The organism is Salinivibrio siamensis, from assembly GCF_001996005.1.
Classification (GTDB): Bacteria; Pseudomonadota; Gammaproteobacteria; order Enterobacterales; family Vibrionaceae; genus Salinivibrio; species Salinivibrio siamensis.
In genome coordinates this window covers 1-57,671 of sequence record NZ_MUFB01000013.1, presented here as the reverse complement: position 1 = coordinate 57,671, position 57,671 = coordinate 1, and the positions used below count along the sequence as shown (strand labels likewise).

Sequence of the window (57,671 nt, the reverse complement as noted above, 5' to 3'; positions counted from 1 at the left end):
CTCAAAGAAGCGTTTAATAATATGTCGGTCAAATTGCAGCATTCTTTCAATGCGCTGCGTCAACAAGTCCGCCAAGATAACCTCACGCAACTCTATACGCGAGAAGGCTTGATTGAACAGGCCGCTGGCTTACGCTATCACGCTCCCAATACCTTGGTGATTTTGGGGATCAATGGCTTTCGTAATATTAATGACAGCCTGGGACAAGAAGGCGGGGACACGCTTTTATGCGCGATTGCCGATCGACTCAGCGCCCTCTCCGATGGCTCTGGGATGCTACTGGCACGCGTACGTGGCGATGAGTTCGCCGTTCTCGCGCCCAATACCACTAACCGAACGCAATCAGAGGCATTGGTCGATCAGTTATTGAGTTTATTTAAGCGCCCCGTCACCATTGGCAACGATGATGTCCTGGTCGACGCATGTGCGGGCGTAGTCTTTGGCTACACCTTTGGCGATGCCATCTATGAAGGCCTTGATCACGCTGGTCTCGCATTGAGTGAAGCCAAACGCAGTGAAACAGCGATGTACGTGTACTTTGAAGCCAATATGCAGGCACGGATTCAAGAGCAATCACGGCTTCTCCTCGAGCTTCATCACGCCGTTCAGCATCACCAGTTTGAGGTCTATTACCAACCCTTTGTCCGCTTGCTTGATGGCCGGTTCTGCGGCGCAGAAGCCTTGGTGCGCTGGCGCCACCCTACACGCGGTATGGTCTCCCCGGCTGAATTCATTCCCGTGGCGGAACAAAGTGGCTTGATTAATCAAATCGGCATGCAGGTACTTGAGCAAGCCGCCTATGACACCGTGGCGCAGATTCAAAAAGGCTTATGGCCAGCCAATTATCAGCTACACGTGAACTTATCCGCTCGTCAGCTACTGTCGGCTGACTTTATCGACAAACTGCAAAGCGTGCTGGATCGTACTCAACTGCCAGCGGATAATTTAACCTTGGAGATCACTGAGTCACAGCTGATGAGCCACGAACACTTGGCAACTTCAGGGTTAACCAAAATCCGTGCGCTGGGAATTAAAATTGCTATCGATGACTTTGGCACCGGCTATTCATCGCTGGCATACCTTCACCAAATGGCGTTTGATAGCCTTAAGATTGATCGCAGCTTCGTTCACTCGATGACTGAAAACAGCACCAACCAACGCATCATTGAAGCCGTGGTTGCCATGACACGTGGCATGGATGTACACCTAGTGGCCGAGGGGATAGAGACCCAGGAAGAAGCCGAGCGGCTGCGCGACATCGGTTGCCATTTTGCACAAGGTTTCTTGTTTGCCAAACCGCTGCCCCTCACCGAGCAACCAACAGAACGGGTAACGGACAAGCTCCCCACGCGATAGCTGTCACGCCATCGACACACTGACTACTGACGATGAGCAGGTCACTCGCTATACTGAGCCCCAACTCACCTGCTGGGAACCGATGATGATAAGAAAAGACTTACCCGTGACGGATTTACACCGCCACCTAGACGGCAATATTCGTATCGAAACCATTTTGGCATTAGGGCAAAAATTTGCGATGCCGCTGCCCGCCACTGATATCGAGTCATTGCGCCCACATGTGCAAGTGGTTGAGACCGAACCCGATTTGGTCGCGTTCCTGTCTAAGCTCGATTGGGGCGTGGCAGTATTAGGTGATTTAGATGCCGTCCGCCGCGTCGCCTACGAAAACGTAGAAGATGCCTTAAACGCTCAAATTGATTATGCCGAGTTGCGCTTTTCGCCCTACTACATGGCGCTGAAGCATCAGCTCCCCCTCGAAGGGGTGGTAGAAGCCGTGGTAGATGGTGTGCAGGCGGGTAGCCGCGACTTTGGCGTGAAAACCAACTTGATTGGTATCATGAGCCGTACTTTCGGCACGCAAGCATGTATGGCCGAGCTCGATGCGCTACTGACGCAAAAATCACACTTAGTCGCCATCGATCTGGCCGGTGATGAGCTGGGCCAACCAGGTGACCAATTCACCGAGCACTTTGCCAAAGTACGGGCCAGCGACCTGCAAGTCACCGTGCACGCGGGCGAAGCCGCTGGCGCCGCCAGTATGTGGCAGGCAATCAATGAGCTCGGCGCCACCCGAATCGGTCACGGGGTCAAGGCAATAGAGGACCCAGCGCTGATGGATTATTTGGCTAAACACCAGATAGGTATCGAAACTTGCCTGACGTCAAACATCCAAACCAGCACCATTGCCGATCTCGCACAACATCCTGTGCGTCAATTCCTCGACCATGGCATTTTGGCGTCCTTGAATACCGACGACCCAGCGGTAGAAGGCATTGAGCTGCCCTATGAGTATGAAGTGGCTGCCCCTGCCGCAGGCTTAACCCCTGCGCAAATCACCACATTGCAAGAAAATGGTCTTTCGATTGCTTTCTTGTCTGATAGCGAGAAAGCCGCACTGACAGCCCACGCGGCAACACGATAGGTCGCCGTAGAGCCTCTCCACACGAGCCTCGCGCCGTAAAAAAACCGCCATTTGGCGGTTTTTTTAGGCTAAATCACCCGCGAAAACTGTTGCTGACGCGCTCTATCTCGCAAATAAACATCAAAGCTCATACAGATATTGCGGATCAGCATACGGCCTGTTTTGGTCACCGTAATCGTTTGATCGGTCACTTGCACCAACTCGTCATCAATAAAGCACTGCAGTAACGCCAGATCTTCAGCAAAATACTGATCAAAATCTATCTGGTAACGTGTCGCAATGTCCGCTTTTTCTAAGGTGAAGTTACACATCAGCGCTTTTATGACATCACGACGAATGCGATCATCCGGCTCAAGCATCACGCCTTTAAACAGTGCATGGCGTTCAGCATCCACTTGCTGATAATACGCTTTCATCTCTTTTTGGTTCTGCGCGTAACAATCACCAATCATCGAAATCGCCGATACGCCGAGTCCGAGCAAATCACAGTCACCTTGCGTGGTATAGCCTTGGAAGTTGCGATGTAAACGCCCTTCTCTCTGCGCCACCGCCAGCTCATCATCAGGCAGAGCAAAGTGATCCATCCCGATAAACTGATAGCCTGCCCCTGTTAACGTATTGATGGTGTCTTGCAACATGGTGAGCTTGGCGTCCGGAGACGGTAAATCCTCTTCTTTGATTTTGCGCTGCGCCGCGAACAAATTAGGCAAGTGCGCGTAATTAAACACTGAGAGTCGACCCGGACGCATCGTCAAAACTTGCGCTAAGGTTTTGGCAAACCCCTCTGGAGATTGGCTGGGCAAGCCATAAATCAAATCGAGGTTGGTGGAGCGGAAGCCCAGTTCACGGGCACGTTCAACCAAGGCGTGAATAAAGTCTTCATCTTGCTCGCGATTGACCAGCTGCTGCACTTTTTTATCAAAGTCTTGCACCCCGATACTGATGCGATTGAAACCTTCGCTCCGCAGGTGATCGAGCATATCGAGTGGAATTTCGCGCGGGTCGACTTCAATGCTGATTTCCGCATCGCGCTCAAAACCAAACTCTTGACGCAACAATCCCATTAAGCGGGAGATTTGCGCCTTGGTGAGAAAGGTGGGCGTGCCACCGCCCCAATGCAGCTGAGTCACTCGACGTGAACCCAGCAAGAAAGCACGCTGACGGATTTCGTGCTCAAGCGCATCTAGATACTCATCCGCCTTGTGTTGGTGCCGTGTCACCACTTTATTGCAGCCACAGTAATAACAAAGTTTATGGCAAAACGGGATATGCACATACAACGACAACGGGCGCTCAGGGTACTGACTACACGCCATATCAAATTCCGCGGGCGCAAACGCCTCATGAAATTCGAGTGCCGTCGGATACGACGTATAACGGGGCCCTGAATAGTTGTACTTATTGATAAGGGCTTGATCCCAAATGATTTGTGGTGATGACATGGCTTACATTCCGCAAAAGCGCTTAGGAAAGGAGTAACAGCGTCTAGTGTGCCACAGCCTTGAGTAAGGTGTTTAGCACTACCCGCACTGGTGTTGCGAAAGTGTCGGTGAGATCGATTTTCGCCCAATAATTATAAGGGTATTGAGGCAAAATGACAGAGGAAAGCAGCCACGATAGGCTGCATTCCAGGCAGTCACACTTAGTGCGTGAGGATATGATCAGGGATGTGACGCGCGCCGGTGAAGGCGAGGATTTCCGCAAGCTCAACTTTTATCGCCTCTTCCAAACGCGCTTCATGTTTGGCTCGGTCTAAGTCGAGTCGCATGCGCTCATTCTTTTTCAATCCCTTCCTTGCCTCACCGCGAGGGGTATCTTTTACCGCCTCATACAGTTCAAACAAGGCCGGGTAGCGGCTATCAAACGCAACCCGTTTATCGCCTTGTAGATGATCCATGATCATGTAAAGACGGATCGCAGCCTCCGATAAATCGCATTGATTCTGTAGTGCGGCAAACGCAATCACATCAACACTCTCAATGATTTTGTCATTGCGTTGGTTGATCGCTGCCTCTTTCATCTCGGCTTGCCACTTGGTTTGTCGCTTTAACTTCGCCAGCAATACGCCTGCGTAAACCGATAGCGCTAAAATAATGAGCGCCCCAAGTCCTGCCAATATCCAGATCCACTCCTGCACCGGTTACTCCTTGTTAATCGTCCTGTTGCTCAAATTTAGCCAGCAGGTCGTCGTCATCATCCAACTCGTTATCGTCGGCAAGCAGGCCCAGTTTATCCATCAGCACCTCAATCCGATCCAGCTTCTCATCCACATAAGCTTGTAAACCCGCCCCTAATTTCTCGCCATTTTCGATTCTATCCAACAACACGTTCAATTGTGGATCTTGCTCAAGCTTGGCGAGCTCTTGCTCTGGTGTGAGCTTGGGTTGCTTAGGTTTTTCTGCATCCGTACCCAATGGGATCGGCTTTTTACTGCCTATGCGCGGGTCTTTTTTGCCACCGCTGCGACGCACTTGCTTGTTGTCTTCTTCTGAATGACGCGAGCCGGCTTTTTTGCCTTTACGCTTTTTTTGCTTTTTCAGCATTCGCGCAATGCGGTCTTGCTCGTTCTGATTCTTATCTACGTATTGCGCCGGGCCTTCCGATCCTACGCGGCGCGTTTTCTTTTTACGCGTCATGACTCTGGTTTCCTCATTAAAATTACGTCGTTGCCGATAAACGTCAGTTCCAACCCCGCTTGGTGAGCTAAAAACTGGAATGTATATCGGCTAAAAAAGCTGACATGCGTCAGATCATTCTTATAGTGCCAGCGTGAAAAAGCGTCTGGATCTTTAACCAGCTTGGTCATGATGCCCAAGTAACCCCCCGGCTTGAGCATCGACAACCACTGCTGCCATTGCACCTTTGGCCAATAGAAATGCTCGATGGCCTCCGTACAGGTAATAAAGTCATAATGTGCATCCAGTACGTCGGTTTGTGGCGCATAGAAGGGATCATAGCAGGCGACATCATGCCCTGCGTCTCGCAGCATACTGGCCAAGACAGGCCCAGGACCACAACCAAAATCTAACCCCTTTGCTGGCACCGATAAGCGGTCGAGTAAAGGGTTGATCACACGCGATAAAAAACGCTGATAACCGTCATCCTCAGGGTGATTTTGGTGTAAGTCATAGATAGCTTTCTCATTTTCAGGCGCGAGCAATGCCTGGCGCTCAACAAACACCAACGCGCACGCCGCGCACTGAAGGTACGCTCTGCGTTTGTCGGTGTGATAAAGATGGGTTGTTGTGTGCTCACATAAAGGGCAATGCTGCATATCATTCATCTATGCCAAATGCTGGCGCGAATGTAGCAGAAAGTGGGTCAATAAAAAAGCGACAGGCATAAAGCCTGTCGCGTATCGCGCTTGCGATAATAAGCGGATAGTGTCCGTCCTGGTACCTTGTTCATCCCTGACTCATGGCGCTTGGCGCCTTAGTATCAACGTCCTGTTATCGTGGGTCGCATACCTGCGTGTCAGTCGCTTCCTGCGTCCTTGTCGTTCGACACCCACCACACATCCTGTGTCACGTCGTCCTTGTGCGCCTACCTTGGCAACATCCACATCCTGTGGTCAGACCGTCCTGGTGCTCATGTGCCTTGCTTGGCTCAATCACTTGTCCTTAAGACCAACGTCCTGTTGATAGTGGTAGCATATCGCAATGAGCGCGACTGCCTAGAATGCCAGCCATAAAACATTGAATCAGGAAACAAGACACAGAGGTAACTGACTGATTTTAAATGAACATAAAATATGTCTTTCAAAAAATGACGTGTTTTTCTTGCAAGAGAATAGCCAATCTCTTACGCAGAAGGTCGCCGTTGTCGCTATCAGTGATGTGCTGACAAAATGCGTGCCAAGCGTCATAGACTGTCGCATAAATGGAAGAGATAAAAAAAACGGTGGCGTACATTACGCCACCGTTTTCGTTGGACAGCTCGGTTATTAGTGGAGCCCGCCTAAGTAGTTAGACAGTGCATCAATTTCCTTGTCCGTCAGTTTCGCCGCAACCGAGCGCATCATTTTGTTCATATCATTATGACGCTCTCCGGCACGGAACATTTTCAACTGACTGGCTAGATACTTCGCAGGCTGGCCAGAAATTTTCGGGAAACCAGAAGAAGGGGTGCCATTCCCGCGAGGACCATGACAGGCTGTACAGGCTGCAATACCGCGCTCCGGATCGCCCGCCATGTAGAGCTGACGGCCTACTTCGATAGCCGTTTCGGGCGTGGTGCCAGGCTTGGGTGTTAAGGTTGCATAGTAAGCCGCTAAGTCTGCCATGTCCTGCTCAGAGAGCGGTGCCACCATACCAGCCATCACAGCGTTATAACGCCCCTGCTCACCGCCGCTTTGCGCGCCGAGCTTAAATTCTTTCAGTTGTTTCTCTAGATAGTTGGCGTGCTGACCCGCCAAGTTTGGGTAATCAGGCAAAACACTGTTACCGTCAGCACCGTGACAGGCGACACAGGTATTGGATTTTGCTTTGCCCGCTTCAGCATCTCCTTGGGCCCAGACTGAAGTGCTGGCGAGGAGAGTCAATATTAGCGCTAATTTCTTCATGACATTCCGTTTATAATTATCAAGCTTCCAGTACCACTACTTAGTTACCGTCATGGTACAATTACCGATCAAAAACCGAGCACGGTTATTTTACACAAATTCACACAAAAGTAATCAGTCTACTACACCAAGACGAGACGGAGTTAACAGTGGAGCAATCACTTAATTACCGTAACACCCAGTTTGTTACCAGCGCACCCGACATTCGCCATCTTCCTGATAATACGGGGATAGAGATTGCGTTTGCTGGCCGTTCCAACGCCGGTAAGTCTAGCTCCCTTAACCGTCTTTGTGACCAAAAGAGCCTAGCAAAGACCAGTAAGACACCCGGGCGCACACAATTAATTAACCTCTTTAAAGTGGACGAAGGGTGTCACATTGTCGACCTACCTGGTTATGGTTATGCCCAAGTCCCGTTGGAAATGAAAGAGAAGTGGCAGCGTTCGCTGGGAGAATATTTACAAAAACGTGATCAACTTGGCGGATTAGTGGTCTTGATGGATATTCGTCATCCGATGAAAGACTTGGATCAGCAACTGATTTACTGGGCGGTTGAATCTCACTTACCGGTGTTAGTGCTACTGACCAAAGCCGACAAATTGAAATCAGGGGCACGTAAGCAGCAACTGATGAAAATCCGCGAAGCGTCACTGGCCTTTTGCGGGGATGTTGAGGTCGAGTTGTACTCATCGCTCAAAGGGATGGGCGTCGACAAATTGCGCCGTAAACTAGACGCTTGGTATCAACAAACACCGCCGGTGATCGCAGACGACCCACAGCCAACCGATTAACCCTCTTGGACGGATAGGGCCCACCTGTCGCTTACGCAGATAAAAAAAAGCCGACCCTCAATACGAGAGTCGGCGAATCTTTGTGCGTAAGCGAGCTCAATCAGCCCCCATAGACACATAAAGAACAAGAAGCTGTGCGCATTATAACCAAGCCTCCAGCCATAATTAAAGTAATTACTCTAATTTTTTTGAAAAGAATGRGATGATGCGAATCAGCAAAACACAAAAAAGGCAGTGGCAGGGTCGACTCATCGCGTTGACGATTAGCCAATAAAAAAAGCCCCAGTCAGTATCCTGACTGGGGCTGCTGAATCAGCCAAATCCAATAACGTGAAACAAAAGGTCTGAAAGATAGAACATCTTACCTCTGTACCCTACGTTGTTAACTGTATATCAATCACTCAGTATTGAAAAGTATCTTACGTAATTTTTTTTCATAAAAATAAGGCGGTTTAGAGTAAAAACGCCAAAGATCAGGTGGATAGTGACCAAAAAAAAGCCGATAAAAATATCGGCTTTCGGTATAAAACGACAGAAAGGTCAATAAAAACCCTGAACTTAGTGGGCTTCTCCCCAGTTATCTCCGAAACCGGCTTCGGCAATCAAAGGGACATCCAAGTCAGCCGCTGATGCCATCAATTTCCGTACTTGGCTTTCAACTTTGGACATTGATGACGTTTTGACTTCCAACACCAGTTCATCGTGAACTTGCATCACTAGGCGAGCATCATCCGCCGCATTGGCTTGAATCCATTGATCAACCAGTATCATCGCACGCTTGATAATATCGGCGGCGGTTCCTTGCATCGGCGCATTGATTGCCGCGCGCTCTGCCCCTTTACGACGCATGCCATTACGCGATTTAATTTCTGGCAAATAGAGGCGACGACCAAAAATGGTTTCCACATAGCCTTTTTCCGCTGCTTGTTCACGGGTGCGGTCCATGTAGGCCTTCACGCCTGGATAACGCTCAAAGTAAGTATCCATATAGCTTTGTGCTTCATGGCGACCAATCCCTAATTGACGAGATAAGCCAAAGGCACTCATGCCATAAATCAGGCCAAAGTTGATTGCTTTGGCGCGGCGACGCTGTTCACTGGTGACTTCATCGAGGCTTACCCCCATCACTTCCGCTGCGGTGGCGGCGTGAATATCTTTGCCCTCACGGAAGGCTTCTAGCAAGGCTTTATCACCGGATAAGTGCGCCATAATCCGCAATTCGATTTGCGAGTAATCGACCGCCAAAATGGTGTGATCCGGTTCCGCGGTGAAGGCTTCTCGAATACGGCGACCCTGTTCGTTACGAATAGGGATATTTTGTAAGTTCGGATCGGTGGACGATAAGCGCCCTGTTGCAGTAACGGCTTGATGATACGAGGTATGCACGCGGCCGGTTTGCGCATTGATCATGCGCGGCAATTTGTCCGTGTAAGTCGATTTGAGTTTTGCCAACCCACGGTATTCCAGAATCCGCGCTGGCAGCGGGTAATCGAGTGAGAGCTCTTGCAGCACTTCTTCATTGGTTGAGGGGCTGCCTGATGGGGTTTTCTTTACCACCGGCAGGCCCATTTTCTCGAACAAAATCGCTTGTAGTTGCTTGGGCGAGCTTAAGTTGAACTCCTCACCAGCAATCTCAAACGCTTCACGCTCAAGCTCAATCAAGCGAGTATGTAGCGCCTCTGATTGGGTCGCCAGCTTGTCTTTATCGATTAGCACACCATGACGTTCCATACGCGACAACACGCTGACTAACGGCATCTCATAGCACTCAAAAATGGTTTTCAGTTTCTCGTCACTGGTGACTTTACCAATCAGGTATTGGTGCAAACGCAACGTAATATCGGCATCTTCCGCCGCATAAGGCGCCGCTTGCTCAAGAGGAATTTGATTAAAGGTCAGTTGTTTCTTGCCTTTCCCCGCTATCTCTTCAAAGCTGATGCAGGTGTGCTGCAAGTAGCGCTCAGCGAGGCTGTCCATGTCATGGCGTCCCGCGACACTGTTGTAGACGTACGACTCCAGCATGGTGTCATAGGCAATCCCTTTTAAGGTGATCCCGTGACGCGCAAACACACTGGCATCATATTTCAGATTCTGGCCAACTTTCGCCGCTGAAGGGTCTTCCAACCAAGGGCGTAACACCTCCAGCACTTCATCCAGCGATAACTGCGCGGGCGCTTCCAGATAATCATGAGCCACGGGTACATAGGCCGCTTCACCTGGCGCGACGGCAAATGAAATCCCAACCAGATTGGCTTCCATATAGTTGAGACTATCGGTTTCGGTATCGACCGCCACCACCTCAGCGTCACGAATTTTCTTCAGCCAAGTGTCTAGTGCGTCCCGCGTTAATAGCGTTTGGTAGCCACTACGGTCAATCGTGGCCGCTTGCGAGATAGGTTCATCAGACACCACTTCTTCCGGCGCATCACCTTCATCCAGCTCTTTGAGCCAGCGGCGGAATTGCAAATCACGATACATGGTCACCAAGGTGTCATTATCAGGCGCTTGCTTGACCAGCTGTTCAGGGGTGAAATCGAGCGCTACATCCAATTTAATCGTAGCGAGTTGATATGACAGGTAAGCGGCTTCTCGATGCTCAGTCAATTTCTTCGCCATGCTTTTGGCGCCGCGGAAGCTGAGCTCAGCAATCTTATCAAGGTTGGCGTAAATATCGTCCAAGCCACCTAGATTGGCAATCAGCGCGGTCGCGGTTTTATCGCCCACACCCGGTACGCCAGGAATATTATCGACTTTGTCGCCCATCAGAGCCAGATAATCAATAATATGCTCAGGGCCGAAACCATACTTCTCACGTACCGCCTCAGGATCCATCACGACATTAGTCATGGTGTTGATTAAGGTGACATGCTCATCCACCAACTGCGCCATATCTTTGTCACCCGTACTGATAAGCACCGGCATCCCCGCTTTCGAGGCTTGAGTGGCGAGCGTGCCGATAACATCGTCGGCTTCCACGCCCTCTACCGCCAGTAAAGGCAAGCCCATCGCGTTGATAATCTTGTGCAAAGGTTCAATTTGCCCGCGTAGATCCTCTGGCATCGGTGGACGGTTGGCTTTGTACTGCTCGTACATGTCGTCACGGAACGTCTTCCCTTTGGCATCAAAAATCACCGCCACATGCGAATGCGGGTACTGTCGCAACAGGCTGCGCAGCATATTCACCACCCCAAACACCGCGCCAGTGGGTTCGCCTTGGCTATTAGTGAGATTGGGAGACGCATGGTATGCCCGGTAAAGATACGAAGAGCCATCCACAAGGATTAACGGATTGTCGGGAAGAGTTGCCATATCAGAATCTTGATCGCCAGTTAAACACGTTAGCCGTTAAGCATGCCACGAGTCTCGACCCCTGTTAACCATGGTTTTTCCCACAAGGTCGCCAATCTGTGGATAACTTTGTTGGTAATTATTTTATAGGATTTTGATTTTGTCTAAACAAACATGAAAAATGGATTTTTTATTAAATAAAAACATCAACTTAAATAAAAAACCAGGATCTAGATCTTGATCGAAAAAGGATCCTGTGGTGTGGAAAAAGAAATCGCTATCGGTGTCAAAGGTTGCAGAGAAAGTCATCACAAACTGCGGAGATAATCACCAATTTATCTTGCGATCTTGACTACTATTTCGCATAAGCCCTTGGCCAATGCGACACTGTCAAACGCCATTAAGCGTAGACGATGCTTTATGCATTGCCCACTCTGATTGCAATATTGTAAATGCCGATACAAGGAGAGCGTCATGAAAAAGGTTGCTGTGATCTTATCTGGCTGCGGCGTGTTTGACGGTGCCGAGATCCAAGAAACTGTGTTATCCCTACTTGCCCTTGAGCAAAACGATGCCCAATGGCAGTGCTTTGCGCCAGATATCGATCAGCACCATGTCATTAACCATCGTACTGGCGAGGCGATGAGCGAAACGCGTAATGTGCTCACTGAAGCCAGCCGCATTGTACGTGGAGATATTCTTCCGCTGACCGATCTGAACGCCGATGACTTCGACGCCTTACTGGTTCCCGGGGGCTTTGGGGCAGCGAAAAACTTGTCGGATTTTGCCTACAATGGCGATCCGGTTCAGGTGCACCAAGATATGTTTGCGGTGTGTCAGGCCTTTGCCCGTTCCGAGAAGCCTGCTGGCTATATGTGTATTGCCCCTATTATGATCCCGCAGATCTACCCGAAAGGCGTCAAAGGCACCATTGGTAATGAGCCCGATATCGCCGCCGCCTTTAACCGTATGGGCGGTGAACATATAGAGTGTCCGGTATCGGATTATGTGTTAGACCAACGTCACCATCTGCTTTCCACCCCCGCCTATATGCTCGCGACATCCGTCACTGATGCGGCCGTTGGCATCAATCGTATGGTAAAAAAATTGGTTGAGCTCGCCTAAGCCACGCTCATCCACAAAGAGACAAAGAAGAGAAAAGAAAAAAGCGACGCCGAGATGGGCGTCGCTATAACAAGTGAGCGCAAAGTCAAAGCTGTCTTAGTAACAGTTTGCTGGCCCCAATACACTGGAAGCAATGTGAGCAATGTCGTGCCTTCAGCGCTGAGCATGTGGGCTTGGCCCTGAAGACAAGTTAACAATAACCATTCTCATTACCGTTTTCAACACTTAATTGAGAATCTTTTTCATTTGTTGATCTTGTGCGCAGACTCTCTCACTGTCATCAAACTGTCATTGCACCCACAGCCATCACACCAACAACCCAGGTTCGAAAAGCCCTTGCCCAGAAAAGAAAAAAGCGACACCCCGAGAGGTGTCGCCTAGCAAAAATAGGCTAACTTAATCACTGTCTGATAAGCGCCCCGCTAATACACTGGAAGCAATGTGAGCAATGTCGTGCCTTCAGGGTTAAGCATGTGGGCTTGCCCTGAGTGCAAGTTAATAATAACCATTCTCATTATCGTTCATCAAGAAGAAAATGCGATTATTTTGCATTCACTGCTCAATTATTGATCTGCTTCTCAAAATAAAGGCGATAGTCAGCAGGCTGACCCTTTTCCTCCAACGCCACAATCTGATAGCCATGACAAACCAGCATACACACCATCGCGGTAAAGCGGTTGCGTGATTTAACCGCAAGCGTTTGATAACCCGACTCATCAACCCACGCTTCTTGAGCCTTGAGTAGCGCTTTCGCCACCCCTTTGCCACGGGCCGCTTTGGTCACTCCGCCGAGCCAGCTATAAAACTGGGTCTCACTGGTGGCATAGCCTATTTTCGCCCCCACAGGCTCACCGTGTAGATATCCCACCAATACCAATGCCGTGCGTCCGGCTAATCGCGCGTGGCATTGCTCCAAGGATACACCCGCATCCAACTCGGGCACGCTGTTAAGCACCGTTACCGCCTCCTCTAAGTGCCCAGCACGAATTTCCATCTCACCTCCCCGCATTGATGTAAAAAAAGAGCCGCGATGCGACTCTTTATTCTGCTACTAATTAGGACGTTTGCTGTACCGTCGCCGACGGCGTCACCTGTGTGATTCGTCGAATAATCAAGTTGAGTAACACCCCATACATAGGAATAAACAGCCCCAAGCTAATAATCAGCTTAAAGGCATAGTCTACCAAGGCAATTTCAACCCAATGCTCGGCCATAAAAGCATCCTGGCTTTGGTAAAACGCAATCGCAAAGAACGCGAGCGTGTCTGACGCATTACCAAACAAGGTAGAACAACTCGGCGCGACCCACCATTGGCGTTGCTGGCGTAACCGGTTAAACACATGAATATCTAAGATCTGGCCGAGCAGATAAGCCATAAAGCTGGCAATCGCAATTCGCGCAACGGTGAGATTAAACGTACCCAGCTGTTCCATGCCTTGATAGCTGCCTTGGTAAAACAAGACGGATAATACGTAAGAAATCAGCAGCGAAGGTACCATGACCAGCAAGATAATACGGCGTGCCAATGCTGGACCATAGATCCTGACCGTTAAATCCGTCGCCAAGAAAATAAACGGAAAGGTAAACGCTCCCCACGTGGTATGAAACCCCCATACCGTAAAGGGGATCTGCACCAAGTAGTTGCTGGAGGCAATGATCAGTAAATGAAAAATCACGAGGTAGCCCAGCGCTTTACGCTGCTGAGCAAGAGAAAAGTGGCTCATAGTGCACCTTTTTGTTATTGGGGGCGAGGGAACCCAAAAAACTTAGCTACCTGTCTGCAGGTAGCGCGAGGTGGCGAATTATACAGCAATCAATCGACGGTGCCAGTGCAATTTAGAGAGGCGGGTGACGCGTCCACCAGCGGCGCAAAAAGCTAATCACCTCGTCGCCCTCCTCATCCAGCGCTTCTAACCACACGCTCTGGGTATAATGTGCCGCTTTAAGCATCAAGCGCGTGCCTTCAAAATCAATCAGCCAGGTCATCATGTCAGCGTCTTGTTGCCACTCAAGCACAGAGGCTGCGAGGGTTTCTAACAATGGCTGACAGACTTCTTTAGCATTATCCGCATCCAGCTGCGGCTGATAAAACGCCAAGGCGCCGTCGGACGCCATCAGTTGCCAGTTACTCGGTACCATAACCAAATTCACTCACACTGAGATGATCATCAATTAAGCCCAAAAATGCATCGCCGAATTTTTCTAGCTTGCGCTGCCCCACGCCACTCACCGCCAGGAGCTCCGCTTGAGATGACGGCAGCATCTCCGCCATTTCCATCAAACTGGCATCGTTAAATACCACGTAAGGCGGAATATCTTCTTCGTCAGCAATGGCTTTCCGTAACTTACGCAGCTTGGCAAACAGTTTTTTATCGTAATGGCGCTGGCTCAGCTTGTTGGCTTTGGTGCGAGGGCTGAGGCCAATACGCGGCACCGCCAGCTCGAGGGCAATCTCGCTGCGCAGCAATGGTCGCGCTTGTTCGGTCAACTGCAGCACCGAACTACGGGCAATGTTTTGCACCAGATAACCGCGGTGGATCAATTGGCGAATAATACTCACCCAGTATTCATGGCTCCACTCTCGCCCGATGCCATAGGTAGAGAGCTTGTCGTGACCATGATCTTTAATGCGCTGATTTTGCATCCCGCGCAACACTTCCACCACATATCCAACCCCGAAGCTTTGGTTAACACGGTACACGCACGACAGCGCTTTTTGTGCTTGTTCGGTGCCATCAAAATGGGTGGGTGGGTCGAGACAAATATCACAGTTGCCACAAGGGGTTTGGCGATTCTCGCCAAAGTAGTTTAGGAGCACTAAACGGCGACAGGTTTGCGCTTCAGCAAACGCGCCCATCGCGGTCAGTTTATGGCTTTCGACCTGCTTTTGGGGCCCATCCGGCTTTTCTTCCAAGCAGCGATGGAGCCATCCCATGTCGGAGGGGTCATACAACAACACCGCTTCAGCCGGCAGTCCATCTCGCCCTGCTCGGCCGGTTTCTTGGTAGTAAGATTCAATATTGCGCGGCACATCATAGTGCACCACAAAACGGACATTGGGCTTATTGATCCCCATCCCAAACGCCACAGTCGCCACCACAATGTTGACATCGTCACGTTGAAACGCCTCTTGCACAGAGCCGCGCGCCTCAGTGCTCAYTCCCGCATGGTAGGCAGCGGCGAGCATATTGTTATCACACAGTTTTTGAGTGACCTGCTCAACCCGCTTACGGCTATTGCAATAGACAATCCCTGATTGGCCGCGTTGACCGCTCAGAAACTGCACCAATTGGGCCAAAGGTTTGTGCTTTTCCAGCAAGGTGTAGCGAATGTTAGGGCGGTCAAAGCTACCCAGATGCACCAAGGGATCGTGCAGGGCAAGGCGGGATAAAATATCCTCGCGCGTGGTGGCATCCGCGGTGGCTGTCAGCGCCATCACAGGCACATCAGGAAAGTGCTGTTTGAGCTGGCCTAAAGAGGCATATTCGCGGCGAAAGTCATGGCCCCATTGGGAAATACAGTGCGCTTCGTCGACCGCAATCAACGCCAGTTGCCACTCCGTTAAGCGATGGATAAAGTCGCGCCCTAACGCGCGCTCAGGCGACACATAGAGTAGCTTCACCTCCCCCTGATTTAACGTGCGCAAGGTGTCCGCTTGCGCCTCAGGCGTCATCGCTGAGTTTAAACACGCCGCGGCAACACCATTGGCATTAAGCTGGTCAACCTGATCTTTCATCAATGAAATCAAAGGTGAAATCACCACGGTCAAGCCAGTGCGCACCAACGCAGGGATCTGATAGCACAGTGATTTCCCGCCCCCGGTCGGCATAATCACCAAGGCGTCACGCCCCGCAATCGCCGCATCAATCACCGCTTGCTGACCCTCGCGGAACTGGTGATAACCAAACACCGCTTTGAGTACCTGATGGGCAGGACTCATGGCAGGATCAGCGGTAGCGACGTCAGTCGCGGTTGACGCATCGGCATGGGCGGGGGTGGCGGACATAATCAAGCTCATTACTCAAACTGGCGCTCATTCTACCGACACCCCGTAAGCGATGAAACCCTGAGCACAGAGAAAGGTGCTTGCGCCCGCCCTTACAACTTGTTACATCTAGGCAACATGCACACGTTCGTGTTCATCCCTGACCGACACTTATAACGAGACTGCGCTGTGATTCCTGATCCAAAACGTACACGCCAAGGCGTGTTATTGGCCCTTGCGGCCTACATTATGTGGGGTATCGCCCCCATGTACTTTAAAACGGTCAACCATATTCCGGCGCCGGAAATTTTAGCGCACCGGGTATTGTGGTCGTTTGTTTTTTTGGCATTACTGCTTTTTTTCACCCGTCGTTTTTATCAGCTCAAGCCGATTATCCGCGAGCCGAAAAAGCTGTTGATGTTGATGCTCACCTCTTGCTTTATTGGCTGTAATTGGCTGATTTTTATCTGGGCGATTGTCAATAACCGCATGCTAGATGCCAGCCTTGGCTACTACATTAATCCACTGGTGAACGTAGCGCTGGGGATGATCTTTCTTGGTGAGCGTTTCCGCCGTCTACAGTGGCTTGCCGCCGCGCTAGCGTTGGTAGGGGTATTAGTACAACTGATCACCTTTGGTTCACTGCCTTGGATTGCGTTGGTGCTGGCCACCAGTTTTGCGATTTACGGCTTACTGCGCAAAAAAATCAATCTCCCTGCGGTGCCGGGTTTGTTTGTGGAAACCTGCACACTCTTGCCCGTTGCGCTGATTTATCTGTGGCAGTTTGCCGATACACCCAGCGCCAACCTGCTCGATAATCCCATCAGCCTGAATATGCTACTGGCCGCTGCCGGTTTGATCACGACGGTGCCTTTACTGTGCTTTACCGGCGCCGCCACCCGCTTACCCTTGACGGTATTGGGCTTTTTCCAATATATCGGCCCCAGCTTAATGTTTTTACTTGCCGTCGGCTTGTATGACGAACCCTTTACCCCAGATAAAGCCACCACCTTTGCCTTTATCTGGGCCGCCTTGGCGATATTTAGCTTTGATGCCTATCGGGCGAAACGACAGCAAGAAGCCAAGATAGAGACCACGCCTTTGTCAGCAGGAAAATCAGGATGAATGAGTTCGCTATTCTCGCCACGCTGGCGGGGGTACATATGGTTGCGCTGCTCAGCCCCGGGCCCGACTTTGCCTTGGTGCTCCAAAATGCGACCCGTTATGGCCGTGCCACTGGCTTGGCGATTGCGCTGGGGTTATCGCTCAGTATTTTGGCGCACACAATACTGAGCATTACCGGCATCAGCCTGTTGGTGCATCAGCACCCACAACTCTTTATGTGGGTGCAAGTGGCGGGGGGCAGTGTGCTGATGTATTTAGGCCTTAGCGCAATCAAAGGCTTGCTCGCCGCCACCACAGCACCGGCGCAAACCGCCAATGATGCGCCTGCGGTACGCGGCCAAAAACAGGCCTTTTGGAAAGGGGTGCTGACCAACCTTTTTAACCCTAAAGCCTTGGTGTTTTTTATTTCGTTGATGAGTACCTTGGTGCCGGCGAGCATGTCTGCCAGCGGCAAAGCCATGGCCGTGGCGGTGGTGTTTCTGCTCTCATTAGGCTGGTTTTCTTCGCTTGCCTGGCTGCTATCAGGCAGTCGCGTACAGCAAGTGCTCACCAAAGTCGCCCCGGTTATCGATGGCCTGTGTGCGCTGTTGTTTTTGCTGCTAGGTGGTGCGGTCGTTTGGCAAGCCGGCGTGTTCGGCTAACACCGAGGCCGAAAAGCGCAGGTGATAGGATAAATACCAACACGCCCAGCCGAGGCTGGGCGTTATTTGGCGTTAACCGGTCGAGCTTAAAGCGCTTCCAGTTTGGCGTACTGAGTCACCAACCACTTAATCCCTTCCCCATTAAAGGCAACTTGCACGCGGCTTTGTCCGCCACTGCCTTCAAAGTTGATGATGGTGCCTTCACCAAATTTAGGGTGTTGAACCCGCTGACCCAAACTAAACCCGGTTTGGTTAAAGTTCTCCTGAGTCTGCGTTTTGGAAAAACGGCCACCGCTTGCGGCAGGGCGTGAGACATTGGCACGCATCCGCACTTCTTCCAAGCAGGCCTCGGGCAGCTCACGAATAAAGCGCGAGATCTTATGGAACATGTCTTTGCCGTACACACGGCGCATTTCTGCGTAGGTCAGATAGAGTTTTTCCATCGCTCGCGTCATGCCGACATAGCAAAGGCGACGCTCTTCTTCTAAGCGGCCCGCTTCTTCGGCTGACATCTGGCTGGGGAACATGCCCTCTTCCACCCCGACCATAAAGACTAAGGGGAACTCGAGGCCTTTGGCACTGTGTAAGGTCATCAATTGGACCGCATCATCAAACTCGTCCGCTTGGCCTTCACCGGCCTCAAGGGCGGCATGGGCCAAGAACGCCGACAGCGGTGTCATCCCTTCCGCTTCCGCCTCTTCAGGAGGCGTAAATTGGCGCGTAGCCGTCACCAACTCTTCCAAGTTATCGACACGCGCTTGCGCTTTTTCACCTTTTTCTTGCTCGTACATGGCGCGCAAGCCGGAGTGACGGATCACCGCATCGGTTTGTTGATACAGTGCCATGTCACGGGTGTCATCTTCTAGCGCATTGACCAGCTCGATAAACCGGCCCAGCGCATTGGCTGCGCGTCCTGCCAGTGCTTTTTCTGCCAAGATTTGCTCGGCCGTGTGCCATAAGGTTTGGCCACGATCGCGCGCCGCGCCACGAAGCGTCTCAAGGGTGCGATCACCAATCCCCCGAGTGGGCGTGTTTACCACCCGCTCAAACGCCGCATCGTCATTGCGATTCGCCATCAAACGTAAATAGGCCAGCGCATCTTTGATTTCCTGACGTTCGAAAAAGCGCATGCCGCCGTAGATACGATAAGGGAGACCGGCTTGAATTAAGGCTTCTTCCAGCACCCGAGATTGGGCGTTGTTGCGGTATAAAATCGCGCTGTCGGTGAGCGCGCCGCCTTCGTCTTGCCAGGTTTTGATTTTCCCGACCACAAAACGCGCTTCATCCAGCTCATTAAAACCGGCATACACAGAGATGGGCTCACCCTCTTTGCCCTCGGTCCACAGGCTTTTGCCCATCCGGTCGGCATTGTTTTCAATCAGGGTGTTCGCCGCTTGCAAAATCGTACTGGTTGAGCGGTAGTTTTGCTCCAAACGAATGGTCTGCGGGGTGGTGAAATCATCCAGAAAACGCTGAATATTTTCGACTTTCGCGCCACGCCAGCCGTAAATGGATTGGTCGTCGTCCCCCACAATCATCACATGCGCCTGTTGGCCCGCCATCATGCGCAACCAAGCATATTGGATGTTGTTGGTATCTTGGAACTCATCCACCAAAATGTGCTGGAAACGTGCTTGATAGTGTTCGCGGATCACCGCTTTATCGCGCAATAACTCTAAGGTTCGCAGCAAGATCTCCGCAAAATCCACCAAACCGGCGCGATCACAGGCTTCTTGATAAGCCTGATAAATCCGCAGCCAAGTACTTTCAACCGGATCATGGTGGGTATCAATGTGCTTGGGGCGCAAGCCTTCGTCTTTTTTGCCATTGATATACCAACTCGCTTGCTTGGCGGGCCAGTGTTTTTCATCCAAGTTTTGCGCTTTAATTAACCGACGTAGCAAACGCTGCTGATCGTCTGAATCAAGAATTTGGAAGTCTTGTGGCAGGTTGGCGTCTAAATAGTGGGCACGGAGAATACGATGGCAAATGCCGTGGAAGGTGCCACACCACATGCCAGAGGCGGTGCCTTGCATCAATTGCTCGATACGACCGCGCATTTCCGCTGCCGCTTTGTTGGTGAAGGTGACCGCCATCACCGAGAACGGCGATGCCTCTTCGACCCGCATCAGCCAAGCCATACGATGAACCAGCACCCGGGTTTTACCACTGCCAGCACCTGCCAACACCAAATGGTTGCCGAGCGGCGCGGCCACGGCTTCACGCTGTTTGTCGTTGAGTCCGTCAAGAAGAGTTGATACGTCCATCGCCACCTGCCATTTTACTGGGTATTTATACACTGGTTAGCGATTATACCAGCTCGCCACTAAATTGCGCGCCCGATCCCGACGCAACTTTTTTAAACAATAATTCAGCAGGTTAGCCACCAGCACGCAAAAAATCGCTTAAGTGGTGAAAGATTGCGCAGTGTTTTCCTATCTTGGTTTATATGCCCACCACCAATCAGTGGGCTGATAACACCAACACGGAACAAGAAGAGGAAGCATGATGAAACATACTAACCTAGCGGTTGCCGCCGCTGTGACAGGATTGCTGGCCGTAGGCGCGACCACACTCACTAGCGCACCGGCCCATGCGGCAGAAAAAGAAAAATGCTATGGCGTCGCCAAAGCCGGACAAAATGACTGCGCCACCAACACCAGCTCCTGCGCGGGCACCTCCACCGAAGACGGCCAAAAAGATGCGTTTGTGATGGTACCAAAAGGCTTGTGCGATCGCTTAGCCGGCGGCAGTACCTCGTCATCGTGATATGGCGCGCCCGGGCTAACCCCGGGCTTTGTCATTTGACCACAAGGAGCAACCATGGATGAGGCAACCGTTTTGACCGGCGTGGGGCTCAGACAACCACATCTCGCCTACTTCGACCAATATCGCCCAAAGCTTGGCTGGTTAGAAATTCACAGTGAAAACTATTTCCGTCCCCACCGTCCTGCCTTCTCAACCCTGATGCGGTTACGTGAGGATTACGCCATCAGCTGTCATGGCGTGGGGCTGTCGCTGGGGAGCGACGAGCCGCTTGATCGGGCACATTTAGACAAATTGTGTACACTGGTCAAACACGTCGAGCCACTGTTTGTGTCTGACCATTTAAGTTGGAGCCGGATAGACGGGCAGCACTTTCACGATTTACTCCCCCTCCCTTACACCGAGCAGGCATTGCGGGTGTTTTGCACCAATGTGCAACAGGTTCAAGACGCGCTGCAGCGTCCTCTGCTGATTGAGAACCCATCGAGCTATTTAAGCTTTGCTCAGGGTGACTACCACGAATGGGACTTTCTCGCCGAAGTACACGCTCGCACGGGCTGCGATTTACTGCTCGATTTAAATAACGTTCATGTCAGCGCGTTTAACCATGATTTCATCGCCAGCACCTACCTTGACGCGATTCCCGCCCATGCGGTGAAAGAAATTCACCTTGCTGGGTTTACCGTCAAACACACCCCCGCAGGAGAAATTTGGATAGACACCCATAACCAGCCGGTTAGCGAGGCAGTATGGACGCTCTATCAACAGTGGATTGACCGCCACGGCCCTCGCCACACCCTCATTGAGTGGGATAGCGACTTGCCCGCACCCGAGCGATTGTTAGCAGAAGCGGCCAAAGCCCACCACCGACTGGCTCGACATAAGGAGGCGGTATGACGCTGGCAACCTTGCAGCAGGCCTTTGCTGCCACATTGCGAGATGACCCTCAGCCGCTGCCGATAAAAGATGGTCGCGTTGCCGCTGACAAGCGATTGCAGATTTATCGCAACCATTATGTGGTCACCCTCACTGACACGCTAAAATGCGTGTATCCCAAGACCTGTGCACTACTGGGTGAGGCGTGTTTTGATGCGGTAGCGCGTCATCATGCGATGGTGCATCCCCCGCAAACCGGGGTGATGGAAGACTATGGCGCACAGTTCGATGCGACCTTGCGCGCCCTGCCCAATATTATCGAGCCCGTGCCTTGTTGCGCCGAACTTGCCCGTTTTGAGTGGGCGCAAGTGGTGCTCACTCTCACCCCTCCCTCTCCGGCGTTTGAAGGCAGCGCGCTCGCGTCGCTAAGCCCTGAGCAACAAGCGCAGGTTTGTTTACCGCTCAACCATCAAGCGCGTCTATTTGAAAGCGACTACGCAGTCAGTGACGTGTGGCAAGCGATCGCCACGGAGCAGTTCGAAGGCTTGGTGGTCGAGAAGCCGCAAGCTTTATTACTGGTTGCTAACCAAGACAAGGTGCATTGGTACGCGCTCAATACCCATCATGTCAGTGTGCTCAACGCCTGCCCACACACTCCATTAGGCGCCCTGTCAGAGACGCAACTGGCGTGTGTGTCTGAGCTCGCGGCCATGAATGCATTTACCACCCCAACGACTGCCTGCAATGCTAAGGAGTAAGCCATGTGGCTAACCACAATCAATCACACCTTCGCCCGCGCGCTTACCCCACTGCAACCGCTACTTCTTCTGGTGGGTCGCGTCTATGTAGCGTGGATTTTTTTTCAATCCGGGCTGATCAAATACCAAAATTGGGACAGCACCCTATACCTGTTCGAGTATGAGTATCAAGTGCCGTTGCTGCCGTGGCAGCTGGCCGCTTATTTAGGGACCGCGGCGGAGCTGATTTTGCCGATATTTGTTGCTTTGGGCCTGCTCGCACGGCCAATGACGTTGGCGTTATTTGTGTTCAACATCGTCGCGGTCGCCTCCTATCCACTGCTATGGGAGCGTGGCTATGATGACCACATAATGTGGGGCGTGATCTTGTTGGTGGTCAGTGTGTGGGGGCCGGGGTGGCTTAACCTCGATAACTGGCTAGCCCGCAAACCAAGCGGCACCCATTAGCGGTGCCGTTGCTGAATAAGGGTATCGAGCTCAGATAAATCGTCGATCGCCACATCCGGTAAGGTGCGTCCTTTATGCATCATGGGGGATTGGCGCTCTGGGCGGATCCAACATGCTTGCATGCCCGCTTGGCGCGCGCCAGCTACATCCGAACTTAAGTGATCGCCCACATGTAAAATACGCGCCGGGGCGATGCCTAAGGCCTGCGCAGCTTTATCAAACATCTCTGGACTCGGCTTGGCCGCCCCGTGTTCACCGGCACGGAAAATATGCTGGAAAAACGGCGTCAGGCCAATCGCATCGGTGTCGACGTTACCGTTGGTGATGGCCACCAATGGCAGTTTCTCGGACCAGGCTTTTAAGTAAGCCAAACTTTGCGCCGGCGGGGTAAAATCACTGCGATATCCGCAAAAGAGGGTGGTCGCCGCTTGGGCTTGTGCGCGCGCCTTCTCCGCGGTTAAACCAACATGTTCACCGGCAAGCGTCAGCTGGGCAACCCGCATCGCGGTAACATCAAAGCGTTGGGCAGGGTTCTCATCACGGGCTTGGCGGCGAAATCCCGCAAGGGTCGCTTTATCAAGCGCGGCGAGCGGCGGGCAGTGCTCGCCCAAGTAGTCGTTTAGCGCCGCCTCCGCACGTGCGATCACCGGCCAGTTATCGTACAAGGTATCATCCAAGTCAAAACTCACCGCATCAAACGCGTTTAAGCGACGATAAAATTTCATATCACGACTCCGAGTTGTTTTTTTTACCTGCACGAGGTTTGCTAGCCTCTGTGCTGCGGGCACGGGGATGCGCCGCGTCATACACTTTCGCCAAGTGTTGAAAGTCCAAATGGGTATAGATTTGTGTGGTACTTAAATCGGCATGGCCGAGAAGCTCTTGCACTGCGCGCAAATCCCCGGACGACTCCAGCATGTGAGTGGCAAAACTATGACGCAGTTTGTGAGGATTAATGTGGCTATTCACCGCCTGCTTTTGTCCCCACTCCGCCATACGTTTTTGCACGCTACGGTGCGAAATTCGCTGGCCAAGTTTAGAGATAAATAGCGCCTCTTCTGGCCCTTTGAGGAGCTGGTTACGCACTTTCAGCCAGTTCATTACCCAGGTTTTGGCCATGCCGGAAAAAGGCACGATGCGCTCTTTTTCCCCTTTACCGGTGACACGCAAATCCCCTTTACGTACCGAGACATCACGCACGTTTAAATCAACCAGCTCGGCTAAACGCAATCCTGCGCCATACATCAGCTCCATCATCGCCCGATCACGCACCGACAGCGGGTCGTCTTGATCCACCTCGAGCAGTTGATTCATTTCATCCACATCAAGGTTTTTCGGCAACTGACGCCCTTGCTTAGGCGCGGCGACCCCTTTGGCCGGATTAGCCGCGAGCTGCTCGGTGAGAACGAGGTAGTCGAAAAAGCTGCGCAGTGCGGACAGCCGCAACGCAATACTGCCCGGTTTAAGGCCATCGCGTTTGGCTTGGCTCGAAATTTGTCGCACCCAATCCGCATCCACGTCTTGCCAATGGGCGATACCCCGCGCGGTCAGAAAGTCGACAATCTTATCTAACTGGCGCTGATAATTGCGTTGCGTATGGGCACTAAGGCCCCGTTCGCTGAGCTGATATTGATAAAAGCGGTCGAGCGGGACCGTCAGTGAACGGGGAGCAGCTTGGTCAGGCGTTACCGCTGTCACTGACGCTCACCCTTTTTCGCCCATTGGCTGCATAATATGGCCAAGTGCGAGGCCAGCTGTTCGATAAAAAGGGTGTCCATGTCTGGCTGAAAGTGCCCGCCATCTGCGCTCGCAAAGCTCAACAGTCCCCACTCTTTGCCTTCCCCTTTAATCGGTACCAGCGCAAAAGAGCCTAGCTCCGGTGGCGTTGCCATCACCGCTTCCGCATCCACACGGCGTAAGCGCCCAAGATAGCAACGACGACCAGCAAAATGATGGCTTTTTAATTGATCCACCGCCTGACGCGACATGGTCTGCAGCCCGTCGATAGGCGCATACACCCGCAAGCTAACGGTGAGTTGCAGTTGCTCGCTAAGTGCCGTTAACGCCGCTTGCACCGACTGTGGCGTGTTAGCACGCAACAGTGCCTGATGCGCTTCAGCAAAAGCACGGAAAAGGGCATCGTTTTTCGCCCCCAGGCTCATCAGCTGGGTAATGTCTTCTTCCAACTCCGCCACCCGCTCACGCAGGCGCTTAAGTTGAATTTCCACCAGCGATACCGCGCCTTGCTCACCGTGTGGCACGGTCAGCTGCGTCAGCAAATCGCGGTGACGAGTAAAAAAGTCTGGATTGTCTTTTAAATACGCCGCCACCGCCTCGTCGCTCAGTGGCATGGTTTCCAGAGTCGAGGCTTCTACCCCATCATTCATAATTGCAATTGTCCATCAAATACATGTGTCGCTGGGCCTGTCATTGATAAGGGATGGCCCGGCCCGCGCCAGCGAATGCGTAGATCTCCACCGGGTAAACTCACCGTTACTTGCTCATCAAGCACGCCTTGTATAATCCCGACCGCAACCGCGGCACACGCGCCACTGCCACAGGCTTGGGTTTCGCCGGCACCGCGTTCGTACACTCTAAGCTTAATCGCATTGCGGGAAAGGATCTGCATAAAGCCGGCATTGACCCGCTCAGGGAAGCGTTCGTGACTTTCAAGTAACGGCCCCAAGGTGTCCACGTCGGCGTGGTCGACATCCTCAACCACGGTCACCACATGCGGGTTGCCCATGCTCACGGCGCCAACAAATAAGGTCTGCTCTGCCACCCGCATTAGGTAGGTTTTCTCTTGTGAGTTAGCACGAAACGGAATTTTCCCCGGTGTGAAGACCGGCTCGCCCATGTTCACGCGCACCTGGTTGTCGTTTTCAATGTGCAGCAGCACTTTACCCGCTTGGGTGCTCACGCTGATCTGATGCTTATTAGTCAGGCCTTTCATTCGCACAAAGCGCGCAAAGCAGCGCGCACCGTTTCCGCATTGCGAGACTTCCGATGCGTCAGGGTTAAAAATGCGGTAGTGGAAGTCCGTCTCGGGATCGTAAGGCGGCTCCACGACCAATAGCTGGTCAAACCCGACGCCACGCTGGCGATCAGCCAGACGCCGAATCAGATCCGGCGAAAAGAACGCGTTTTGCGTGACACAGTCAACCACCATGAAGTCGTTGCCCAGCCCGTGCATTTTTGCAAACTGTACCTGCATGCCAATCCTTATTCTGGTAGGCGCTGTTCAAGCTGCCATAACGACGCCAAGTTCTCGCGCTCGCGCACAAGATGTACCTGGTCGCCATCGACCATCACTTCGGCAGGACGGCAGCGTGAGTTATAGTTTGACGCCATCACAAAGCCATACGCGCCGGCTGAGCGCACCGCCAGCAAATCGCCTGCTTCTAACACCAGCGAGCGATTTTTACCTAAGTAGTCACCCGTTTCACACACCGGGCCAACCAAATCATAGGTTTGCGGTTCACCGTCGCGCGGCACCACAGGGATGATCTCTTGATAGGCTTGATACAGGGACGGACGAATTAAGTCGTTCATCCCCGCATCGATAATGGCAAAGTTTTTGTGCTCACTGTGCTTGAGGAATTCGACCTTGGTCAGCAACACCCCTGCATTGGCAGCAATCGCACGGCCCGGCTCAAAAATCAGCTCAAGATGACGATGATTGTCCAAACGCGCCAACAGCGCTTTGGCATATTCCGATGGCTGCGGCGGTTTCTCGTCGCTGTAGGTCACGCCTAAGCCGCCACCCACATCGAGATGGCGAATAGAAATGCCTTCATCGCCCAAAGTATCAATCAGCGCCAGCAAACGGTCAGTGGATTCAATAAAAGGCGCTAGCTCGGTTAACTGCGAGCCGATATGGCAATCAATACCTTCGACTTTAAGGTGTGGCAAGCTGGCCGCATAACGGAAGCTCGTCAGCGCTTGATCAAAGGCAATGCCAAACTTATTGTCTTTCAACCCGGTAGAAATATAAGGGTGAGTATTGGCATCCACATCGGGGTTAATACGCAGCGATATCGGCGCTTGCACACCCAACTCGCCCGCCACTTGGTTTAAGCGATCGAGTTCAGAGTGTGATTCCACGTTGAAGCACTTGATGCCTACTTCCAGCGCACGACGCATCTCTGCGGCCGTTTTGCCCACGCCAGAAAACACCACTTTCGCGGGATCACCACCGGCGACGAGCACGCGCTCAAGCTCACCTTGAGAGACAATATCAAACCCTGAGCCCAAGCGTGCCAGCACATTTAATACGCCAATATTGGCGTTCGCTTTAACGGCATAACACACCAAATGCGGGTGGTCGCCCACGGCGCGATCAAACGCGTGCCAATGGCGCTCAAAGGTGGCACGCGAGTATACGTACAAGGGCGTGCCGTGGTCGTGGGCCAGTTGGGTCAAGGGCAGTGATTCAGCCCACAGCTGGCCGTCGTCCTGATAATTGAAATAGTCCAAGGTGCTCTTCCCTGTCGTCGTTGGTTATTGATTTTGCGTCGGTTGTTGGTCCGGATAATACAGGGGCCCTTGTTGGCCACAGCCGGTCAGTGTCATGATGCCAGTGAACATCAGTAAAATGACGAGTTTTCGCATAGTGAATGCCAGTGATTATCGAGTCAATGCCCTCTATAATCGCATCACAACCATGAAAAGCAATAGGATGTAACGGGATGAACACAACGGAATATCATCAGTTGGTCGATTTACAAATGCAGGCCATTGAAGAAGGTATCGATGACTCAGGCGCCGACATCGATTATGAGAGCGTTGGCAACGTGATGACGCTGGAGTTCGATGATGGCAGCCAGATCATCATTAATCGCCAAGAGCCCATGCAAGAAATTTGGGTGGCGTCAAAAAGTGGTGGGTTCCACTTCGCCCTCAAAGACGGCGAGTGGACCTGCAGCAAAACCGGCTTGATCCTGATGGATTTAGTTCAGCAAGAGTGCAGCAAGCACGCTGGCGAACCTATTTCTTGGTGATACATGGTCACGCATAAGCGCCCGCGGCTCGGGCGCTTATGCTCACTTAAATGATGCGACTTGCCCGGTAAACCCGCCTTGAGAAGGCGGACGTGGTGGCTGCCACTGACCATCACATTTAAAGGGCAAGGCTTGGGTGTCGCCCCCGTCATCGGTGACAATCTGATAAAACTGCGGCAAATTAAAGTTAATGAAATTCGCGCTGTAGCTGTAACGGTCGTGGGACGAGGTATAAAAACGGTTTACGCCCTGTACCATTTCGGTTTTATCCCCGCTGCACTGGCGATACACTTCCACCCGATTGTTCTCGTCGAGAATATAGAGGTTGTAACCATTGGTACAATCTTCAAAGAAAAACTGTACTAAGCCCTCGCTGGCATACGCATCCACGACTTCCGGCGGATGCACATCCTGCGGATTATCCACCACCATCACTGGCGTGCCGTTTACCTTGTTGGTGGAAATACAGCGATAAAAGTCGACCGAGTTTTCCAACCGCTGGACTGACACACCACGACGCTCAAAGAACAAACCATGAGTTTGCTTGCCGATGCGTAAGGCTTTAAAACGACGACGCTTCTCTTTTTCAACCGGCTTTAAACGTAATTCAATGCACTCAGCCACCAGTTGGTAAACCAAGTTTCGGATTAAACCGCGCATTTTGCTCGAATAACAGAACACATCGACTGACTCAGGCGGCACCGCATCTTGGTGCATTTTACCCAACATGGTTTTTAGCGCTTCCAAAATGGCATCGTCGCCACGGTAATTGAGCGTGCGCACTTCGTTCCATGAGTTGCGGTAAACGAGGTCAACACTCCCCACCAAGCAGGTTTGTTCAGGGCCATAGCTAAAAATATCGCTATTTTTAAAATCAAAGCGCATCGACGGCTTTTTGTAGGCTGATGTTGGATCGTGCTCCAGGTTGACAAACAAGGCGAGCTGACGGATTTCGCATGGGCTCGACAACGCATCCAGCGTCGGACGTGGAGGGTTGAGCGAGAAGGTATTACGAATATCACTGACCAGCTGATACAAGGTATCAATATCAACATCGGCGTCGCGTACCACGGTATCCAGGCGTGTAGACTCTGTTAGCAGCCCATTGAAAAATGCCCAAGCGACCAGCTTGGAGAGGTAGCTGTTGTGCTCAAGTGGGGCGCGACCGATGATATCGACCGGATCAAGCGAGTGCTTATACAAATACCATCCCGGCGCATTAGTACGCCCCTCCGGTACTTGAATAAAGGTGAGATCCGGTTCGTGTAAGTCTGGCGAAATTTGCGGGTTGAGCAAGGTGACTTTACCCGGCAACTCTTCAAATGCCGCGTAGAGCTTGCGGGCGAGAATGCTGATGTCTTGCGGGCTAATCGCGGATGTAATGTCGTTACGGCGCGCAAAGCGGATCAGGTTCCGATAACTTTGCATCAAAGCATCAAGCAATTCATTGTGGGCGTGCTGTACTTCCTCGACTTTCCAATGGCGACGATTATCGAGATACGCCAATGCCTGTTCATCCCAGCCCCACTCACGCGCCAATAAGCGCAGCACTTCGCGGCGCCAAGCGACCGAACCAGTCGCTGGGGACTGGGTCAATTTCTCATGGGTTTTAAGGTAAAAACAACGACGAACCAAATCTAAACGGCGCGTGTCACCAATCGACTCCAAGTAACGGGTGACTTTTTCCAGCATCAGATAATAAGCATCAGATTGATACACATCGACCCAGCCTGCATAGAAGCGGCGTTTGCCATCCACACTCAAAAGCTGGGTGCCGGGATACTGCCACGAGTACGCCTCGAGCAAAATCGCTTTGAGCACCGACTTATACGGCGAATCAATGCTTTTATACAGCTGCCACAAACTCGAGCCAAAATATTCTTCGGCCGGGATGGTCGGCAGGCCGCCAAAATCGACCCAATCACGACGGTCAAGGCCATGTTCAGCTACCAGTGTGTCGACGTACTCTTCATAACAGCCTTCCATCTCTGGTGGTACCATGTACCACAACAGCTTTTGCCCGGCGAGTCGCATAGAGGAGCGATAAAACTCGTCCAGCAAAAGGAAATGCTGGCTGGTGCCACAGTTATCGCTGGTCATCGCTTGGGAGAGATGATGACGAAAGCGCCCCTCACAAACCACAAAAAAATTGGCTTCTATCCCTTGGCTTAACGCCCATTCCGAGATCGCCATGCATTTGGCATCAAGCTTATCGCGCTGAGCGGCCGTTACAGAGGCATCGATACACACCCAAATATCGAGATCACTGGTGAGGCTTTGCCCCATCGAGCCGGTACTGCCCATGGTATACATGCCTTTGATCGGATGGCGCTCACGACCTTCCACGCAGGCGGTTAAAGAAGAGAAGCGGGTGTTTGAGTGGATCAGGCAATCAGAGACAAACTCTCGTTGTGTCTCATCGAGCGCGTAATCAGCAATACCGAAAGGCACGCTGTCGCCACAAAACCCGGGTAATGCGGGGTGATTTAGATGTAAAAGCACTGGCAGCACATCAAAGATAGCTTGCGCCTGACGGCTCATCGCGGACCGCGCGCGATCCATTCTCACGCGGTTAAACGCTTCTATGCGCTCAGTTTGCTGTTCTACGTATGTTTGCAAGGCAATCATCCAGATTCGTTGACATCCCGGTCAACAGGTCGACGTTACTGTCTTCACCGTATCCGCCCAATTGCAGATAACAAAACGTGATCAATGTAACACTCTCGACAACTCGGGTAAAGCCAATAACCCCGATGCCTGTGTGGTGGTATCAACATCGCACTATAGGTGCTTTTTGAGACCAATATCAACTTTTTTGCTCTACTACCTTAGTCGTAAGTCAGCCATATTGCCGCCTTCAGATCTCATTATTTGCGCAAATAATACGCTACCGATCACATTTTTTCACCTATATGACCATAACGCCGTCATAAATCGCCAAACCGCATGGCAGAGATTACGAGTCGTCCAGCGCCAATGTTACGATGGGTGTTATGAACCAAGAAGGAAAACAAACCATGTACTCAACGCCTGTACGCATTGCCACGCGCAAAAGCCCTTTGGCTCTCTGGCAAGCTGAATTTGTTAAAGACGCATTAGAGCGCTCTCACCCGGGGCTATCGGTTGAACTGGTGCCGATGGTCACGAAAGGTGACGTGATTCTGGACACGCCTTTGGCGAAAATCGGTGGTAAAGGCTTGTTTATTAAAGAGCTTGAACAAGCCATGCTCGACGGCCGCGCAGACATTGCGGTGCACTCAATGAAAGATGTCCCGGTTGAATTCCCCGAAGGATTAGGGCTGGTCACGATTTGTGAACGCGGCGACCCACGTGATGCCTTTGTCTCCAATCACTACGACAGCATTGACGACTTACCTGAAGGCGCGGTGGTAGGTACCTCTAGCCTGCGCCGCGAGTGTCAATTGCGCGAGCGTCGTCCTGATCTGGTCATTAACACATTACGGGGCAACGTGGGGACACGCCTCGGTAAACTCGATGACGGCCAGTACGATGCGATTGTCCTCGCTGCCGCCGGCTTAAAACGATTAGGCTTGAATGAGCGGATCCGTAGCGAAATCCCACCAGAAGTCATTCTCCCTGCCGTCGGCCAAGGTGCCGTGGGGATTGAATGCCGATTGGATGATGAGCGCATTCGCACTTTACTCGCGCCTTTGTCTGACGCCAGCACCACCGAGCGCGTATTGTGTGAACGAGCAATGAATAACCGACTCGAGGGCGGCTGTCAGGTGCCGATTGGCAGCTATTCAGAAATTCAAGGCGATAAAATCTGGCTACGTGCGTTAGTCGGCGAGCCCGACGGCTCCACCATTTTACGCGCCGAAGTGACAGGGCCTTTGGAAAAAGGTGAGCAGCTCGGTACCGATTTAGCAGAGCAACTTCTCGCCCAAGGCGCGCGGCAAATCCTGGATAAACTTTACCAAGACGACGCATGACCATTGTTGTTGTTCGCCCCGAGCCAGACTGCAGTCAGTTAGTCGCCCTACTCGCCCAGCAAGGGCTAGCGGCGATCCCCTGTCCACTGGTCAGTTTTACGCCGGGGCGAGGCTTACCGTCTCTGGCCAGTCTGCTCGTCTCACTGCCTTCCGGTAGCATCTTGGTCGCAGTGAGCCCGCGCGCCGTGGCATTTGCTCATCAAGCCTTGCAACACCAAAACGGGGGGTGGCCTGTTGACTGTCACTACGTCGCGGTTGGACAACGCACTGCCAACGAGTGGCAGGCCGTCTCAGGGCAGCCTATCTTGACCCCCACCCGTGAAGACAGCGAAGGCATGCTTACACTTGCTCCTTTTAGTGCCGTGACAGGGACGCAAGTGGTGATTCTGCGCGGGGAGAGTGGACGCGATATGATGGGGCAAACGTTACAAGCACAAGGCGCACAAGTTCACTATTGCGAGACCTATCGGCGACAATGGGCGATTGAGCCTTTAGTATCGCAAGTAGTAAGCTGGCCGCATGACGCTATCGACACAGTCGTTATCACCAGTGGCCAACAATTAGCCTACTTTGATCAACTTATCACACTGAGCGGACAGCACTGGCTGCGCCAATGCCGTATACTGGTGCCCAGTAAAAGGATTCAAGATCAAGCCACTGCGCTTGGTTTTGACACGATTACGACCGTTGACAGCGTGGCCAATGATGCACTGGTTAACACGCTGCTCAGGTTAAGTAAAACGGGACTTTCGGATGACTGACAACAAAAATACCGACACCAAACAAAGCAAGGCCACCACGCCATCTTCACCCAAGACCCACGCTACAGATGCGCCGGCGCCTGAAAAAGCCAGCCAAACCTCATCGGGGGGACGTGGCGGCATATTACTCGGCGCTATCGCCATCGCATTAGCCCTCGGCTCCAGTGGCTGGGTATTTTATCATGGCCACCAGCAAGCCACCGTGTTGCAAAACACCGTATCCGCGCAACAATCTCATATCTCGCGCCTTGAACAAGATCTTAACCAACAAAAGCAAGCGGCAGAAAAAGCGCGAGAGCAACTGAAAGCCACCACTCAAACACGTTTGAACCAGCAGGACAGCAGTTTATCTAGCTTGCAAAAAGCCGTCGCTGAAGTGAAAGGCCGACGTCCCAATGACTGGTTACTGGCAGAAGCTGACTATCTGATCCGAATGGCTGGGCGTAAAATTTGGCTCGAACAAGATGCACAAAGCGCCACTGCCCTGATGGAAGCGGCCGATCACCGCATTGCTCAGCTCAACGACCCGTCCTTGATGCCGATTCGCCAGGCGATGGCTGACGATATCACCGCGTTAAAGGCGGTGAAACGGGTTGATAGAGATGGGATTGTACTGCGCTTGACCAGCATGCAACAGCGGGTCGAAAACCTTCCGCTTGCCAGCGCGGTCATTCCCGACGCCGAGGCGGTGGACACGCCTATTGTCTCTGAGTCAGTGAATGACTGGAAAAGTAATCTCACCACTTCAGTCAAAGACTTTGTCGATAACTTTGTCACCTACCGCAAACGTGACGGCAACGTGGTGCCCTTGTTATCACCCACCCAAAGCTACTACCTGCAAGAAAATTTAAAAAACAAACTCGATCAAGCGATGCGCGCCGTGTATGAAGGCAATGATACCCTGTATCACGAAGCGCTAGAGATGGGAAAAGACTGGACACTGCGCTTTTATAATCAAGACGCCAATGCCACTCGCCGCTTTGTCGAGCAGCTTGACGAGCTGAACCAACAAACCATTGGCGTCGACCTGCCGCAAAAACTGAAAAGCCAGTCGCTAGTCAGTGATGAAATTAATACCCGACTGCGTCGAGACATTGCACCGCTGACAGGAGGCCAATCATGATTAGATTGCTTTTGCTCGTCCTTGTGCTGGCGGCAGGGCTGGTGGTTGGCCCTCAATTAGCCGGACAGCAAGGTTATGTTTTGATCTCCGCGGCAGAACAAACACTGGAAATGAGTGTTACCACCTTGTTGGTACTGATTGGCATGTTAATCGCGGTATTATGGGCACTGGAGTGGCTACTGAGAAAGCTTTTATCCATCAGCAGCACCGCAACAGGCTGGTTATCCGGCCGTAAGCAACGCAAAGCGCGCCAACAAACCCAAACTGGCTTAATTAAGTTACGCGAAGGGGAGTGGAAAAAAGCCGAAAAACTCCTCGCCAAAGCCCGGCCTCACAGCGATGCGCCTATGCATAACTTATTGGCTGCCGCGGAGGCGGCACAACAGCGACAAAACCTGCAGGCTCGCGACCAATACCTTCAGCAAGCTGCTGATCTTAACGCCAATAGCTTAGCTCTCGCCCTGACTCGTGCGCAGCTCCATAGCCAAAGTGGTCAGCACGAAGAAGCCTTGGCCTCGTTGCGTGCGATTAAACGTCAGCATCCTCGCAACCCGGTGATGCTGGCGCTGCTAAAAGACACCTATATTCACCTCGAAGATTGGTCAGCGCTTCTTAACCTTCTGCCCACCTTGAAAAAGGCTCAACTGCTTGATCATGAGCAATTTGATGCCCTACACGAGCGAGCTGAGCTAGGTGTAATGGCCCATGTCGCCAGTCAACAAGGCACCGAGGGACTGCTGGCGCATTGGAACCAACTCCCTAAAGCCAAACGCAACCAGCCTTCACTCTTAGCGGGGTTAGTCAAACATCTGGCGGCGCGCAATGCCGACTCAGAAGCCTACATTCTGCTACGCGAGGCCTTGAAAAAGCGCACCGATGATCGCTTGATTGCCCTGATCCCGACGCTAAACTTGCCAGATAACTACCCCGCGGTGGTGATGCTGGAAGAGTTGCTCACGCAAGATAGCCGCAACCCTGTACTTCACAGCGCCCTTGGGCAACTGCTTATGCAGTCGGGAAAATGGCAAGATGCGCGCAGCCACTTTGAGAAAGCCCTGGAGTATCGTGCCGACGTCACCGACTATGCGTATTTGGCTGATGTGTTGGATAAGCTTGATCAGGGGAAAGCCGCGAGTGATGTCTCACGTACAGCGTTAAAGTTAGCACTGCCTGAACAACCTCCCGCGGCATAGTATTTCCGCCAGCCGAAAAGGCAGTCAGTCAATTGCCTTCGAATGAGAAAAAACGCCCCGCACTGCGGGGCGCCTTATTATTGCGGATAGCAACTACCGCTTTTTACACAAGACATTGAGCGCCGCATCGGCGTTACGTGTCACCACTTTGCCACTTCGAGCATCTACGCCCTTGGCGCCTTGTACCCAGTACGGTAAGCGCATGGGGAGCTGATCTGTCGCCTGCGCCACTTGCACCAATTCCTGCTGGGAGGCCAACACCATCCCTTCACGTTGACAGCGGGGTGCCGCCTGCGCATAAGGGACACGCAACCAACTCATGGATTTTTCGGTGTATTGCTTATCGCCAGCTTCTGGCTCTGGTAAGCCAAAATGGCTCAAGGTAATCGCCGTTTCCATCGGCGCCGACTTTTCAGCTCCCGAAGTCGATTGGGTTTGAGACAGCGGCGGTAAGCGGATCACGGCCGGTTGCGACAATGGCTGACGGGTTTGTCTTAATACCGCCTGCTTGGTTGGCCCAAATTGACGAACCCGTTTTAGCACCAACTGAGCCACGTCTAGGTTAGGATACGGACCAATTAAGCAACGTCCTCGGCCCTCACGCACCTGCACTTGAAACGGCAAGTCCGGTAAGCCTTGACGCAGAGACTGATAGAATTGGCGTGATGGCACGCCTTGCGTGGCGCCGCATTGCACCCAAAACGCCGTGCTCTGCGGATCCGGAGATTGATTGCCCCACAACCCTTGTCCGATATCACATGTCTCGCCAATGATTGGCCAGCCTTGTTGGCGGTCGATAATGGCGCAAGGGTTCTGTTCTGCGCGCACTGGCGCACTAATTGCCCACATTGCTACCACACTGACAGCCAAACCTCGCCACCGCCCCATGAGTCGCTCCCTTGATAATCTAATCTGCTCAGCTTAAGCAAAGTCACACATTGACTCAAGCAAGGGATCACCAAGCTGTCAGACAGCCATCAAAAAAAATGGCTGCGAACGCAGCCATTTTCCTTACCCTTTGTAGATTTTGGGATTGAAAACATCTCGTAGCCAATCGCCGAGCAAATTGATCACTAGCACCAGTAAAACCAGCACAATGCCTGGGAAGGCGGTTATCCACCACGCGCCGGAGAAAATGTAATTAAAACCGATGCTGATCAATGAGCCCAGTGATGGCTGATCGACAGGCATCCCCAGCCCCAAGAAAGACAGTGCCGCCTCAGACATAATCGCATTGGCAACCTGCACGGTTGAAATCACCAAGATGGGCGACAAGCAGTTGGGAAGAATATGACGGAACATGATCCGTGGCGAGCGGAAACCCATCACTCGCGCTGCTTCCACATATTCTTTTTTCTTTTCTGCCAGGACAGAGGCACGAATGGTCCGCGCATACTGTGGCCACTCGGCAATCCCGATAATCACCACCAGCATTAAAATCGCGTATTGGCTATAAAACTCACTGCCAAAGCTGGCTTTAAAAATCGCTGAGACAATAATAGCGACCATCATGGTCGAGAAAGACAGCTGGATATCGGCGATACGCATAAAAAAGCTATCAATGCGGCCACCAAAATAGCCGGCACTCAGACCAATCACCGTCCCCAGAATCAACTGCAGGCCGACGGCACACAAACCTATGGTCAAAGAGATCCGCAAACCATAAATAATGGTCGACAAAATATCTCGCCCTTGGTTATCCGTGCCGAGCAAAAAGCGCGGATCGCTCCACTCCATCCAGACAGGGGGGAGCTCAGAGTCCATAATATCAATCGCCATTAAATCATAGGGATTGGTTGGGGACACTAAGGGCGCAAAGACCGCGAGCAATAAGAACACCATGAAAATGGTGAAGCTAGCGATCGCCACCTTGTCACGCTTAAAGTGGTAGAAGAAGTCAGAGTCCAAGAAGCGCTGCCAACGGCTTGGTGTTGTATTCGCTTGTGTCATCGCTTACGCCTCCTTGCCGGTTAAGTTAACCGTTGGGTTAATCAAGCCATACAGCAGATCGACAATGGTGTTGGTCACCACAAAGATCAGCCCGACGAAAATCACGTAAGCGGTAATCAACGGTGTATCTACACGGTTAATCGCTTCAAGGAACAAAAAGCCCGTCCCCGGCCACTGAAAGACGGTCTCGGTCAAAATGGTATACGCAATCATGGTACCGATTTGCACACCACCAACCGTTACCACCGGCAGCATGGTGTTCTTCAGCGCATGCTGATAATAAACCTTGTTTTCGGGCAGCCCTTTAGCACGTGCAAATTTCACATACTCGGTTCCCAAGGCTTCCAGCATTTCAGAGCGCACCAAGCGAATGAACAAAGGTAGCATGATGGATGCCAGCGACACGGAGGGCAGCACCAAATGCGCTAAGCCATCCAGGGTGAAAAAGCCGGACTCCCAGCCAAGCCAATTGGCCGTTTCTCCACGCCCATAAGAAGGCAGCCAGCCCAACTCAATCGAGAAGACATACATGAGCATAATCGCGGTCAAGAAGACAGGTATCGAGATACCCACGATACTAAAGCCCATGATTATCTTGGTGAGCATGCTATTGGGGTGAATCGCCGAGTACACCCCGAGTGGAATCGACACCACGACAATGATCAGTGCCGCCCCCGCCACGAGTTCTAGCGTTGCCACCAATTTATCTAAAATGACGTCCACGACTGGACGCTTAAAGAAATAAGAATTGCCTAAATCCCCTTGTAGGGCCTTGCCTACAAAGCGGGTATATTTGGTTAAGAAGGGATCGTTAAGCCCCATTTCATCACGCAGCGCATCACGCTCCGCTTCTGATACTGATTGCCCCACCAGCTCCCGCAAGGGGTCGCCGAGGTTGTCTTGGATAGCAAACGCCACCAGACTGATGACAAACATCACAATCAGTGCCTGTACCAGACGTTTGACTAAAAACGTTACCATGTGTGCCTCTAAGCGATTGGATAATCAGGGCCCCAGCGGTTGGGGCCCTGTTTTAGTCCATTACTCGACCACTAGATCGCCGAAGTAAGGGAAGTTCATACCGTTAACGATCGGCTCGATGTTAACGTTATTTTTGGCTGCCCATGATGGATCTTGCCAGTGCAGAGGTAAGAAAGCCGCTTCGTCATACAGGATCTTCTCGACCTTTTGCAGCATCGCACTACGCTTTTCCAGATCCGTTTCTGAGTTGGCTTCCATCACCAGCTTATCCACTTCGCTGTTCGAGTAGTGGCCACAGTTATACTGACCCTTACCGGTGTCCGCATCACGTGTCATGGTGAGGAACTCGGTGAAGTTGGCAGAATCTTCTGTATCTGGGTGCCAACCGATCATCTGCATGCCCGCTTCGCACTTATCAAACTCAGGCCAGTACTGCGCTTTTGGCATGGTTTGCAAGTCAACCTTGATACCAATTTTCGCCATCATTGCCGCCACCGCTTGAGCGATTTTTTCATCGTTCACGTAACGGTTGTTAGGGGCAATCATGGTGATTGAGAAACCATCTGGGTAACCGGCCTCTTCCATCAGTTTTTTCGCTTTCGCCAGGTCATAACGTGGCTCGAGATCAGGATTATAGCCTGCATACCCGACTGGGCTTTGCTGGCTCGCGGGCGTGGCCGCCCCTTTCATGATCTTCTGCGCGATACCTTCGTTGTTGACCGCATAAGCCACCGCTTGGCGAACACGTGGATCTTTAAACTCATCCACCACACTCTGGTTCATTTGGAAGGTGATGACCCGCGTCCCTGGCATGGTCACCAATTGCAGCTCGTCGGCACGTTCGATACGGCGATAGTCGTTAGGAGAAACAGGCGCAATCATGTCGACATCACCAGACAGCAGCGCCGCGACGCGGGTGGCATCTTCTTTGATCGGACGCAGCGTGATGTTATCCACATTGCCTTCGCTGTCTTTGTCCCAGTAATTCTCATTACGGTCAAACTCGACAACCACGCCTTGTTCACGTTCGTCAACCACATACGGCCCGGTGCCTGACAGGTGTGTCGACGCATAGGTTGAGCCATTTTTCTTCAGCTCAGATTTATCACGGCCGTCTTCTGTCTCACCACTGTAGAACTTGCTGTCCATCGGGAACACGTAGGTCATGACGTTTTCTACCAGCGGGTAGGTACCGTCCGTCACCACATCCACCGTGTGCTCGTCGACTTTTTTGATATCAACGATTGGGGTGAAAATCCCTTTAAAGTCGGGGGATGATTTCAAACGATCAAAGGTCCACACCACATCGTCGGCAGTAAACGCGTTTCCGGAATGGAACGTCACGCCTTCGCGAAGATTGAAACGCACGGTTTCATTATCGATACGCTCCCAAGACGTGGCGAGGCGAGGCTCAAAGTCCATCTCTTGGGTAAAGCGGACCAAGGGGTCGAAGACCATGTGTGATAGCTGTAGCGTACCACCGGAAAGCTGCTCATGAGGGTCCAGTGAAACCGGATCCGCATCATACGCGACGGTGATATCTGCAGCCGCGGCACTAACGCTCAGGCCGGCGGCCATAAGCGCCACGGCAATCTTGCTCTTCATTGTTTTCATTGCATAGCTCCTTTATGCGTAGGGGTTGCCCCCTGCTGTGTTTGCATCATGGATGAGGTGCGGCGCAATGCCGCGTCGACATAGCGTGCTATGCCGGTTGCAAACCTTCCGTGCTCATTCCCTTAAACTCTGGCATCAATGAGATAAGCTGACGGCTATATTCGTGTTGTGGGTTAGTAAACAGTTGCTCTGTCGGTGCCACTTCTAACAGCTGGCCTTTGCGCATCACACCAATGCGGTCACACATTTGGCGAATCACCGGCAAATCGTGACTGATAAACAACATGGTGAGATTGAGCTCGTCCTGCAGATCTTTGAGCAGGTTCAAAATTTGCGCTTGTACTGACACATCCAACGCGGATGTCGGCTCATCGCAAATCAGTAAACGCGGACGCGTCGCCAATGCGCGAGCAATCGAAATACGCTGGCGTTGCCCCCCAGAGAACTCGTGCGGATATTTAATCCCTGCGCCGCGACCCAGGCCAACGTGATCAAGCAAGTCGCCGACGATTTGGCGGATTTGAGACTCGCTTTCGGCCAAACGGTGAAAACGAATGGGCTCAGCGATAATGTCGTAAATCTTCATCCGTGGGTTCATGGATGAATACGGGTTTTGAAACACCATTTGCATTTGGCGACGAATAGGACGTCGGGCGCGTTCGTTTTTAATCGCGGTCAGATCGATATCTTCAAAAATGATTTGCCCCGTGTTGGGCGGATAAAGCCCGGTGATCGCGCGCGCAATGGTCGACTTTCCTGAGCCCGACTCACCGACAAGACCAAAGGTTTCCCCCTCAACCACGTCAAAGCTGACATGATCAGAGGCTTGGACGTATTCGCGGCGGCTCGCAAAGAGAGAATCCTTAGTAATAAAGCGCAAGGACACATCTTTCACCTGCAGTAGCGGACCGCTGTAAGCGCGCTGATCTTGGCTTTGCCCCAGCCAGTGATTCTTGACATCAAGCTCAAGGGTTTCACCGGCTTCCTCGATATAATTGACCAGCGGAAAGCGGTCCAGCTTGATATCAGAGCGTGGCACCGCTGAAATGAGACTTTGCGTGTAAGGATGCTGAGGCTCACCTAACACCTGCTGGGTGGTGCCTAGCTCCACCAAATCACCACGATACATCACCGCGACACGGTCGGTCACATTGGCGACCACGCCCATATCATGGGTGACCAGCATACAGCCAACATTTTTCTTTTGGCATAAGTCGCGGATGAGGTTAAGGATTTGATCTTGGATGGACACATCCAACGCCGTGGTCGGCTCATCGGCAATGATGAGATCCGGCTCCCCGGCCAGCGCAACCGCAATCACCACGCGCTGACGCATCCCGCCGGAAAACTGATGGGGGTATTGTTTGATGCGCAGCTCTGGCTCAGGGATCCCCACCTGCTCCATTAAATTAAGCGCGCGCTGATAGGCCTGTTGCTGCGTCACATTCAAGTTGGTCAAAATGGTTTCGGTAAGCTGCTGCTCGACCGTAAACAGCGGATTCAGGGAGGTCATCGGGTCTTGAAAGATAAACCCAATTTTATCACCGCGCACTTTGCGCATTTCGTTGGGGGTTAGCCCGGAGATTTTTTTACCGTCCAGATACACATCGCCACTGGCAATGCGACCCGGCGGACTGAGCAAATCAATCACGGCATTACCGACCGTGGACTTGCCCGCCCCAGACTCACCCACCACGCCAACAATCTCACCGCGCTCAATCGTTAATGACAATGACGTCACGGCGGCGTGAACGCCATGGCGAGACGGGTACTCTATTCGTAGATTATTTACTTCTAGCAGTGACATTTTTCATCCTTGATATCGTCTTAGGTGACGATCGACTTCCTTACCAAAACAAGGTGATATGATCTTGCCTCGGAGAGATGCGGATTTAATCTGGCAAACATTTCACAAAAAATCAACATCACAGCAGAAAATGCCATAATGACACAGTCGGCTCGAATATTCATTCACTTGGCTACGATTGTGTACCCAAGCGTCAAACAAAAAATACACTTCATATCATAAAGATATAAGGTATTACGCTTTCCCCTGTTTTAAAGCAAATCGCGCATAGAATAAAGCAAAGTTATTTAACAGCGTGTAAACAATGACAGCGATAAGCACCAAAAAAAACGCATTTATCGAGTTAATTGATTACTTAATAAATGAAAGGCAGTTTTTTGAACCACACAATGATAGGTATAGCAGTCACATCAAAAGGTGTGGTTTTTATTGCTGATTGGTGACTTTTTATCTATCAGAATCTTGATAGAGTTCTAATTTCTGCATTTTATCCTCTCTCAACGTCGCCACGTAGAGAAAAGAATCATCAACACGTACTCGCAAAGCGATATAAAGTCACCCTATTACAGGGGAAGCTTGAGGAGTAAAGACATGGTCATAGGGAGGAGGGCCAAACAAAAAAACCCCAGCCATTAGGCTAGGGTTTGTAATAGTGGTCGGTGAAGAGGGATTCGAACCCCCGACCCTCTGGTCCCAAACCAGATGCGCTACCAAACTGCGCTATTCACCGACATATTCGCTGTGAGCGAAAATAATGGGGTGGCTGACGGGACTTGAACCCGCGACAACTGGAATCACAATCCAGGGCTCTACCAACTGAGCTACAGCCACCACTGATTTTTTGCCAATTACCTTTATCCCCGGAATGGCGCGCCCGACAGGATTTGAACCTGTGACCTTTGGCTTCGGAGGCCAACACTCTATCCAACTGAGCTACGGGCGCTTGCCCCGTTGGCGGTGACGAATATTACGGATATCACCACCAGCCGTCTAGCACTTTTTTTAATTTTTTTACTGACTGGTCTCTTTTTCAACAAATTGCGTAGAAATCGTCAGTAAGGTCTCTACTATAACGGTTTAACGTAACAATCTAAAGCGCTATAATCACCTAATCTTTACACGGAGTTAACCCAGCAACGTTGGCAAATCCGTTAAGACGAGACTGACAGGCCGCAACCGAATCACCCTTGATTGATTCACCCCCTTAGGTTGGCGGCAAATAAGATAAAAAAGGCGTTAAGCCACCAGTAATGTGGGAGTGTCATTGTGAGCGCAAAGGGAAAAAGTCTAGGTCAAATTATGGTTGCCACCGTGGCGGCCCTGTTATTTGCTTCTGCTGCGCAAGCGCTAGAAGTGTCTGAGCAAGAAAAAGCCGCTATTGCTGAACGCATTGCCCCGGTTGGTGATGTGTATATTGACGGCGAAGCGCCAACGCAAACCGCCGCCGCAGAGCCGAGTGGCCCACGCAGCGGCGAGCAGGTCTACAACACCTACTGCACCGCGTGTCACGGCACAGGCGCAGCCGGCGCGCCCAAAACAGGCGATGCCGCCGCTTGGGGGCCACGTGTCGATAAAGGCATGGAAACGCTGACCACGCACGCTATCAACGGCTTTAATGCGATGCCTGCCAAAGGGACGTGTATGGATTGCTCGGATGATGAGATTGTGGCGGCTATCGAGCACATGCTCGACGCACTTTAATACCGCCACGCAACCCGTGTGACAATAACGCCGCCCTTGCGGCGTTATTTGTTTTTATCCAGCATGGCTTTTAGGTTGGCGATCGCGGCTTGCCCTTTCTCCATCCGCTCTTCTTGTGAAACAGGCTTTCTTTGCGACTCCCACTCCACATCGTCAAAAGGAAGTTCTTCCAGGAAGCGGCTTTGCTGAGGTTTAATCACTTCACCAAATTGACGCCGTTCTCGACACACTACAAAGGTCAGCGCCTTTTGCGCACGAGTCAGTCCGACATAAGCCAAACGCCGCTCTTCATCGATATTGTCTTCATCAATGCTCGACTGATGCGGCAATAAACCTTCTTCCATGCCAATCAGGTAGACATAAGGAAATTCGAGCCCTTTGGAGGCATGCAAGGTCATCAACTGGACTTGGTCTGCGTCATCATCGTCTTCCCCCCGCTCCATCATGTCACGTAGTGTAAGGCGCTGAACCACCTCTCTTAAGCTGCGTTCGACCTGATCGGGGTTATCACCTTCTAAGTCGGCGACAATCCAACTATAAAGCTGTGAGACGTTTTTCATCCGCATTTCAGCCACTTTAGGGCTTGAAGACGTTTCGTACAGCCACTCTTCGTAGTGAATGTCACGCAAAAGCGCCCTCACCGCCGCCACGGTATCGCCTCGCTCGGCTTGATCGGATAATTCTACCACCCAGCGGGTAAACGCTTGTAGCGACGCCAAACCACGTCCCGATAAATGTTGACTTAGCCCGAGCTCGAAGCTTGCCGCAAACAAGCTCTTTCCGCGTTGGTTGGCATAACTGCCGAGTTTCTCTAACGTCACAGGGCCAATCTCACGTCGTGGCGTGTTAACGACTCGCAAGAACGCGTTGTCATCATCGGGGTTCGTGAGCAGGCGCAGATAGGCCATGATATCTTTGATTTCTGCACGTGAGAAAAACGACGTCCCACCCGAGATCTTGTAAGGAATGCGGTTTTGCATCAGCGCTTTTTCGATTAAACGCGATTGGTGGTTTCCGCGATAAAGGATGGCGTAATCTTTGTATTGGGTACGTCCGAGAAAACGATGGCCTATCAGCTCGCCGACCACGCGCTCCGCCTCATGTTCTTCATTATTGGCCGTCAATACTTTGAGCATGTCGCCATCAGGTAAAGCAGAAAATAAGGTCTTTTCGAATACATGGGGATTATTGGCAATCAAGATGTTGGCCGCGCGGAGGATGCGACTGGTTGAGCGGTAATTTTGCTCCAACTTCACCACGTGCAAACGCGGAAAGTCTTGCTGAAGATACACCAGATTTTTCGGCTGAGCCCCTCGCCACGAGTAAATTGACTGATCGTCATCCCCGACCACCGTGAAACGTGCACGCTCACCCACTAGCAGCTTCACTAACTGATATTGGCTGGTGTTGGTATCTTGATATTCATCGACCAATAAATAACGAATGCGCGCTTGCCACCGCTCGCGTACGGCTTGGTTTTGGCTAAGTAGCGCGACCGGCATCAAAATGAGATCATCAAAATCCAGCGCGTTATACGCACGCATTTGTTTTTGGTAGCGCGCGTAACAGGCGGCAAACAGTTGATCACGCTCGCCTTGCGCCTGAGCCAGTGCTTCATCCGGCCCCAACATGGCATTTTTCCAGTTGGAAATGGTATGCACTAACTGACGGAGCAAATCTTTATCGTTATCCAACTCTTGTTCGGTCAGGGCTTTTAACAAAGCTAATTGGTCTTGATCATCAAACAGCGAAAAGCCTGCCTTGAGCCCCAAGGTTTTATATTCTCGCCGAATGATATTGAGGCCCAAGGTATGAAAGGTCGACACCATCAAACCACGCGACTCTTGCTTTCCTAAACTTTGTGCTACCCGCTCTTTCATCTCGCGTGCCGCTTTGTTGGTAAAGGTTACCGCAGCGATATGGCGCGCTTTATAGCCACATTGCTGAACCAAATAGGCAATTTTATGGGTAATGACACGTGTTTTTCCCGAGCCGGCCCCTGCCAAGACCAAGCAAGGTCCAGAGATATGTCGTACGGCATCGGATTGCGCGGGGTTAAGTTTCATGGTGACAACACCTCATCAGTGGCTGAATGAGCATTGTAGAGCGAATCCAACTGATGTCTATCTCACCGCAGCAGAGTGCATTTTGCTTGCTACACTTTATGCTTGTCATTTGCGCGAAAAACGCTCTAAAATGAATGAACGTTCATTCATTGCTTGGTGTATTATCTATGGACAAACGTACGCAAATCTTTGCCGCGACCGAGCAATTAATCGCGACGGTCGGGCTCGATAAAGTCTCAATGCAACAAGTGGCGACACAAGCACACGTCGCTGCAGGGACCATTTATCGCTATTTCAAAGACAAGGATGATTTGCTTCGCCAACTGTCTTCGCACCTGATGATGCAGTGTGCGACCCATATCCAGCAAGGGGTCAAGGATGAACCAACACTCAAACGTCAGTTTGAACGCTTATGGCGCAATACTTGGACCATGATGCTACAACGCGATCATCTGCTATTGTCTCGAGACCAGTTTGATGCGCTGCCACGGGACGACCAGTTACACGCTCAGCGGGAGCGAGATGCCTTCTCCGACCTTTATCAAGTCTTTCAAGAAGGTAAGCAACAAGGCGTGCTCAAGCCCCTCGATGATGAGGTGTTAATCACCTTGGGACTCGAACCCGCTTTTTGTTTAGCTCGCAAACAGGTTCGGGGTGTTATAACCCTGGACAGTCATGCTATCGCAGATGCGATCCACGCTTGCTGGGATGCAATTTCTCTTCACTAACGACGTTCGGAGCTTACTTCGATGAAAAAATGGTTTTTCTTTATGGTTATCCTCGCGCTGCTGCTGTTTGGCAGTGTGATTGGCTTTAACCTGTTCAAGCAGCAAAAGATTGCAGAGTATATGGCAAACATGCCAGAGCCCACCCACCCAGTCACCGCGGTGACGGTTGAGGCTGAGCCTTGGACACCAACGCTTGACGCCATTGGTTTTGTTGAGCCTAACCAAGGGATCACCTTAACCACCCAAATTGCCGGTGTCGTCGATGTGATTAATTTTGAGTCTGGCCAAACCGTTGAGCGTGGGCAAAACCTGGTCGAGCTCGACTCGAGCGTTGAAAAAGCCAATTTAGCCAGCACCCAAGCGCGCCTACCGGCGGCGGAAGCCAAGTTTAAACGCTACCAAGGACTGTTTGCTAAAGGCTCTATCTCTAAAGAAGCGCTGGATGAAGCCGAGGCCAATTATCGGTCGCTACAAGCTGACATTAACGCACTGAAAGCCACCATTGCCCGTCGTAATATCCAAGCACCCTTCGATGGTGTGATTGGCCTGCGTGATGTTTTCTTAGGTGAATACTTGCAGCCAGGTACGGATATTGCTCGCCTCGAGGATACCTCGGTGATGAAGCTGCGCTTTACCGTGCCACAAACAGATATTTCTAAAATCCGTCTGAGCCAGCCGTTGCGCATTACTGTCGACGCGTATCCTGAAAAGGAATTCATCGGCTCTATCAGTGCCATTGAGCCTGCGGTCAACAGCCAGAGTGGTCTTATCAAGGTGGAAGCGAACATCCCGAATAACGATGGTCAGTTGCGCTCAGGGATGTTTGCCCGTGCCGATATCGTTCTGCCCACCATTGAAGAGCAAATCGTGATTGATCAAACCGCGATTAATTTCACCTTGTACGGGGAAAGTGTGTACGTGATCCGCGAAGAAGAAGGGGAAAAACGCGCGTTCCAACAAGTGCTCAAAGTCGGTGAGCGTCGTGGCCATCAAGCACGCATTATCGAAGGTCTGCAACCTGGCGATCAGGTCGTCACCTCCGGCCAAGTGCGATTAAGCAATGGCTCCAAAGTGAAAATCGTCGAAAACGACGCTCTCACACCACCAGAACAATTACCTCAATTGTAAGACGAGGATGTGATGCGCTTTACTGATATTTTTATCCGGCGCCCCGTGCTAGCCGCGTCAATCAGTATTCTGATTGCGCTGCTCGGCCTGCAATCTTTATTTAAGATGCAAGTCAGGGAATACCCGGAGATGACCAATACCGTGGTCACCATCACAACCAGCTATTATGGCGCCAGTGCCGACTTGATTCAGGGCTTCATTACGACGCCACTCGAACAAGCCGTGGCCCAAGCTGATAATATTGACTTTATGACCTCAGAGTCGGTGCTTGGTTCTTCGACCATTACGGTCAATATGAAGCTTAATACCGACCCTAATGCCGCCTTGGCCGATATTCTCGCCAAGGTAAACTCGGTGCGTGCTCAGCTCCCCGCTGAAGCCGAAGATCCGTCAGTATCGATGTCGACCGGTTCGACCACCGCGGTGATGTATGTTGGTTTTACCTCACCCGAGCTCGACTCCAGTCAGATCACCGACTACCTCGAACGCGTGGTCAAACCTCAGCTGTTTACCGTGGATGGCGTTTCCAAAATCGACCTTTACGGCGGGGTGAAGTATGGCCTTCGCGTGTGGCTCGATCCGGAGAAAATGGCGGCATTTAAGCTGGCGGCCACCGACGTGATGTCCGTGCTTGATGCCAACAACTACCAGTCGGCCACCGGTCAGGCGATTGGTACCTTTATGATCTATAACGGCAGTGCCGATACCCAGGTCTCCACCCCTGAAGAGCTGAGTAACTTGGTGGTGGATACCCAAGATGGTCGTGTCGTACGCCTCGGAGACATCGCTAAGGTCTCACTCGAGAAAAGCCATGATCGGGTACGTGCACTGGCCAATGGCTCTGAAGCCGTTGTCGCCGCGATCAATGCCACCCCGTCGGCTAACCCCATCAATATTGCCGCTGACGTCATGGATATGTTGCCGGAAGTTGAGCGCAACATGCCAAGCAATATCGAGATGAATGTGCTGTATGACTCATCTAATGCAATCAATGAGTCCATCAATGAGGTGATCAAAACCATCATTGAAGCGGCACTGATCGTGTTGGTGGTGATCACCCTGTTCTTGGGCTCATTCCGCGCGGTAATTATCCCTATTATCACCATTCCGCTATCCCTGATTGGTGTGGCGTTGGTGATGGAAATGATTGGCTTCTCACTGAACTTGATGACCCTGCTGGCGATGGTGCTGGCTATCGGCTTGGTGGTCGACGATGCGATCGTGGTATTGGAAAACATCGACCGCCATATAAAGCTGGGAGAGTCCCCTTTCCGCGCGGCCATTATTGGTACACGGGAAATTGCCGTGCCGGTTATCTCCATGACACTGACATTGGCGGCGGTGTATGCCCCTATCGCCATGATGGGCGGGATCACCGGCTCGCTGTTTAAAGAGTTTGCGTTAACGCTTGCTGGGGCTGTGTTTGTCTCCGGGATTGTCGCATTAACACTCTCACCGGTAATGTGTTCGACCATGCTGAAAGCCAATGCCAAGCCAAGTCGCTTTGAGCTTGCCGTTCACCGCTTCTTGGATGGAATGACCGACAAGTATGCTCATCTTCTTAGTAAGGTGATGCAACGCCGTCCTGTGGTGGTATCTTTTGCGGTCATCGTCTTTGCCTCTTTACCCGTGCTATTTAATTTTATCCCCAGTGAACTCGCACCATCGGAAGATAAAGGCGTGGTAGTCATGATGGGGACGGCACCCTCGACGGCTAACCTGGATTACATCCAAAACAGCATGGCGGAAGTGAACCAAAAGCTCGACGAACAACCAGAAGTGGCCTTTTCTCAGGTCTTTTCTGGGGTGCCGAAATCGAATCAAGCGTTTGGTATCGCCTCACTGGTGCCTTGGAGTGAGCGGGAAGCCAGTCAGTCCGAAGTGGTAAAACGCATGGCTGACGAAGTGAAAGACATTCCGGGTATGAAGGTCACCACCTTTGAAATGCCAGAACTGCCCGGTGCCTCCTCCGGCTTGCCGATCCAATTTGTGGTGACGACCCCGAATAATTTCGAAAGTCTCTATCAAGTGACCGCCGAAATTATGTCCGAGGTACAATCTAGCCCGAACTTCGTCTATTCGGAGCTGAACCTTAACTTTGATTCGGCCACCATGAATATCAGCATTGATAAAGACAAAGCTGGGTCATATGGCGTGACGATGCGTGATATTGGCGCCACCATTGGCACCATGATGGCGGATGGCTACGTCAACCGTATCGACTTTGATGGCCGCTCATATGAGGTGATCCCGCAAGTGGAGCGTAAATATCGCCTCAACCCTGAGTCCATTGAGAGCTACTATGTTCGTGCGGCCAACGGTGATTCCATTCCGCTGGGCTCGCTGATTGACATTGAAGTCACCGCGGAGCCTCGCTCACTCCCGCACTTTAATCAGCTAAACGCTGCGACCATCAGTGCGGTATCTGCGCCCGGTGTCACCATGGGTACCGCGGTGGATTGGTTCGAAAGCAAGGCAGCAGAGTTGCCTAAAGGCTATCAGCACGATTACCTCGGTGAGTCTCGCCAATACGTGACAGAAGGCAGCGCGCTGTATGCCACCTTCTTGTTCGCCTTAGCGATCATTTATCTGGTACTGGCGATTCAGTTTGAATCCTTGCTCGACCCACTGGTGATCTTGGTCTCTGTGCCACTTGCGATTTGTGGTGCCTTAATTGCACTCGCGTGGGGGCTATCATCAATGAACATCTACTCACAAGTCGGGTTGATAACCTTGATAGGTCTGATTACCAAACACGGTATTCTGATCTGTGAGGTGGCTAAAGAGCAGCAACTGCATCATCAAGCCAGCCGAATGGACGCGGTAAAAGAAGCGGCCAAAATTCGTCTGCGTCCGATCTTAATGACCACTGCCGCGATGATTGCAGGCCTCATCCCGCTAATGTTCGCCACCGGCGCAGGCGCCGAGCAACGCTTTAGCATCGGGATTGTGATCGTAGCGGGTCTCGCTATCGGTACGTTATTCACGCTATTCGTTCTGCCAGTGATTTACACCTACCTGGCCAGCAAGCACAAACCACTGCCTGTGTTTGTCGAAGACGATGAACTTGATAAGCTCGATGAAGACTATCGCGCATCACACTAACCCAAAGGGCCTTCGGGCCCTTTTCTTTTATCATCCTTTCGACAAGCTGTGCGTATTTACATAGAATAAAGACAGTTAATAAAGGAGTATTCCATGTTTGACCCCAAAAAACTTGAGCAAATGGCCAAGCAAATTCACGACGCCATGCCTCAGCCTGTTAAAGAGTTAGGCACGGATATGGAAAGCCGTGTGCGCCAAGCCATCCAAGGCCAACTGACTAAGCTGGATGTAGTAAGCCGTGAGGAGTTTGATGTACAAACCCAGGTGTTACTGCGCACCCGTCAAAAGCTCACCGAACTCGAAGCCAAGCTGGATGCCATGGAAGCAAAAGTGGGTCAATCGACAGATAACCAAGAATAACCCACGCAGATATAAAAAAGCCTGACCCTCAGGCCAGGCTTCTCTTCCGCGTTATCTCAAACGATCCGCGCTTTTATTTGTCGAGCGCAATTTGTTTCATATCGGTCATATAGCCGCGCAATTCCTCACCGATATACTCAATTGGGTGGTTGCGGATACGGTCATTGACCTCGATTAAGGTGGCGTTGTCGACCTGGTTAGAGGTTTCTCCAAGCCCTTTACCAATCACATCTGCGCTCACTGTTGGCATAAAGTGTTCGCGCAGCAGCGGTGTCGCCACGTTTGCGAATAAGTAGTTGCCGTACTCAGCCGTATCGGAAATGACCACGTTCATTTCGTACAAGCGCTTACGCGCAATAGTATTGGCAATCAAAGGCAATTCATGCAATGACTCGTAATACGCTGATTCTTCGATAATGCCAGATGACACCATGACTTCAAAAGCAAGCTCGACCCCTGCACGCACCATAGCTACCATCAAAATGCCGTTATCAAAGAATTCCTGCTCATTGATGCTTACATCCGACTCGGGATAGTTTTCAAACGCGGTCTGTGCGGTTTCTTCACGCCATGTGAACAAGTCTTTATCGCCGTTTTCCCAATCGGCCATCATGGTCGCGGAGAAATGGCCAGCGATGATGTCGTCCATGTGTTTGTTATAGAGGGGGCGCATCAGTTCTTTAAGCGACTCCGACAACTCAAAGGCTTTGATTTTCGCTGGATTGGACAAGCGATCCATCATGTGAGTGATGCCACCGAACTTTAGCGCTTCAGTAATGGTTTCCCAGCCATACTGAATCAATTTACCCGCATAACCTGGATCAACACCTTCTGCGATCATTTTCTCATAGCAAACGACCGAGCCTGCCTGCAGCATCCCACACAGGATGGTTTGCTCACCCATCAGATCGGATTTCACTTCTGCCACGAATGAAGAGGCAAGTACGCCAGCACGGTGGCCACCGGTTGCAGCTGCCCACGCTTTCGCAATCTCAAAGCCTTCACCTTTAGGATCATTTTCTGGATGGACAGCGATCAGCGTCGGCACACCAAAGCCGCGTTTATATTCTTCACGCACCTCGGTACCCGGACACTTAGGTGCCACCATAACCACAGTAATGTCTTCACGGATACGCTGACCGACTTCGACAATATTAAAACCATGTGAGTAACCGAGCGCGGCGCCCTCTTTCATCAGTGGCATCACGGTTTCGACGACGTTGGAGTGCTGTTTATCTGGTGTAAGGTTAATCACCAAGTCTGCCCGTGGGATCAAATCTTGGTAGCTACCCACTTCAAATCCATTCTCAGCCGCGTTCTGATAAGAAGGACGCTTTTCATCAATGGCAGCCTGTCGCAGTGCATAAGCCACATCAAGACCCGAGTCGCGCATGTTTAAGCCTTGGTTGAGCCCTTGCGCACCACAGCCGACAATCACCACTTTTTTACCTTTGAGAAATTCGGCCTCGGTGGCAAATTCGTCACGATCCATAAATCGGCATACGCCTAATTGTTCCAATTGTTGACGCAAATTCAGGGTATTAAAGTAGTTCGCCATGGGGTGCTCCATTGATTCAAATCCGTGATTGGGTGTGTTTTCACCGCGTATTTTTGATACTACCCTAACCACTATATTGCCTAAAGTGATATATTCACAATATAACATTGCAATTAAAGCAACAATAAAATCATGAATGCAAAGCAACTCACGGGCTTCCTCCATCTCTGTGACACCAAAAGCTACACCCGGGCCGCACAAGCGATGCACGTCAGCCCCTCAGCCTTGAGCCGAATCATCCAACGTCTTGAAGAAGATATCGGTCAGCCGCTGTTTATTCGCACCAATAAAGCGGTCGATCTCACCCCAGCAGGTAAAACGCTGCTTCCCGTCGCACGCGATATTCTTCAGCTTTGGCACACGACTAAAGCCAGTATCAATGAACATGCCTCTTTGCTCGGCGGTAAGCTCACGCTCTTTTGTTCGGTCACTGCAAGCTATAGCCATTTACCTGAGCTCCTCGCGCGGTTTCGTCAACAATACCCAAATATCGAGCTACAGCTTCTGACTGGCGATCCCGCCCAAGCAGAAGAGAAGGTGCAAGACAATAGCGCCGACATTGCCATTGCCGCTAAACCCAAACGCTTGTCATCCAGCTTGGTGTTTCAACCGATTGATACAGTCAGTTTGTCGGTTATCGCACCGGCAATGGCCAGCAGTGGCATTGACCTACAAGCCATTGACTGGCAGCACACACCATTAATCTTGCCCGAATCAGGGACAGCGCGCGAACTCGCTGATCAATGGTTGACCAGTAAAGGGATCGAGCCAAACGTCTACGCACAAATAGCAGGCCATGAGGCGATTGTCAGTATGGTGGCATTGGGCTGTGGTATTGGTGTCGCACCCGATGTAGTGATTGATAACAGCCCAGTAAAAGACAAGGTTGAGCGATTACGCCAAGAAATTGTACAACCTCTCGAACTGGGCCTTTGTTGTAAAGCTTCCCGCGCAAAAGAGCCTTTACTCAACGCCCTACTCGATGTCATGCGATAAACACAAAAAGCCCCAACACAATGATGCTGGGGCTTAAACGCAAAAAACCCCAGCTTTTCAGCTAGGGTTTCTAAATAGTGGCGGAGGGCCGGGGTTGCGGACAACGGGCAGGCCATCCTGCGGGACTCATTCGCCCGCAGGGCGAACCTGCCAATAACAAAAAAACCCTACTAAAATTAGCAGGGCTTCTAAGTAGTGGCGGAGTGGACGGGACTCGAACCCGCGACCCCCGGCGTGACAGGCCGGTATTCTAACCAACTGAACTACCACTCCGCACCAATTCTGTATGACTAAAGACTTATATCTCTTTGCTTTAATCAATTGTATTCAAAGCCTGGCGATGTCCTACTCTCACATGGGGAGACCCCACACTACCATCGGCGCTTTCTAAGTAGTGGCGGAGTGGACGGGACTCGAACCCGCGACCCCCGGCGTGACAGGCCGGTATTCTAACCAACTGAACTACCACTCCGCACCAATTCTGTATGACTAAAGACTTATATCTCTTTGCTTTAATCAATTGTATTCAAAGCCTGGCGATGTCCTACTCTCACATGGGGAGACCCCACACTACCATCGGCGCTGCTTCGTTTCACTACTGAGTTCGGCATGGARTCAGGTGGGTCCAAAGCGCTATGGTCGCCAAGCAAAATTTTGTCTGGAACAAAATTTAACGCACTTYAGTGCGGCCCGTCAGGGTCAAATACAAGGATGTATTTGATAAATTCGTTCCTWAATCTAGAAAGCTGTTYGTTCTCGCCACAATCAACTGGCTTATTTYAAGTCCAACCCAAAACCTCTTGGGTGTTGTATGGTTAAGCCTCACGGGCAATTAGTACAGGTTAGCTCAACGCCTCACAGCGCTTACACACCCTGCCTATCAACGTTCTAGTCTAGAACAACCCTTTAGAGAGCTCGAAGCTCTAGGGATGACTCATCTCGGGGCCAGCTTCGCGCTTAGATGCTTTCAGCGCTTATCGACAACCCTTTAGAGAGCTCGAAGCTCTAGGGATGACTCATCTCGGGGCCAGCTTCGCGCTTAGATGCTTTCAGCGCTTATCTGTGCCGAACTTAGCTACCGGGCAATGCGTCTGGCGACACAACCCGAACACCAGCGGTTCGTCCACTCCGGTCCTCTCGTACTAGGAGCAGCTCCCCTCAATCATCCAACGCCCACGGCAGATAGGGACCGAACTGTCTCACGACGTTCTAAACCCAGCTCGCGTACCACTTTAAATGGCGAACAGCCATACCCTTGGGACCGACTTCAGCCCCAGGATGTGATGAGCCGACATCGAGGTGCCAAACACCGCCGTCGATATGAACTCTTGGGCGGTATCAGCCTGTTATCCCCGGAGTACCTTTTATCCGTTGAGCGATGGCCCTTCCATTCAGAACCACCGGATCACTATGACCTACTTTCGTACCTGCTCGAGCCGTCACTCTCGCAGTTAAGCGGGCTTATGCCATTGCACTAACCTCACGATGTCCGACCGTGATTAGCCCACCTTCGTGCTCCTCCGTTACRCTTTGGGAGGAGACCGCCCCAGTCAAACTACCCACCAGGCACTGTCCTCACCCCGGATAACGGGGCTAAGTTAGAACATCAAACATACAAGGGTGGTATTTCAAGGATGGCTCCACRRCAACTGGCGTCGCCGCTTCAAAGCCTCCCACCTATCCTACACATGTAGGCTCAATGTTCAGTGCCAAGCTGTAGTAAAGGTTCACGGGGTCTTTCCGTCTAGCCGCGGGTACACAGCATCTTCACTGCGATTTCAATTTCACTGAGTCTCGGGTGGAGACAGCGTGGCCATCATTACGCCATTCGTGCAGGTCGGAACTTACCCGACAAGGAATTTCGCTACCTTAGGACCGTTATAGTTACGGCCGCCGTTTACCGGGGCTTCAATCAATGGCTTCTCTTGCGATAACCACATCAATTAACCTTCCGGCACCGGGCAGGCGTCACACCGTATACGTCATCTTTCGATTTTGCACAGTGCTGTGTTTTTAATAAACAGTTGCAGCCACCTGGTATCTGCGACTGCCCATAGCTCCATCCGCAAGGGACTTCACCGCGGGCAGCGTACCTTCTCCCGAAGTTACGGTACCATTTTGCCTAGTTCCTTCACCCGAGTTCTCTCAAGCGCCTTGGTATTCTCTACCCGACCACCTGTGTCGGTTTGGAGTACGGTTGCTACTTACCTGAAGCTTAGAGGCTTTTCCCGGAAGCATGGCATCAATGACTTCACCACCTTGGTGGCTCGACATCGTGTCTCGGCCTTGATTTCCCGGATTTGCCTAAGAAATCAGCCTACGCACTTGAACCTGGACAACCATCGCCAGGCCCACCTAGCCTTCTCCGTCCCCCCATCGCAGTAAGCAGCAGTACGGGAATATTAACCCGTTTCCCATCGACTACGCCTTTCGGCCTCGCCTTAGGGGCCGACTTACCCTGCCCCGATTAACGTTGGACAGGAACCCTTGGTCTTCCGGCGAGGAGGTTTTTCACCCCCTTTATCGTTACTCATGTCAGCATTCGCACTTGTGATACCTCCAGCATGCCTCTCAGCACACCTTCAACAGCTTACACAACGCTCCCCTACCCAATATCCATAAGGACATTGCCGCAGCTTCGGTGTATCGCTTAGCCCCGTTACATCTTCCGCGCAGGCCGACTCGACCAGTGAGCTATTACGCTTTCTTTAAATGATGGCTGCTTCTAAGCCAACATCCTGGCTGTCTGAGCCTTCCCACATCGTTTCCCACTTAGCGATAACTTGGGGACCTTAGCTGGCGGTCTGGGTTGTTTCCCTCTCCACGACGGACGTTAGCACCCGCCGTGTGTCTCCCGGATAGTACTTACTGGTATTCGGAGTTTGCAAAGGGTTGGTAAGTCGGGATGACCCCCTAGCCTTAACAGTGCTCTACCCCCAGTAGTATTCGTCCGAGGCGCTACCACGTTAGTGAGTTCGGTCCTCCAGTTGATGTTACTCAACCTTCAACCTGCCCATGGCTAGATCACTCGGTTTCGGGTCTAATGCTAGCAACTACTCGCCCAGTTAAGACTCGGTTTCCCTACGGCTCCCCTATGCGGTTAACCTTGCTACTAACATTAAGTCGCTGACCCATTATACAAAAGGTACGCGGTCACCCCMMMAAGGAGGCTCCCACTGCTTGTACGTAGACGGTTTCAGGTTCTATTTCACTCCCCTCACAGGGGTTCTTTTCGCCTTTCCCTCACGGTACTGGTTCACTATCGGTCAGTCAGGAGTATTTAGCCTTGGAGGATGGTCCCCCCATGTTCAGACAAGATATCACGTGTCCCGTCCTACTCGTTTTCACGKCTAAGGCGCCGTCGGTTACGGGGCTATCACCCTTTATTGCCAGGTTTTCCAACCTGTTCACCTAACGCCTAAGCCGCTTAAGGGCTGCTCCGGGTTCGCTCGCCGCTACTGCCGGAATCTCAATTGATTTCTTTTCCTTCGGGTACTTAGATGTTTCAGTTCCCCGAGTTCGCCTCTTAGCGCTATGTATTYACRCTAAGATAYCTGCTTATGCAGGTGGGTTTCCCCATTCGGACATCGATGGCTCAAATGCTTCTTACCAGCTCACCATCGCTTTTCGCAGGTTAGTACGTCCTTCATCGCCTCTGACTGCCAAGGCATCCACCGTCTACGCTTAGTCACTTAACCATACAACCCCAAAAGGTCTTGCATGAAAACAACTAAGGTTTTGTTTTTGCCGGACTCAAAATAGAGACTTTGCTTATCAAATAAGACAAAGCCCAAGCACACTTGATTGTGTGAGTGACATTTCTGTCACTGATTGAGAACTTTACTGTCATTCTTTAAGAATGACTTGTCAGCTTTCCAGATTGTTAAAGAGCATGTGATTCTATCAATACGATAAACCACTTTTTAAAGACACTTATCACCATAAATGCGCTTAAAAAGTGGTGGAGCTAAGCAGGATCGAACTGCTGACCTCCTGCGTGCAAGGCAGGCGCTCTCCCAGCTGAGCTATAGCCCCTAAATTACTGTCATTCTTTAAGAATGACTTGTCAGCTTTCCAGATTGTTAAAGAGCATGTGATTCTATCAATACGATAAACCACTTTTTAAAGACACTTATCACCATAAATGCGCTTAAAAAGTGGTGGAGCTAAGCAGGATCGAACTGCTGACCTCCTGCGTGCAAGGCAGGCGCTCTCCCAGCTGAGCTATAGCCCCATCATAATTCCTTAGACAGACTTCTTCGAAGAAGCCACTTCGCTTAACCCAGTCAGATTTGAAGTGAGACGCGCAGTGTGCGCTAGCACATGAGCATCGCAGCTATCAAAGATGACGCAGGGTAAGTAGAAGTGGTGGGTCTGAGTGGACTTGAACCACCGACCTCACCCTTATCAGGGGTGCGCTCTAACCACCTGAGCTACAGACCCATCTAAGGTACGAGCCTTTCACTAAGGCATTCGTATCTCTTTGACTTTCAACCTATACAATCTGTGTGAACACTCGCAAMAATAGCGTCAGTAAGGAGGTGATCCAGCCCCAGGTTCCCCTAGGGCTACCTTGTTACGACTTCACCCCAGTCATGAACCACACCGTGGTAAACGCCCTCCCGAAGGTTAAGCTATCTACTTCTGGTGCAGCCCACTCCCATGGTGTGACGGGCGGTGTGTACAAGGCCCGGGAACGTATTCACCGTGGCATTCTGATCCACGATTACTAGCGATTCCGACTTCATCACTCCCATGGTGTGACGGGCGGTGTGTACAAGGCCCGGGAACGTATTCACCGTGGCATTCTGATCCACGATTACTAGCGATTCCGACTTCAT

General features: G+C 51.6%; 48 protein-coding genes, 8 tRNA genes and 3 rRNA genes (1 of these 59 running past the window's edge). 21 read left to right on the top strand and 38 right to left on the bottom strand.

Annotation, left to right across the window (positions count from 1 at the left end):
• Together BZG73_RS08630 and add are read left to right on the top strand one after the other, a co-directional pair.
• Positions 1-1,356: the 3' portion of a bifunctional diguanylate cyclase/phosphodiesterase gene (locus BZG73_RS08630; protein WP_077668105.1), read on the top strand. The gene continues 1,197 nt to the left of window position 1, outside the view; only the last 1,356 of its 2,553 coding nucleotides appear in the window; the start codon falls outside the window, past its left edge; the stop codon is at positions 1,354-1,356.
• An 85-nt stretch (positions 1,357-1,441) separates the two neighbouring features.
• On the top strand, positions 1,442-2,443 hold the full coding sequence (gene add / locus BZG73_RS08625; RefSeq protein ID WP_077579490.1) for an adenosine deaminase: 1,002 nt from the start codon (positions 1,442-1,444) through the stop codon (positions 2,441-2,443).
• A gap of 68 nt (positions 2,444-2,511) precedes the next feature.
• Here add and hemN read toward each other — a convergent pair whose 3' ends face one another.
• The 5 genes from hemN to BZG73_RS08600 all read right to left on the bottom strand — a co-directional run bounded on the left by hemN (position 2,512) and on the right by BZG73_RS08600 (position 7,004).
• On the bottom strand, positions 2,512-3,885 hold the full coding sequence (hemN, locus tag BZG73_RS08620) for an oxygen-independent coproporphyrinogen III oxidase (RefSeq protein ID WP_046074450.1): 1,374 nt from the start codon (positions 3,883-3,885) through the stop codon (positions 2,512-2,514).
• 200 nt (positions 3,886-4,085) lie between these two features.
• Positions 4,086-4,580 (bottom strand): DUF2489 domain-containing protein, encoded by a 495-nt coding sequence (locus BZG73_RS08615; RefSeq protein ID WP_046074451.1) that lies wholly within the window; start codon positions 4,578-4,580, stop codon positions 4,086-4,088.
• 13 nt (positions 4,581-4,593) lie between these two features.
• Complete coding sequence (gene yihI / locus BZG73_RS08610; protein WP_046074452.1) at positions 4,594-5,079, bottom strand: Der GTPase-activating protein YihI; 486 nt, start codon at positions 5,077-5,079, stop codon at positions 4,594-4,596.
• A complete protein-coding gene (locus tag BZG73_RS08605; RefSeq protein WP_077607199.1) occupies positions 5,076-5,717 on the bottom strand; it encodes a class I SAM-dependent methyltransferase in 642 nt (213 codons plus the stop codon). Before BZG73_RS08605 ends, yihI begins: the two co-directional genes overlap by 4 nt.
• Before the next feature lie 669 nt (positions 5,718-6,386).
• A complete protein-coding gene (locus BZG73_RS08600; RefSeq protein ID WP_046074454.1) occupies positions 6,387-7,004 on the bottom strand; it encodes a c-type cytochrome in 618 nt (205 codons plus the stop codon).
• A gap of 149 nt (positions 7,005-7,153) precedes the next feature.
• On the opposite strand from BZG73_RS08600, the gene yihA reads away from it, so the two are divergent.
• Positions 7,154-7,795, top strand: coding sequence for a ribosome biogenesis GTP-binding protein YihA/YsxC (gene yihA / locus BZG73_RS08595; protein WP_046074455.1), 642 nt, complete (start codon positions 7,154-7,156; stop codon positions 7,793-7,795).
• Between the two features lie 312 nt (positions 7,796-8,107).
• Here the strand turns inward: yihA and BZG73_RS16365 are convergent, their stop codons facing one another.
• Complete coding sequence (locus BZG73_RS16365; RefSeq protein ID WP_438616993.1) at positions 8,108-8,155, bottom strand: hypothetical protein; 48 nt, start codon at positions 8,153-8,155, stop codon at positions 8,108-8,110.
• 198 nt (positions 8,156-8,353) lie between these two features.
• A complete protein-coding gene (gene polA, locus BZG73_RS08590; RefSeq protein WP_077639136.1) occupies positions 8,354-11,104 on the bottom strand; it encodes a DNA polymerase I in 2,751 nt (916 codons plus the stop codon).
• 453 nt (positions 11,105-11,557) lie between these two features.
• Between polA and elbB the strand changes: the two genes are divergently transcribed.
• Positions 11,558-12,208, top strand: coding sequence for an isoprenoid biosynthesis glyoxalase ElbB (gene elbB, locus BZG73_RS08585; protein WP_046074457.1), 651 nt, complete (start codon positions 11,558-11,560; stop codon positions 12,206-12,208).
• A 559-nt stretch (positions 12,209-12,767) separates the two neighbouring features.
• On the opposite strand, the gene BZG73_RS08580 is transcribed toward elbB, so the two are convergent.
• From BZG73_RS08580 to recQ, 4 genes are all read right to left on the bottom strand, one after another.
• Complete coding sequence (locus tag BZG73_RS08580) at positions 12,768-13,202, bottom strand: GNAT family N-acetyltransferase (RefSeq protein ID WP_077666762.1); 435 nt, start codon at positions 13,200-13,202, stop codon at positions 12,768-12,770.
• A gap of 61 nt (positions 13,203-13,263) precedes the next feature.
• A complete protein-coding gene (locus BZG73_RS08575) occupies positions 13,264-13,932 on the bottom strand; it encodes a 7-cyano-7-deazaguanine/7-aminomethyl-7-deazaguanine transporter (RefSeq protein ID WP_046074459.1) in 669 nt (222 codons plus the stop codon).
• A gap of 112 nt (positions 13,933-14,044) precedes the next feature.
• A complete protein-coding gene (locus tag BZG73_RS08570) occupies positions 14,045-14,347 on the bottom strand; it encodes a DUF3630 family protein (protein WP_046074460.1) in 303 nt (100 codons plus the stop codon).
• Positions 14,334-16,214, bottom strand: a complete 1,881-nt coding sequence (gene recQ, locus BZG73_RS08565) for an ATP-dependent DNA helicase RecQ (RefSeq protein ID WP_077668104.1) — start codon at positions 16,212-16,214, stop codon at positions 14,334-14,336. Before recQ ends, BZG73_RS08570 begins: the two co-directional genes overlap by 14 nt.
• A 171-nt stretch (positions 16,215-16,385) precedes the next feature.
• On the opposite strand from recQ, the gene rarD reads away from it, so the two are divergent.
• Positions 16,386-17,318 carry an EamA family transporter RarD gene (gene rarD / locus BZG73_RS08560; RefSeq protein ID WP_046074498.1) on the top strand — a complete coding sequence of 311 codons (933 nt, stop codon included), beginning with the start codon at positions 16,386-16,388 and terminating at the stop codon, positions 17,316-17,318.
• Positions 17,315-17,959: a LysE family translocator gene (locus tag BZG73_RS08555; protein WP_077668103.1), complete on the top strand. Its 645-nt coding sequence runs from the start codon at positions 17,315-17,317 to the stop codon at positions 17,957-17,959. The genes rarD and BZG73_RS08555 overlap by 4 nt, the downstream gene beginning before the upstream one ends.
• A gap of 86 nt (positions 17,960-18,045) precedes the next feature.
• On the opposite strand, the gene uvrD is transcribed toward BZG73_RS08555, so the two are convergent.
• On the bottom strand, positions 18,046-20,226 hold the full coding sequence (gene uvrD, locus BZG73_RS08550; protein ID WP_077668102.1) for a DNA helicase II: 2,181 nt from the start codon (positions 20,224-20,226) through the stop codon (positions 18,046-18,048).
• Positions 20,227-20,467: 241 nt separating this feature from the next.
• On the opposite strand from uvrD, the gene BZG73_RS08545 reads away from it, so the two are divergent.
• From BZG73_RS08545 to BZG73_RS08530, 4 genes are read left to right on the top strand one after another with little or no spacing between them, the layout of a single operon-like run.
• Entirely contained in the window at positions 20,468-20,728 is a 261-nt protein-coding gene (locus tag BZG73_RS08545) for a BufA1 family periplasmic bufferin-type metallophore (protein WP_046074463.1), read from the top strand.
• Positions 20,729-20,782: 54 nt separating this feature from the next.
• Complete coding sequence (gene bufB, locus BZG73_RS08540; protein WP_077668101.1) at positions 20,783-21,622, top strand: MNIO family bufferin maturase; 840 nt, start codon at positions 20,783-20,785, stop codon at positions 21,620-21,622.
• Positions 21,619-22,359, top strand: a complete 741-nt coding sequence (locus tag BZG73_RS08535; RefSeq protein ID WP_077668100.1) for an HvfC/BufC N-terminal domain-containing protein — start codon at positions 21,619-21,621, stop codon at positions 22,357-22,359. The genes bufB and BZG73_RS08535 overlap by 4 nt, the downstream gene beginning before the upstream one ends.
• 3 nt (positions 22,360-22,362) lie before the next feature.
• Positions 22,363-22,806 carry a DoxX family protein gene (locus BZG73_RS08530; RefSeq protein ID WP_077668099.1) on the top strand — a complete coding sequence of 148 codons (444 nt, stop codon included), beginning with the start codon at positions 22,363-22,365 and terminating at the stop codon, positions 22,804-22,806.
• Here the strand turns inward: BZG73_RS08530 and BZG73_RS08525 are convergent.
• The 6 genes from BZG73_RS08525 to lptM are packed head-to-tail and all read right to left on the bottom strand — an operon-like array spanning position 22,803 to position 27,417.
• A complete protein-coding gene (locus BZG73_RS08525; protein ID WP_158075287.1) occupies positions 22,803-23,531 on the bottom strand; it encodes an HAD-IA family hydrolase in 729 nt (242 codons plus the stop codon). The two genes, BZG73_RS08530 and BZG73_RS08525, sit on opposite strands and share 4 nt — an antisense overlap.
• A gap of 1 nt (position 23,532) precedes the next feature.
• Positions 23,533-24,504: a tyrosine recombinase XerC gene (gene xerC / locus BZG73_RS08520; protein ID WP_077668097.1), complete on the bottom strand. Its 972-nt coding sequence runs from the start codon at positions 24,502-24,504 to the stop codon at positions 23,533-23,535.
• Positions 24,501-25,193, bottom strand: a complete 693-nt coding sequence (locus BZG73_RS08515) for a DUF484 family protein (protein ID WP_077666769.1) — start codon at positions 25,191-25,193, stop codon at positions 24,501-24,503. The genes xerC and BZG73_RS08515 overlap by 4 nt, the downstream gene beginning before the upstream one ends.
• On the bottom strand, positions 25,190-26,020 hold the full coding sequence (dapF, locus tag BZG73_RS08510; protein ID WP_077668096.1) for a diaminopimelate epimerase: 831 nt from the start codon (positions 26,018-26,020) through the stop codon (positions 25,190-25,192). The genes BZG73_RS08515 and dapF overlap by 4 nt, the downstream gene beginning before the upstream one ends.
• An 8-nt stretch (positions 26,021-26,028) precedes the next feature.
• A complete protein-coding gene (gene lysA / locus BZG73_RS08505; protein ID WP_077668095.1) occupies positions 26,029-27,282 on the bottom strand; it encodes a diaminopimelate decarboxylase in 1,254 nt (417 codons plus the stop codon).
• A 24-nt stretch (positions 27,283-27,306) separates the two neighbouring features.
• On the bottom strand, positions 27,307-27,417 hold the full coding sequence (gene lptM, locus BZG73_RS15960; protein WP_046074471.1) for an LPS translocon maturation chaperone LptM: 111 nt from the start codon (positions 27,415-27,417) through the stop codon (positions 27,307-27,309).
• A 77-nt stretch (positions 27,418-27,494) separates the two neighbouring features.
• Between lptM and cyaY the strand changes: the two genes are divergently transcribed.
• Positions 27,495-27,806 carry an iron donor protein CyaY gene (gene cyaY / locus BZG73_RS08495; protein WP_046074472.1) on the top strand — a complete coding sequence of 104 codons (312 nt, stop codon included), beginning with the start codon at positions 27,495-27,497 and terminating at the stop codon, positions 27,804-27,806.
• 42 nt (positions 27,807-27,848) lie between these two features.
• Here the strand turns inward: cyaY and BZG73_RS08490 are convergent, their stop codons facing one another.
• On the bottom strand, positions 27,849-30,434 hold the full coding sequence (locus tag BZG73_RS08490) for a class I adenylate cyclase (RefSeq protein WP_077579519.1): 2,586 nt from the start codon (positions 30,432-30,434) through the stop codon (positions 27,849-27,851).
• A gap of 389 nt (positions 30,435-30,823) precedes the next feature.
• On the opposite strand from BZG73_RS08490, the gene hemC reads away from it, so the two are divergent.
• Genes hemC through BZG73_RS08470 form a run of 4 tightly spaced genes read left to right on the top strand, consistent with a single transcriptional unit; the run spans position 30,824 to position 34,836 of the window.
• On the top strand, positions 30,824-31,759 hold the full coding sequence (hemC, locus tag BZG73_RS08485) for a hydroxymethylbilane synthase (protein ID WP_077668094.1): 936 nt from the start codon (positions 30,824-30,826) through the stop codon (positions 31,757-31,759).
• Positions 31,756-32,520: a uroporphyrinogen-III synthase gene (locus BZG73_RS08480; RefSeq protein ID WP_077668093.1), complete on the top strand. Its 765-nt coding sequence runs from the start codon at positions 31,756-31,758 to the stop codon at positions 32,518-32,520. Before hemC ends, BZG73_RS08480 begins: the two co-directional genes overlap by 4 nt.
• The gene (locus BZG73_RS08475) at positions 32,513-33,643 is read left to right on the top strand and encodes a uroporphyrinogen-III C-methyltransferase (protein WP_077668092.1); all 1,131 of its coding nucleotides are present in this window, start codon (positions 32,513-32,515) and stop codon (positions 33,641-33,643) included. The genes BZG73_RS08480 and BZG73_RS08475 overlap by 8 nt, the downstream gene beginning before the upstream one ends.
• The gene (locus tag BZG73_RS08470) at positions 33,640-34,836 is read left to right on the top strand and encodes a heme biosynthesis HemY N-terminal domain-containing protein (RefSeq protein ID WP_077668091.1); all 1,197 of its coding nucleotides are present in this window, start codon (positions 33,640-33,642) and stop codon (positions 34,834-34,836) included. The genes BZG73_RS08475 and BZG73_RS08470 overlap by 4 nt, the downstream gene beginning before the upstream one ends.
• Before the next feature lie 93 nt (positions 34,837-34,929).
• Here BZG73_RS08470 and BZG73_RS08465 read toward each other — a convergent pair whose 3' ends face one another.
• The 9 genes from BZG73_RS08465 to BZG73_RS16340 form a co-directional block, all read right to left on the bottom strand.
• Entirely contained in the window at positions 34,930-35,724 is a 795-nt protein-coding gene (locus BZG73_RS08465; RefSeq protein WP_046074477.1) for an SPOR domain-containing protein, read from the bottom strand.
• A 123-nt stretch (positions 35,725-35,847) separates the two neighbouring features.
• Positions 35,848-36,786 carry an ABC transporter permease gene (locus BZG73_RS08460; protein WP_077579522.1) on the bottom strand — a complete coding sequence of 313 codons (939 nt, stop codon included), beginning with the start codon at positions 36,784-36,786 and terminating at the stop codon, positions 35,848-35,850.
• Positions 36,787-36,789: 3 nt separating this feature from the next.
• Positions 36,790-37,767 carry an ABC transporter permease gene (locus BZG73_RS08455; protein WP_046074479.1) on the bottom strand — a complete coding sequence of 326 codons (978 nt, stop codon included), beginning with the start codon at positions 37,765-37,767 and terminating at the stop codon, positions 36,790-36,792.
• 60 nt (positions 37,768-37,827) lie between these two features.
• Entirely contained in the window at positions 37,828-39,381 is a 1,554-nt protein-coding gene (locus BZG73_RS08450) for an ABC transporter substrate-binding protein (RefSeq protein ID WP_046074480.1), read from the bottom strand.
• Between the two features lie 88 nt (positions 39,382-39,469).
• Positions 39,470-41,188 (bottom strand): ABC transporter ATP-binding protein, encoded by a 1,719-nt coding sequence (locus BZG73_RS08445; protein WP_046074481.1) that lies wholly within the window; start codon positions 41,186-41,188, stop codon positions 39,470-39,472.
• A 653-nt stretch (positions 41,189-41,841) separates the two neighbouring features.
• Positions 41,842-41,918: transfer RNA gene (locus BZG73_RS08440), tRNA-Pro, on the bottom strand.
• A 25-nt stretch (positions 41,919-41,943) separates the two neighbouring features.
• A tRNA-His gene (locus BZG73_RS08435) sits at positions 41,944-42,019 on the bottom strand.
• Positions 42,020-42,054: 35 nt separating this feature from the next.
• A tRNA-Arg gene (locus BZG73_RS08430) sits at positions 42,055-42,131 on the bottom strand.
• A gap of 404 nt (positions 42,132-42,535) precedes the next feature.
• Entirely contained in the window at positions 42,536-42,625 is a 90-nt protein-coding gene (locus BZG73_RS16340; protein WP_369795697.1) for a hypothetical protein, read from the bottom strand.
• Here BZG73_RS16340 and BZG73_RS08425 point away from each other — a divergent pair.
• A complete protein-coding gene (locus BZG73_RS08425; RefSeq protein ID WP_369795698.1) occupies positions 42,596-42,889 on the top strand; it encodes a c-type cytochrome in 294 nt (97 codons plus the stop codon). The two genes, BZG73_RS16340 and BZG73_RS08425, sit on opposite strands and share 30 nt — an antisense overlap.
• Before the next feature lie 44 nt (positions 42,890-42,933).
• Here BZG73_RS08425 and rep read toward each other — a convergent pair whose 3' ends face one another.
• On the bottom strand, positions 42,934-44,955 hold the full coding sequence (rep, locus tag BZG73_RS08420; protein ID WP_046074483.1) for a DNA helicase Rep: 2,022 nt from the start codon (positions 44,953-44,955) through the stop codon (positions 42,934-42,936).
• A gap of 167 nt (positions 44,956-45,122) precedes the next feature.
• Here rep and BZG73_RS08415 point away from each other — a divergent pair, with 167 nt between their 5' ends.
• From BZG73_RS08415 to ubiK, 4 genes are all read left to right on the top strand, one after another.
• On the top strand, positions 45,123-45,683 hold the full coding sequence (locus BZG73_RS08415; protein ID WP_077579524.1) for a TetR/AcrR family transcriptional regulator: 561 nt from the start codon (positions 45,123-45,125) through the stop codon (positions 45,681-45,683).
• A 21-nt stretch (positions 45,684-45,704) separates the two neighbouring features.
• Positions 45,705-46,811 (top strand): efflux RND transporter periplasmic adaptor subunit, encoded by a 1,107-nt coding sequence (locus tag BZG73_RS08410; protein WP_046074485.1) that lies wholly within the window; start codon positions 45,705-45,707, stop codon positions 46,809-46,811.
• 12 nt (positions 46,812-46,823) lie between these two features.
• Positions 46,824-49,916 (top strand): multidrug efflux RND transporter permease subunit, encoded by a 3,093-nt coding sequence (locus BZG73_RS08405; RefSeq protein WP_046074486.1) that lies wholly within the window; start codon positions 46,824-46,826, stop codon positions 49,914-49,916.
• A gap of 93 nt (positions 49,917-50,009) precedes the next feature.
• The gene (gene ubiK, locus BZG73_RS08400) at positions 50,010-50,276 is read left to right on the top strand and encodes a ubiquinone biosynthesis accessory factor UbiK (protein WP_046074487.1); all 267 of its coding nucleotides are present in this window, start codon (positions 50,010-50,012) and stop codon (positions 50,274-50,276) included.
• Between the two features lie 73 nt (positions 50,277-50,349).
• On the opposite strand, the gene ilvC is transcribed toward ubiK, so the two are convergent.
• Positions 50,350-51,834, bottom strand: a complete 1,485-nt coding sequence (ilvC, locus tag BZG73_RS08395) for a ketol-acid reductoisomerase (protein WP_077668090.1) — start codon at positions 51,832-51,834, stop codon at positions 50,350-50,352.
• Positions 51,835-51,966: 132 nt separating this feature from the next.
• On the opposite strand from ilvC, the gene ilvY reads away from it, so the two are divergent.
• A complete protein-coding gene (ilvY, locus tag BZG73_RS08390; RefSeq protein WP_077668089.1) occupies positions 51,967-52,830 on the top strand; it encodes an HTH-type transcriptional activator IlvY in 864 nt (287 codons plus the stop codon).
• Positions 52,831-53,026: 196 nt separating this feature from the next.
• Here ilvY and BZG73_RS08385 read toward each other — a convergent pair.
• From BZG73_RS08385 to BZG73_RS08350, 8 genes are all read right to left on the bottom strand, one after another.
• Positions 53,027-53,103 (bottom strand) — tRNA-Asp (locus tag BZG73_RS08385).
• Between the two features lie 122 nt (positions 53,104-53,225).
• Positions 53,226-53,302, bottom strand: a tRNA-Asp gene (locus BZG73_RS08380).
• Between the two features lie 59 nt (positions 53,303-53,361).
• Positions 53,362-53,477 (bottom strand): 5S ribosomal RNA (gene rrf, locus BZG73_RS08375).
• Positions 53,478-53,641: 164 nt separating this feature from the next.
• Positions 53,642-56,528 (bottom strand): 23S ribosomal RNA (locus BZG73_RS08370).
• Between the two features lie 261 nt (positions 56,529-56,789).
• A tRNA-Ala gene (locus tag BZG73_RS08365) sits at positions 56,790-56,865 on the bottom strand.
• A gap of 123 nt (positions 56,866-56,988) precedes the next feature.
• Positions 56,989-57,064: transfer RNA gene (locus BZG73_RS08360), tRNA-Ala, on the bottom strand.
• 132 nt (positions 57,065-57,196) lie between these two features.
• A tRNA-Ile gene (locus BZG73_RS08355) sits at positions 57,197-57,273 on the bottom strand.
• A 91-nt stretch (positions 57,274-57,364) separates the two neighbouring features.
• Positions 57,365-57,671, bottom strand: a 16S ribosomal RNA gene (locus tag BZG73_RS08350); the annotation flags it as partial.

Coding starts and splice junctions, on each gene's coding strand:
- add (WP_077579490.1), top strand. CDS start 1,442: ATGATAAGAAAAGACTTACCCGTGACGGATTTACACCGCCACCTAGAC.
- hemN (WP_046074450.1), bottom strand. CDS start 3,885: ATGTCATCACCACAAATCATTTGGGATCAAGCCCTTATCAATAAGTAC.
- yihI (WP_046074452.1), bottom strand. CDS start 5,079: ATGACGCGTAAAAAGAAAACGCGCCGCGTAGGATCGGAAGGCCCGGCG.
- BZG73_RS08605 (WP_077607199.1), bottom strand. CDS start 5,717: ATGCAGCATTGCCCTTTATGTGAGCACACAACAACCCATCTTTATCAC.
- BZG73_RS08600 (WP_046074454.1), bottom strand. CDS start 7,004: ATGAAGAAATTAGCGCTAATATTGACTCTCCTCGCCAGCACTTCAGTC.
- polA (WP_077639136.1), bottom strand. CDS start 11,104: ATGGCAACTCTTCCCGACAATCCGTTAATCCTTGTGGATGGCTCTTCG.
- elbB (WP_046074457.1), top strand. CDS start 11,558: ATGAAAAAGGTTGCTGTGATCTTATCTGGCTGCGGCGTGTTTGACGGT.
- BZG73_RS08580 (WP_077666762.1), bottom strand. CDS start 13,202: ATGGAAATTCGTGCTGGGCACTTAGAGGAGGCGGTAACGGTGCTTAAC.
- BZG73_RS08575 (WP_046074459.1), bottom strand. CDS start 13,932: ATGAGCCACTTTTCTCTTGCTCAGCAGCGTAAAGCGCTGGGCTACCTC.
- BZG73_RS08570 (WP_046074460.1), bottom strand. CDS start 14,347: ATGGTACCGAGTAACTGGCAACTGATGGCGTCCGACGGCGCCTTGGCG.
- BZG73_RS08555 (WP_077668103.1), top strand. CDS start 17,315: ATGAATGAGTTCGCTATTCTCGCCACGCTGGCGGGGGTACATATGGTT.
- uvrD (WP_077668102.1), bottom strand. CDS start 20,226: ATGGACGTATCAACTCTTCTTGACGGACTCAACGACAAACAGCGTGAA.
- BZG73_RS08545 (WP_046074463.1), top strand. CDS start 20,468: ATGAAACATACTAACCTAGCGGTTGCCGCCGCTGTGACAGGATTGCTG.
- bufB (WP_077668101.1), top strand. CDS start 20,783: ATGGATGAGGCAACCGTTTTGACCGGCGTGGGGCTCAGACAACCACAT.
- BZG73_RS08535 (WP_077668100.1), top strand. CDS start 21,619: ATGACGCTGGCAACCTTGCAGCAGGCCTTTGCTGCCACATTGCGAGAT.
- BZG73_RS08530 (WP_077668099.1), top strand. CDS start 22,363: ATGTGGCTAACCACAATCAATCACACCTTCGCCCGCGCGCTTACCCCA.
- BZG73_RS08525 (WP_158075287.1), bottom strand. CDS start 23,531: ATGAAATTTTATCGTCGCTTAAACGCGTTTGATGCGGTGAGTTTTGAC.
- BZG73_RS08515 (WP_077666769.1), bottom strand. CDS start 25,193: ATGAATGATGGGGTAGAAGCCTCGACTCTGGAAACCATGCCACTGAGC.
- dapF (WP_077668096.1), bottom strand. CDS start 26,020: ATGCAGGTACAGTTTGCAAAAATGCACGGGCTGGGCAACGACTTCATG.
- lptM (WP_046074471.1), bottom strand. CDS start 27,417: ATGCGAAAACTCGTCATTTTACTGATGTTCACTGGCATCATGACACTG.
- cyaY (WP_046074472.1), top strand. CDS start 27,495: ATGAACACAACGGAATATCATCAGTTGGTCGATTTACAAATGCAGGCC.
- BZG73_RS08490 (WP_077579519.1), bottom strand. CDS start 30,434: ATGATTGCCTTGCAAACATACGTAGAACAGCAAACTGAGCGCATAGAA.
- hemC (WP_077668094.1), top strand. CDS start 30,824: ATGTACTCAACGCCTGTACGCATTGCCACGCGCAAAAGCCCTTTGGCT.
- BZG73_RS08480 (WP_077668093.1), top strand. CDS start 31,756: ATGACCATTGTTGTTGTTCGCCCCGAGCCAGACTGCAGTCAGTTAGTC.
- BZG73_RS08475 (WP_077668092.1), top strand. CDS start 32,513: ATGACTGACAACAAAAATACCGACACCAAACAAAGCAAGGCCACCACG.
- BZG73_RS08470 (WP_077668091.1), top strand. CDS start 33,640: ATGATTAGATTGCTTTTGCTCGTCCTTGTGCTGGCGGCAGGGCTGGTG.
- BZG73_RS08465 (WP_046074477.1), bottom strand. CDS start 35,724: ATGGGGCGGTGGCGAGGTTTGGCTGTCAGTGTGGTAGCAATGTGGGCA.
- BZG73_RS08460 (WP_077579522.1), bottom strand. CDS start 36,786: ATGACACAAGCGAATACAACACCAAGCCGTTGGCAGCGCTTCTTGGAC.
- BZG73_RS08455 (WP_046074479.1), bottom strand. CDS start 37,767: ATGGTAACGTTTTTAGTCAAACGTCTGGTACAGGCACTGATTGTGATG.
- BZG73_RS08450 (WP_046074480.1), bottom strand. CDS start 39,381: ATGAAAACAATGAAGAGCAAGATTGCCGTGGCGCTTATGGCCGCCGGC.
- BZG73_RS08445 (WP_046074481.1), bottom strand. CDS start 41,188: ATGTCACTGCTAGAAGTAAATAATCTACGAATAGAGTACCCGTCTCGC.
- rep (WP_046074483.1), bottom strand. CDS start 44,955: ATGAAACTTAACCCCGCGCAATCCGATGCCGTACGACATATCTCTGGA.
- BZG73_RS08415 (WP_077579524.1), top strand. CDS start 45,123: ATGGACAAACGTACGCAAATCTTTGCCGCGACCGAGCAATTAATCGCG.
- BZG73_RS08410 (WP_046074485.1), top strand. CDS start 45,705: ATGAAAAAATGGTTTTTCTTTATGGTTATCCTCGCGCTGCTGCTGTTT.
- BZG73_RS08405 (WP_046074486.1), top strand. CDS start 46,824: ATGCGCTTTACTGATATTTTTATCCGGCGCCCCGTGCTAGCCGCGTCA.
- ubiK (WP_046074487.1), top strand. CDS start 50,010: ATGTTTGACCCCAAAAAACTTGAGCAAATGGCCAAGCAAATTCACGAC.
- ilvC (WP_077668090.1), bottom strand. CDS start 51,834: ATGGCGAACTACTTTAATACCCTGAATTTGCGTCAACAATTGGAACAA.
- ilvY (WP_077668089.1), top strand. CDS start 51,967: ATGAATGCAAAGCAACTCACGGGCTTCCTCCATCTCTGTGACACCAAA.